The organism is Mycobacterium sp. 2-64 (assembly GCF_035918375.1).
Lineage (GTDB): Bacteria > Actinomycetota > Actinomycetes > Mycobacteriales > Mycobacteriaceae > Mycobacterium > Mycobacterium intracellulare.
Genome location: NZ_CP142361.1, coordinates 4,557,450 through 4,612,619 on the forward strand (window position 1 = coordinate 4,557,450; position 55,170 = coordinate 4,612,619).

General features: G+C 66.7%; 60 protein-coding genes and 1 riboswitch (1 of these 61 cut by a window edge). Of the genes, 24 read left to right on the forward strand and 36 right to left on the reverse strand.

The features are described 5' to 3' along the window. Positions 1 to 95: 95 nt before the first annotated feature. The 4 genes from QGN31_RS21090 (at position 96) to QGN31_RS21105 (ending at position 3,101) form a co-directional block, all read left to right on the forward strand. Entirely contained in the window at positions 96 to 503 is a 408-nt protein-coding gene (locus QGN31_RS21090) for a YccF domain-containing protein (RefSeq protein WP_009957585.1), read from the forward strand. After that, the gene (gene moaA / locus QGN31_RS21095; RefSeq protein WP_009957586.1) at positions 500 to 1,594 is read left to right on the forward strand and encodes a GTP 3',8-cyclase MoaA; all 1,095 of its coding nucleotides are present in this window, start codon (positions 500 to 502) and stop codon (positions 1,592 to 1,594) included. Before QGN31_RS21090 ends, moaA begins: the two co-directional genes overlap by 4 nt. A gap of 4 nt (positions 1,595 to 1,598) precedes the next feature. Next, complete coding sequence (locus QGN31_RS21100; RefSeq protein ID WP_009957587.1) at positions 1,599 to 1,877, forward strand: MoaD/ThiS family protein; 279 nt, start codon at positions 1,599 to 1,601, stop codon at positions 1,875 to 1,877. Positions 1,878 to 2,109: 232 nt separating this feature from the next. Next, positions 2,110 to 2,293, forward strand: a riboswitch (cyclic di-AMP (ydaO/yuaA leader). Between the two features lie 13 nt (positions 2,294 to 2,306). Next, the gene (locus QGN31_RS21105) at positions 2,307 to 3,101 is read left to right on the forward strand and encodes a transglycosylase family protein (protein WP_014383885.1); all 795 of its coding nucleotides are present in this window, start codon (positions 2,307 to 2,309) and stop codon (positions 3,099 to 3,101) included. A 100-nt stretch (positions 3,102 to 3,201) separates the two neighbouring features. Here QGN31_RS21105 and QGN31_RS21110 read toward each other — a convergent pair whose 3' ends face one another. Genes QGN31_RS21110 through QGN31_RS21125 form a run of 4 tightly spaced genes read right to left on the reverse strand, consistent with a single transcriptional unit; the run spans position 3,202 to position 4,842 of the window. Beyond that, the gene (locus QGN31_RS21110; RefSeq protein ID WP_008253842.1) at positions 3,202 to 3,627 is read right to left on the reverse strand and encodes a molybdenum cofactor biosynthesis protein MoaE; all 426 of its coding nucleotides are present in this window, start codon (positions 3,625 to 3,627) and stop codon (positions 3,202 to 3,204) included. Beyond that, positions 3,624 to 4,106 carry a MogA/MoaB family molybdenum cofactor biosynthesis protein gene (locus QGN31_RS21115; protein WP_009951770.1) on the reverse strand — a complete coding sequence of 161 codons (483 nt, stop codon included), beginning with the start codon at positions 4,104 to 4,106 and terminating at the stop codon, positions 3,624 to 3,626. The genes QGN31_RS21110 and QGN31_RS21115 overlap by 4 nt, the downstream gene beginning before the upstream one ends. Beyond that, on the reverse strand, positions 4,103 to 4,633 hold the full coding sequence (moaC, locus tag QGN31_RS21120; protein WP_026071397.1) for a cyclic pyranopterin monophosphate synthase MoaC: 531 nt from the start codon (positions 4,631 to 4,633) through the stop codon (positions 4,103 to 4,105). The genes QGN31_RS21115 and moaC overlap by 4 nt, the downstream gene beginning before the upstream one ends. Before the next feature lie 8 nt (positions 4,634 to 4,641). Then, positions 4,642 to 4,842, reverse strand: coding sequence for a hypothetical protein (locus QGN31_RS21125; RefSeq protein WP_008253834.1), 201 nt, complete (start codon positions 4,840 to 4,842; stop codon positions 4,642 to 4,644). Positions 4,843 to 4,951: 109 nt separating this feature from the next. Between QGN31_RS21125 and QGN31_RS21130 the strand changes: the two genes are divergently transcribed. Then, entirely contained in the window at positions 4,952 to 7,210 is a 2,259-nt protein-coding gene (locus QGN31_RS21130; RefSeq protein WP_014383884.1) for a helicase-associated domain-containing protein, read from the forward strand. Between the two features lie 54 nt (positions 7,211 to 7,264). After that, a complete protein-coding gene (locus QGN31_RS21135) occupies positions 7,265 to 8,914 on the forward strand; it encodes a DNA repair helicase XPB (RefSeq protein WP_014379227.1) in 1,650 nt (549 codons plus the stop codon). A 60-nt stretch (positions 8,915 to 8,974) separates the two neighbouring features. Here the strand turns inward: QGN31_RS21135 and QGN31_RS21140 are convergent, their stop codons facing one another. Next, the gene (locus QGN31_RS21140; protein ID WP_014383883.1) at positions 8,975 to 10,120 is read right to left on the reverse strand and encodes a thiolase family protein; all 1,146 of its coding nucleotides are present in this window, start codon (positions 10,118 to 10,120) and stop codon (positions 8,975 to 8,977) included. A 15-nt stretch (positions 10,121 to 10,135) separates the two neighbouring features. After that, the gene (locus QGN31_RS21145) at positions 10,136 to 10,552 is read right to left on the reverse strand and encodes a Zn-ribbon domain-containing OB-fold protein (RefSeq protein ID WP_009951778.1); all 417 of its coding nucleotides are present in this window, start codon (positions 10,550 to 10,552) and stop codon (positions 10,136 to 10,138) included. Between the two features lie 144 nt (positions 10,553 to 10,696). On the opposite strand from QGN31_RS21145, the gene QGN31_RS21150 reads away from it, so the two are divergent. Then, complete coding sequence (locus QGN31_RS21150) at positions 10,697 to 10,990, forward strand: putative quinol monooxygenase (RefSeq protein WP_008253825.1); 294 nt, start codon at positions 10,697 to 10,699, stop codon at positions 10,988 to 10,990. Between the two features lie 14 nt (positions 10,991 to 11,004). Here QGN31_RS21150 and QGN31_RS21155 read toward each other — a convergent pair whose 3' ends face one another. Next, positions 11,005 to 11,937, reverse strand: coding sequence for an AraC family transcriptional regulator (locus QGN31_RS21155; protein WP_014383882.1), 933 nt, complete (start codon positions 11,935 to 11,937; stop codon positions 11,005 to 11,007). Positions 11,938 to 12,019: 82 nt separating this feature from the next. Between QGN31_RS21155 and QGN31_RS21160 the strand changes: the two genes are divergently transcribed. Next, positions 12,020 to 12,514, forward strand: coding sequence for an anthrone oxygenase family protein (locus QGN31_RS21160; RefSeq protein ID WP_014383881.1), 495 nt, complete (start codon positions 12,020 to 12,022; stop codon positions 12,512 to 12,514). Here the strand turns inward: QGN31_RS21160 and QGN31_RS21165 are convergent. Further along, positions 12,511 to 13,500 carry an LLM class F420-dependent oxidoreductase gene (locus QGN31_RS21165; RefSeq protein WP_014383880.1) on the reverse strand — a complete coding sequence of 330 codons (990 nt, stop codon included), beginning with the start codon at positions 13,498 to 13,500 and terminating at the stop codon, positions 12,511 to 12,513. The genes QGN31_RS21160 and QGN31_RS21165 overlap by 4 nt on opposite strands. Positions 13,501 to 13,527: 27 nt before the next feature. After that, on the reverse strand, positions 13,528 to 14,064 hold the full coding sequence (locus QGN31_RS21170) for a TetR/AcrR family transcriptional regulator (RefSeq protein WP_009951783.1): 537 nt from the start codon (positions 14,062 to 14,064) through the stop codon (positions 13,528 to 13,530). A gap of 81 nt (positions 14,065 to 14,145) precedes the next feature. Here QGN31_RS21170 and QGN31_RS21175 point away from each other — a divergent pair, with 81 nt between their 5' ends. From QGN31_RS21175 to QGN31_RS21185, 3 genes are all read left to right on the forward strand, one after another. Continuing rightward, a complete protein-coding gene (locus QGN31_RS21175; RefSeq protein ID WP_014711022.1) occupies positions 14,146 to 15,354 on the forward strand; it encodes an FAD-dependent monooxygenase in 1,209 nt (402 codons plus the stop codon). Between the two features lie 62 nt (positions 15,355 to 15,416). After that, positions 15,417 to 16,277, forward strand: coding sequence for an LLM class F420-dependent oxidoreductase (locus QGN31_RS21180; protein WP_014941321.1), 861 nt, complete (start codon positions 15,417 to 15,419; stop codon positions 16,275 to 16,277). Positions 16,278 to 16,309: 32 nt separating this feature from the next. Then, on the forward strand, positions 16,310 to 16,915 hold the full coding sequence (locus QGN31_RS21185; RefSeq protein ID WP_014383878.1) for a class I SAM-dependent methyltransferase: 606 nt from the start codon (positions 16,310 to 16,312) through the stop codon (positions 16,913 to 16,915). A 71-nt stretch (positions 16,916 to 16,986) separates the two neighbouring features. Here the strand turns inward: QGN31_RS21185 and QGN31_RS21190 are convergent, their stop codons facing one another. Together QGN31_RS21190 and QGN31_RS21195 are read right to left on the reverse strand one after the other, a co-directional pair. Then, positions 16,987 to 19,131, reverse strand: coding sequence for a 3-hydroxyacyl-CoA dehydrogenase NAD-binding domain-containing protein (locus QGN31_RS21190; protein WP_014941320.1), 2,145 nt, complete (start codon positions 19,129 to 19,131; stop codon positions 16,987 to 16,989). Between the two features lie 4 nt (positions 19,132 to 19,135). Beyond that, positions 19,136 to 20,347, reverse strand: a complete 1,212-nt coding sequence (locus QGN31_RS21195) for an acetyl-CoA C-acetyltransferase (protein ID WP_014941319.1) — start codon at positions 20,345 to 20,347, stop codon at positions 19,136 to 19,138. Between the two features lie 199 nt (positions 20,348 to 20,546). On the opposite strand from QGN31_RS21195, the gene QGN31_RS21200 reads away from it, so the two are divergent. Further along, entirely contained in the window at positions 20,547 to 21,728 is a 1,182-nt protein-coding gene (locus QGN31_RS21200) for a pyridoxal phosphate-dependent aminotransferase (RefSeq protein WP_014941318.1), read from the forward strand. Here the strand turns inward: QGN31_RS21200 and QGN31_RS21205 are convergent. Genes QGN31_RS21205 through QGN31_RS21220 form a run of 4 tightly spaced genes read right to left on the reverse strand, consistent with a single transcriptional unit; the run spans position 21,721 to position 24,277 of the window. After that, complete coding sequence (locus tag QGN31_RS21205; RefSeq protein ID WP_026071396.1) at positions 21,721 to 22,176, reverse strand: SRPBCC family protein; 456 nt, start codon at positions 22,174 to 22,176, stop codon at positions 21,721 to 21,723. The genes QGN31_RS21200 and QGN31_RS21205 overlap by 8 nt on opposite strands. Positions 22,177 to 22,234: 58 nt before the next feature. Next, positions 22,235 to 22,690, reverse strand: coding sequence for an SRPBCC family protein (locus QGN31_RS21210; protein WP_014379218.1), 456 nt, complete (start codon positions 22,688 to 22,690; stop codon positions 22,235 to 22,237). Between the two features lie 58 nt (positions 22,691 to 22,748). Then, positions 22,749 to 23,828: a CaiB/BaiF CoA transferase family protein gene (locus tag QGN31_RS21215; protein ID WP_014941317.1), complete on the reverse strand. Its 1,080-nt coding sequence runs from the start codon at positions 23,826 to 23,828 to the stop codon at positions 22,749 to 22,751. A 5-nt stretch (positions 23,829 to 23,833) separates the two neighbouring features. Then, positions 23,834 to 24,277: an SRPBCC family protein gene (locus QGN31_RS21220; RefSeq protein ID WP_009951796.1), complete on the reverse strand. Its 444-nt coding sequence runs from the start codon at positions 24,275 to 24,277 to the stop codon at positions 23,834 to 23,836. Between the two features lie 35 nt (positions 24,278 to 24,312). Here QGN31_RS21220 and QGN31_RS21225 point away from each other — a divergent pair, with 35 nt between their 5' ends. Then, a complete protein-coding gene (locus QGN31_RS21225; protein WP_014941316.1) occupies positions 24,313 to 26,028 on the forward strand; it encodes an alpha-keto acid decarboxylase family protein in 1,716 nt (571 codons plus the stop codon). A gap of 4 nt (positions 26,029 to 26,032) precedes the next feature. Here QGN31_RS21225 and QGN31_RS21230 read toward each other — a convergent pair whose 3' ends face one another. From QGN31_RS21230 to QGN31_RS21250, 5 genes are all read right to left on the reverse strand, one after another. After that, entirely contained in the window at positions 26,033 to 26,218 is a 186-nt protein-coding gene (locus QGN31_RS21230) for a (2Fe-2S)-binding protein (RefSeq protein WP_008253794.1), read from the reverse strand. Positions 26,219 to 26,227: 9 nt separating this feature from the next. After that, entirely contained in the window at positions 26,228 to 26,854 is a 627-nt protein-coding gene (locus QGN31_RS21235; RefSeq protein WP_014941315.1) for a hypothetical protein, read from the reverse strand. Then, on the reverse strand, positions 26,851 to 28,254 hold the full coding sequence (locus QGN31_RS21240) for a FadD3 family acyl-CoA ligase (protein WP_014941314.1): 1,404 nt from the start codon (positions 28,252 to 28,254) through the stop codon (positions 26,851 to 26,853). The genes QGN31_RS21235 and QGN31_RS21240 overlap by 4 nt, the downstream gene beginning before the upstream one ends. A 141-nt stretch (positions 28,255 to 28,395) precedes the next feature. After that, complete coding sequence (locus QGN31_RS21245; RefSeq protein WP_009951843.1) at positions 28,396 to 29,586, reverse strand: amidohydrolase family protein; 1,191 nt, start codon at positions 29,584 to 29,586, stop codon at positions 28,396 to 28,398. A 91-nt stretch (positions 29,587 to 29,677) separates the two neighbouring features. Next, positions 29,678 to 30,097, reverse strand: a complete 420-nt coding sequence (locus tag QGN31_RS21250; RefSeq protein WP_026071394.1) for a lipoprotein LpqH — start codon at positions 30,095 to 30,097, stop codon at positions 29,678 to 29,680. Between the two features lie 107 nt (positions 30,098 to 30,204). Between QGN31_RS21250 and QGN31_RS21255 the strand changes: the two genes are divergently transcribed. Together QGN31_RS21255 and QGN31_RS21260 are read left to right on the forward strand one after the other, a co-directional pair. Further along, positions 30,205 to 30,960: an enoyl-CoA hydratase/isomerase family protein gene (locus tag QGN31_RS21255; RefSeq protein ID WP_009951840.1), complete on the forward strand. Its 756-nt coding sequence runs from the start codon at positions 30,205 to 30,207 to the stop codon at positions 30,958 to 30,960. A gap of 71 nt (positions 30,961 to 31,031) precedes the next feature. Continuing rightward, complete coding sequence (locus QGN31_RS21260) at positions 31,032 to 31,397, forward strand: hypothetical protein (protein ID WP_009951839.1); 366 nt, start codon at positions 31,032 to 31,034, stop codon at positions 31,395 to 31,397. Here the strand turns inward: QGN31_RS21260 and QGN31_RS21265 are convergent. Next, positions 31,313 to 32,014 carry a TetR/AcrR family transcriptional regulator gene (locus QGN31_RS21265; protein ID WP_014379211.1) on the reverse strand — a complete coding sequence of 234 codons (702 nt, stop codon included), beginning with the start codon at positions 32,012 to 32,014 and terminating at the stop codon, positions 31,313 to 31,315. The genes QGN31_RS21260 and QGN31_RS21265 overlap by 85 nt on opposite strands. Before the next feature lie 194 nt (positions 32,015 to 32,208). Between QGN31_RS21265 and QGN31_RS21270 the strand changes: the two genes are divergently transcribed. After that, the gene (locus QGN31_RS21270; RefSeq protein ID WP_014941313.1) at positions 32,209 to 33,504 is read left to right on the forward strand and encodes a cytochrome P450; all 1,296 of its coding nucleotides are present in this window, start codon (positions 32,209 to 32,211) and stop codon (positions 33,502 to 33,504) included. A 1-nt stretch (position 33,505) separates the two neighbouring features. On the opposite strand, the gene QGN31_RS21275 is transcribed toward QGN31_RS21270, so the two are convergent. The 4 genes from QGN31_RS21275 to QGN31_RS21290 are packed head-to-tail and all read right to left on the reverse strand — an operon-like array spanning position 33,506 to position 35,974. Further along, the gene (locus QGN31_RS21275; RefSeq protein ID WP_029383847.1) at positions 33,506 to 33,790 is read right to left on the reverse strand and encodes a cytochrome C oxidase subunit IV family protein; all 285 of its coding nucleotides are present in this window, start codon (positions 33,788 to 33,790) and stop codon (positions 33,506 to 33,508) included. Continuing rightward, complete coding sequence (locus QGN31_RS21280; protein WP_009951833.1) at positions 33,790 to 34,380, reverse strand: cytochrome c oxidase subunit 3; 591 nt, start codon at positions 34,378 to 34,380, stop codon at positions 33,790 to 33,792. The genes QGN31_RS21275 and QGN31_RS21280 overlap by 1 nt, the downstream gene beginning before the upstream one ends. Beyond that, on the reverse strand, positions 34,377 to 35,192 hold the full coding sequence (locus tag QGN31_RS21285) for a hypothetical protein (RefSeq protein ID WP_014379209.1): 816 nt from the start codon (positions 35,190 to 35,192) through the stop codon (positions 34,377 to 34,379). Before QGN31_RS21285 ends, QGN31_RS21280 begins: the two co-directional genes overlap by 4 nt. Next, complete coding sequence (locus QGN31_RS21290; RefSeq protein ID WP_014941312.1) at positions 35,189 to 35,974, reverse strand: hypothetical protein; 786 nt, start codon at positions 35,972 to 35,974, stop codon at positions 35,189 to 35,191. The genes QGN31_RS21285 and QGN31_RS21290 overlap by 4 nt, the downstream gene beginning before the upstream one ends. 101 nt (positions 35,975 to 36,075) lie before the next feature. Here QGN31_RS21290 and QGN31_RS21295 point away from each other — a divergent pair, with 101 nt between their 5' ends. Further along, on the forward strand, positions 36,076 to 36,678 hold the full coding sequence (locus tag QGN31_RS21295) for a TetR/AcrR family transcriptional regulator (RefSeq protein ID WP_009951830.1): 603 nt from the start codon (positions 36,076 to 36,078) through the stop codon (positions 36,676 to 36,678). 5 nt (positions 36,679 to 36,683) lie between these two features. Here the strand turns inward: QGN31_RS21295 and QGN31_RS21300 are convergent, their stop codons facing one another. Then, a complete protein-coding gene (locus QGN31_RS21300) occupies positions 36,684 to 37,073 on the reverse strand; it encodes a hypothetical protein (RefSeq protein ID WP_014379207.1) in 390 nt (129 codons plus the stop codon). A 212-nt stretch (positions 37,074 to 37,285) separates the two neighbouring features. On the opposite strand from QGN31_RS21300, the gene QGN31_RS21305 reads away from it, so the two are divergent. The 3 genes from QGN31_RS21305 (at position 37,286) to QGN31_RS21315 (ending at position 39,347) form a co-directional block, all read left to right on the forward strand. Beyond that, the gene (locus QGN31_RS21305; protein WP_043954460.1) at positions 37,286 to 38,080 is read left to right on the forward strand and encodes a hypothetical protein; all 795 of its coding nucleotides are present in this window, start codon (positions 37,286 to 37,288) and stop codon (positions 38,078 to 38,080) included. Beyond that, positions 38,077 to 38,694 carry a hypothetical protein gene (locus QGN31_RS21310; protein WP_009951827.1) on the forward strand — a complete coding sequence of 206 codons (618 nt, stop codon included), beginning with the start codon at positions 38,077 to 38,079 and terminating at the stop codon, positions 38,692 to 38,694. Before QGN31_RS21305 ends, QGN31_RS21310 begins: the two co-directional genes overlap by 4 nt. Positions 38,695 to 38,825: 131 nt before the next feature. After that, positions 38,826 to 39,347, forward strand: a complete 522-nt coding sequence (locus QGN31_RS21315; protein WP_014379205.1) for a hypothetical protein — start codon at positions 38,826 to 38,828, stop codon at positions 39,345 to 39,347. A 45-nt stretch (positions 39,348 to 39,392) separates the two neighbouring features. Here the strand turns inward: QGN31_RS21315 and QGN31_RS21320 are convergent, their stop codons facing one another. From QGN31_RS21320 to QGN31_RS21365, 10 genes are all read right to left on the reverse strand, one after another. Beyond that, a complete protein-coding gene (locus tag QGN31_RS21320; protein WP_014941310.1) occupies positions 39,393 to 41,132 on the reverse strand; it encodes an MCE family protein in 1,740 nt (579 codons plus the stop codon). Further along, positions 41,133 to 42,419 (reverse strand): MCE family protein, encoded by a 1,287-nt coding sequence (locus QGN31_RS21325; protein WP_014379203.1) that lies wholly within the window; start codon positions 42,417 to 42,419, stop codon positions 41,133 to 41,135. Then, the gene (locus QGN31_RS21330) at positions 42,416 to 43,843 is read right to left on the reverse strand and encodes an MCE family protein (RefSeq protein WP_009951822.1); all 1,428 of its coding nucleotides are present in this window, start codon (positions 43,841 to 43,843) and stop codon (positions 42,416 to 42,418) included. Before QGN31_RS21330 ends, QGN31_RS21325 begins: the two co-directional genes overlap by 4 nt. Beyond that, positions 43,840 to 44,958, reverse strand: coding sequence for an MCE family protein (locus QGN31_RS21335; RefSeq protein WP_009951821.1), 1,119 nt, complete (start codon positions 44,956 to 44,958; stop codon positions 43,840 to 43,842). Before QGN31_RS21335 ends, QGN31_RS21330 begins: the two co-directional genes overlap by 4 nt. Then, a complete protein-coding gene (locus QGN31_RS21340; protein WP_009951820.1) occupies positions 44,958 to 45,980 on the reverse strand; it encodes an MCE family protein in 1,023 nt (340 codons plus the stop codon). Before QGN31_RS21340 ends, QGN31_RS21335 begins: the two co-directional genes overlap by 1 nt. Then, positions 45,977 to 47,140: an MCE family protein gene (locus tag QGN31_RS21345; RefSeq protein WP_308440615.1), complete on the reverse strand. Its 1,164-nt coding sequence runs from the start codon at positions 47,138 to 47,140 to the stop codon at positions 45,977 to 45,979. The genes QGN31_RS21340 and QGN31_RS21345 overlap by 4 nt, the downstream gene beginning before the upstream one ends. 129 nt (positions 47,141 to 47,269) lie before the next feature. Continuing rightward, positions 47,270 to 48,115, reverse strand: coding sequence for an MlaE family ABC transporter permease (locus QGN31_RS21350; protein ID WP_026071391.1), 846 nt, complete (start codon positions 48,113 to 48,115; stop codon positions 47,270 to 47,272). Positions 48,116 to 48,155: 40 nt separating this feature from the next. Then, on the reverse strand, positions 48,156 to 48,962 hold the full coding sequence (locus QGN31_RS21355; RefSeq protein ID WP_014381835.1) for an MlaE family ABC transporter permease: 807 nt from the start codon (positions 48,960 to 48,962) through the stop codon (positions 48,156 to 48,158). Positions 48,963 to 49,334: 372 nt separating this feature from the next. Further along, the gene (locus QGN31_RS21360) at positions 49,335 to 50,540 is read right to left on the reverse strand and encodes a CaiB/BaiF CoA transferase family protein (RefSeq protein WP_009951816.1); all 1,206 of its coding nucleotides are present in this window, start codon (positions 50,538 to 50,540) and stop codon (positions 49,335 to 49,337) included. Further along, a complete protein-coding gene (locus QGN31_RS21365) occupies positions 50,537 to 52,114 on the reverse strand; it encodes an aldehyde dehydrogenase family protein (protein WP_085978332.1) in 1,578 nt (525 codons plus the stop codon). The genes QGN31_RS21360 and QGN31_RS21365 overlap by 4 nt, the downstream gene beginning before the upstream one ends. A 252-nt stretch (positions 52,115 to 52,366) precedes the next feature. Between QGN31_RS21365 and QGN31_RS21370 the strand changes: the two genes are divergently transcribed. From QGN31_RS21370 to QGN31_RS21385, 4 genes are all read left to right on the forward strand, one after another. Beyond that, positions 52,367 to 53,068, forward strand: coding sequence for an SDR family NAD(P)-dependent oxidoreductase (locus QGN31_RS21370; RefSeq protein ID WP_009951813.1), 702 nt, complete (start codon positions 52,367 to 52,369; stop codon positions 53,066 to 53,068). 57 nt (positions 53,069 to 53,125) lie between these two features. Next, the gene (locus tag QGN31_RS21375; protein ID WP_009951811.1) at positions 53,126 to 53,323 is read left to right on the forward strand and encodes a ferredoxin; all 198 of its coding nucleotides are present in this window, start codon (positions 53,126 to 53,128) and stop codon (positions 53,321 to 53,323) included. A 46-nt stretch (positions 53,324 to 53,369) separates the two neighbouring features. After that, the gene (locus QGN31_RS21380) at positions 53,370 to 54,734 is read left to right on the forward strand and encodes a cytochrome P450 (protein WP_009951809.1); all 1,365 of its coding nucleotides are present in this window, start codon (positions 53,370 to 53,372) and stop codon (positions 54,732 to 54,734) included. 100 nt (positions 54,735 to 54,834) lie between these two features. Then, positions 54,835 to 55,170: the 5' portion of a hypothetical protein gene (locus QGN31_RS21385; RefSeq protein WP_172417488.1), read on the forward strand. The gene runs 108 nt beyond the window's last position; only the first 336 of its 444 coding nucleotides appear in the window; it begins with the start codon at positions 54,835 to 54,837; its stop codon lies beyond the right edge, outside the window.

The window sequence follows — 55,170 nt, forward strand, 5'->3', positions numbered from 1 at the left end:
GCCGTATTAAGAGTCTGATCCTACTCGGATGCGGCCCTAACGAGCACCCCCGTTATTGGCCACTCGGTACGCTTGGTATTACCCGCGGAGGTGATATGCGCCTGATCCTGAACATCATCTGGCTTCTGTTCGGCGGCCTATGGATGGCCGCCGGATACCTCGTCGCGGCGCTCGTCAGCTTTCTGCTGATCATCACCATCCCGTTCGGCTTCGCGTCGCTGCGCATCGCCTCGTACGCGCTGTGGCCGTTCGGCCGCACGATCGTCGACAAGCCGACCTCGGGGTCGGGCGCCTTGATCGGAAACATCATCTGGGTGGTGCTGTTCGGGCTCTGGCTCGCGATCGGTCATCTGGTCAGTGCGGTGACGATGGCGCTGACGATCGTCGGCATTCCGCTGGCGCTGGCCAATCTCAAACTGATTCCGGTGTCGCTGATGCCGCTGGGCAAGGAGATCGTTCCCGTCGACTCGCCGGTTCATTACGCGCCGCCGGTGGCCGCATGACCCTGACGGCGTTGGGTTTCCCGACGGTGCGGAGCCGCCCTGACGGCCCGGCCGGCGGGCGTGCCGTTGCTGGGACGGCGCCGTCCGCGGGCCCACTGGTGGACACCTACGGGCGGGTCGCCACGGATCTGCGGATCTCGCTCACCGATCGCTGCAACCTGCGCTGCACCTACTGCATGCCCGCCGAGGGCCTGGACTGGTTGCCGGGCGAGCAGCTGCTGACTGCCGGCGAGCTGGCCAGGCTGATGGACATCGCGGTCACCCGGCTGGGGGTCACCAACGTCCGGTTCACCGGCGGTGAGCCGTTGCTGGCGCGCCACCTCGAAGAGGTGATCGCCGCGGCGGCCGGGCTACGGCCCCGCCCCGAGATCTCCCTGACGACCAACGGCGTCGGGCTGGCACGGCGGGCCGCCGGGCTCGCCCGGGCGGGCCTGGACCGCGTCAACGTCTCGCTGGACAGCGTGGATCGGCAGCATTTCGCGGCCATCACCCGCCGTGATCGGCTCGACGACGTGCTGGCCGGGCTGGCCGCCGCCCACGAGGCCGGCCTGGCGCCGGTGAAGGTGAACGCCGTGCTCGACCCCGCGACGGGACGCGAGGACGTGGTGGACCTGTTGCGGTTCTGCCTCGAGCACGGCTACCAGTTGCGTGTCATCGAGCAGATGCCGCTCGACGCCGGGCACCAATGGCGGCGCGACGCGGCGTTGAGCGCCGAGGACGTGCTGGCCGCGCTGCGCCCGCATTTCCGGCTGCGACCGGACCCGGCGCCGCGGGGATCCGCTCCCGCCGAGCTGTGGCTGGTCGACGAGGGCCCCGGCACGCCGGCCGGCAAGGTGGGTGTCATCGCGTCGGTCTCGCACGCGTTTTGCTCGACATGTGACCGCACCCGGTTGACGGCCGACGGCCAGATCCGCAGCTGCCTGTTCGCCAAGGAAGAGACGGACCTTCGGGCGCTGCTGCGCAACGGCGCACCCGACGAGGCGATCGAGGCGGCGTGGCGCACCGCGATGTGGGGCAAGCCCGCCGGCCACGGCATCAACGACCCGAACTTCATCCAGCCCGACCGCCCGATGAGCGCGATCGGTGGCTAGCCCCATGGGGCAGTCCCCCGCCCAGGAGACCGGCATCGGAGTGACGGTGCGCTACTTCGCGGCCGCCCAGGCGGCCGCGGGCGTCGAAGCCGAGACGCTGGTGGTGCGCCCCGGCACCACGGTCGGCGAGCTGGTCGAGCGGCTGGCCGCGCGCGGATCACGCCTTGCCACCGTCTTGAGCCGATGCTCGTACCTTTGCGACGGGGTCGCCGTGCGCGACGAGACCACCGCGTTGCGATCCGGTGACACGATCGATGTCTTGCCGCCATTTTCCGGCGGCTGAAACTGTGAAACATCTCACATAACGGAACGATAACGGCGCGGTCACGCTCCAATCTCGAGTGTAATGACCTGCGCAAACACCGTGTGTTGCTGCGGTTTTCGCAGATGACCGAGAGCGAAACGCCAGGTTTCGCGACACGTGACGAGACCAACAGAAACCGTTACGGTCTCCGAAGGCTCGCCAGCCATCCCGATTGGCGGACCTCCCCTCCCTATCGCGCCGAGCTCCATCCAATAGGCGGGGGCCACCAACTCATGGATGGAGACGGGGGACCCACCGGTCCACCGTGATCGGACTGGGGCCGTTCGCGGCCCCTAGGGGTGAAGCCGGCGTCGTCCTCGACGGCCGCGCCGGCCGGGTGGCCTCTCCAACCCGAACCCGACAGCTGACCTCGCAGGCGCGTGACGAGAGAGGAATACATCGGCGCGCATGAGCGGACGTCACCGTAAGCCCACCGCATCCAGTGTCAACGTCGCCAAGATCGCCTTTACCGGCGCAGTGCTCGGTGGCGGCAGTATCGCCCTAGCCGGCCAGGCGGCCGCGGCCACCGACGGCGAATGGGACCAGGTAGCCCGTTGCGAGTCCGGCGGCAACTGGGCCATCAATACCGGCAACGGCTACCACGGCGGGGTGCAATTCAGCGCCAGCACGTGGTCCTCGCACGGTGGCGGCCAATACGCCCCGTCGGCCGAGCTTGCGACCAAGGAACAGCAGATCGCCGTCGCCGAGCGGGTGCTGGCGACCCAGGGTCGCGGCGCGTGGCCCGTCTGCGGCGGCCCGCTGTCGGGTCCCAGCCCGCGCGAAGTGCCCGCCCCGGCCGGCCTGGACGCCCCGCTGGATGCGCCCGGCGTCAACGGCGCCCCGGCGCCCGACGCTCCACCGCAGGACGCCCCGCCGCCCGCTCCAGTACAGCTGGCCTCCTTCGACCGTCCGGCACCGCCGGAGGCTCCGCCCGCAGACCTGCCGGCGCCCCCTGAGGAGCTGCCGCCCGCTCCCCCCGCGGACGCCGCTCCCCCGGCCGATCTGCCCCCCGCCCCGCCCGCCGACGCGATGCCGCCCGTACCCGTAGCGGACGCGGACTTCCACGGTTTCGTCCCGGTCGGCATGCCGGAGGTCGCCTCCGACGCCAGCTACACCCAGCAGCTGTGGGAAGCGATTCGGGCACAGGATGTTCAGGGGAACGACGCGCTGGACGCCCTGGCGCAGCCGTCGCCCAACGCCTGAGGCTCTAGCGCCACCAGATTCCCCGCACGCCCCGAAAACCCTCCTGTTCGGGGCGTGTTGGGCACGGCGCACCAACTCCCGGACTCAGCTGGCCACGGCATCAGGCCGAGCCCACCCACTCCTCGGTGCCGTCGGCGAAGAACTGGTGCTTCCACACCGGTAGCCGCGCCTTGATGGTGTCGACGAGTCGCGCACAGGTGGTGAACGCCGCCTGGCGATGGTCGGCGGCGACGGCCGCGACCAATGCCGCCTCTCCGATGTGCAGCACACCGACGCGGTGGCTGGCGGCGACGGCGCGGACACCGCTGGACTGCGCCGCCACATCGGCCACCACGTCGGCCATGACCTGGGCGGCCGAGGGGTGCGCCGAGTACTCCAGCCGCACCACCCGGCGCCCCACGTCGTGGTCGCGGATCATGCCGACGAACCCGACGATGGCCCCCGCCGACTGATGGCCCACCAGCTCTTCGTGCTCAGCCAGAAGAATCGGCTGCTCGGTCATGGCTGCGCGCACGACCAGCGTCATCGCTGATGGTCTTTACCGGCGAGTTGATCGAGCGCGTGGTCGAGCACGTCGGCGAGCACCCCGAGCCCGTCGCGCACCCCACCGGGTGAACCCGGCAGGTTGACGATCAGGGTCCGTCCGGCCACCCCGCACACGCTGCGGGACAACACCGACGTCGGCACCTTGGGCAGGCCCGACTGGCGGATCGCCTCTGCCAAGCCGGGGATGAGGTAATCGATGACGGCCACGGTCTGGTCCGGGGTGCTGTCACTGGGTGAGATGCCGGTGCCGCCGGAGGTGAGGATGACGTCGACGTCGTCATCGATCGCGTTGCGCAGCGCATCACCGACCGGCGACCCGTCGGCGACCACCTCCGGCTCCCCGGCCGAAAAGCCCCGCTGGGTCAGCCATTCGGTGATGATCGGCCCGCATCGGTCTTCGTACTGTCCGGCCGACGCCCGGGTCGAGGCGATGATGACGCGGGCCGATCGGGTGCTCATGACCGCGTCCACATTCCGGTTTTGCCGCCTTCCTTGCGCAGGACTCGAATGTCATCGATCCGCGCGGCCGGGTCGACCGCTTTGATCATGTCGTAGAGCGTCAGGGCCGCGACGCTGACGGCGCTCAGCGCTTCCATCTCCACCCCCGTGCGGTCGGTGCTGCGCACCGTCGCGGTGATCTCGATGTCCGACTCCGCCACGTCGAAGTCGATGTCGACCCCGGTCAGCGCCAGCTGATGGCAGAGCGGGATGAGCTCGCTGGTGCGCTTCGCCGCTTGGATACCCGCTACCCGGGCGGTGGCAAGCGCGTCGCCCTTGGGCAGGCCCCCGGTCGAGATCAGCTCCACCACGTGTGCCGACGTGCGCAGGGCGCCCGCGGCGACGGCGGTCCGCTTGGTGGCTACCTTCTCGCTGACGTCGACCATGTGGGCCGCCCCCTGGTCGTCCACGTGTGACAGCGCACCCGAGCGGGATTCTCCCGACGCCCAGGTCGCCGAGGCTTTCGAGGCCTCAGAGGCCCTAGCCATGGAAAGACCTACCGATTGACGACGGTGACCGGGTGCAGGTAGGGCAGCTCGGTGGAGGGCAGCGGGAACGTCAGCTCGCCGAAGGGCGACAGCGCACCCGTCCGGTCGGTGACGAGTTCACTGACCGCGTGGTCGTCGGGGTCCGTCGTCGGCCAGCCGTTGTCGACGTACTTGGTTTTGCGAGCTTTGCCCTCAGCAGTGTCAGCCACGAGGTCCATTCTGACAGGTGACCCAGGAGCGCGTGGCGCAAGACCGTAGGTTCGCGCCGCCCCTTCGCGATCTGCTCGGCATCCACGACCTGCTTTACGCTGGTCAGCGATGACCGACAACACCCCGGATATCCCGCTGGGGTCGTGGCTGGCCGAGTTGTCCGATGAGCGCCTGATCCGACTGCTGGAATTGCGGCGGGACCTCGCCCAGCCCCCGCCCGGCAGCATCGCCGCACTGGCGGCCCGAGCCCAGGCCCGCCAGTCGATCAAGGCCGCCACCGACGACCTCGACTTCCTGCGGCTGGCGGTGCTCGACGCGCTGCTGGTGCTGCGGGCCGACGCGGAACCGGTGCCGACCGCGAAGCTGCTGGCGCTGATCGGTGATCGCGCCCCCGAAGGCGACGTCCTCGACGCGGTCGACGACCTCCGGCAACGCGTCCTGGTCTGGGGCGAGACCGCGCTGCGGGTCGCCCCCGACGCCGGGACGGGAATGCCGTGGCATCCGGGGCAGGTCATGCTCGAGGACACCTCGCGCGACGCCGAGCAGATCGCGGCCCTGATCGACGACCTCGACCGGGCGCAGCTCGAGGTGCTGGAGAAACTTCTCGAAGGCTCCCCGATGGGCCGCACCCGCGACGCGGCGCCGGGCGCGGCGGCGGACCGCCCGGTGCCCCAGCTGCTGGCCATGGGCCTGTTGCGGCGCATCGACGCCGAGACCGTGATCCTGCCCCGCCACGTGGGACAGGTGCTGCGCGGCGAGCGGCCCGGCCCGATGCAACTGACCGCGCCGAACCCGGTGGTGTCGACCACCACCGCCGACGACGTCGACGCGACGGCCGCCGGAGCCGCCATCGACCTGCTGCGGGAGCTCGACGTTCTGCTCGAAACGCTTTCCGCCGCACCGGTTTCCGAGTTGCGCAGCGGGGGCCTGGGAATCCGGGACGTCAAGCGGCTGAGCAAGGTGACCGGGATCGACGAGTCACGGCTGGGTTTGATCCTCGAAGTCGCCGCCGCGGCCGGGTTGATCGCCAGCGGCATGCCCGACCCCGAACCGGCGGCCGGCGAGGCACCGTACTGGGCGCCGACGGTCGCCACCGATCGGTTCGCCGCGCTGTCCGCCGCCGAGCGTTGGCGCCTGTTGGCCAGCAGCTGGCTCGACCTGCCCAGCCGGCCGGCGCTGATCGGCACGCGCGGTCCCGACGCCAAACCCTATGGGGCCCTTACCGATGCCCTGTATTCCACCGCCGCGCCGCTGGATCGCCGCCTGTTGCTCGGCATGCTGTCCGGGCTCCCGCCCGGGGCCGGCGTCGACGCGGCGGAAGCATCGGCCGCGCTGATCTGGCGGCGTCCGCGGTGGGCCAAGCGGTTACAGCCGGGGCCCGTCGGGGATCTGCTCGCCGAAGGCCACGCCATGGGGCTGGTGGGGCGCGGGGCGATCAGCACGCCCGGCCGGGCGCTGCTGGACGAGGACAACGATCCGCAGGCCGCGATCGACGCCATGACCAGGGCGCTGCCCGAACCGGTCGATCACTTCCTGGTGCAGGCGGACCTGACGGTTGTCGTGCCGGGTCCGCTGCAGCGCGACCTGGCCGAGCAACTCGCCACCGTGGCCACCGTCGAATCGGCGGGCACGGCGATGGTGTACCGCGTCAGCGAGCAGTCGATCCGGCATGCGCTCGACGTCGGCAAGACCAGCGACTGGATGCATGCCCTGTTCGCCAAGCACTCCAAAACGCCAGTGCCCCAAGGGCTTACCTATCTCATCGACGACGTCGCGCGCAGGCACGGGCAGCTGCGGATCGGCATGGCCGCGGCGTTCGTGCGGTGCGAGGATCCGGCGCTGCTGGCCCAGGCCGTGGCCGCTCCCGCGACCGAAGAGGTGCAGTTGCGCGCCCTGGCCCCCACGGTGGCGGTGTCGCCGGCGCCGATCGGCGAGGTGCTCGCCGCGCTGCGAGCCGCGGGCTTCGCTCCGGCGGCCGAGGACTCGACCGGCGCCATCGTCGACGTCCGGCCCCGGGGCGCCCGGGTGGCCACACCGCAACAACGCCGTCCCTATCGCCCGCTGCGCCGTCCCAACAGCGACAGTCTCCACGCGGTGGTCGCGGTGCTGCGCAAGGTCACCGCCGCACCGTTCGGCAACGTTCGCGTCGATCCGGCGGCCACCATGACGCTGTTGCAGCGCGCCGCCCGGGAACAAGACACCCTGGTGATCGGTTATCTAGACGCGGCCGGCGTGGCCACCCAGCGCGTCGTGTCGCCGATCACCGTCCGGGGCGGTCAGCTGGTGGCCTTTGATTCGGCATCGGGCAGGCTGCGCGACTTCGCCATCCACCGCATCACGTCGGTGGTGTCGGGCTCGGGCCGATAATGGACGGCATGCCGGAGCTTATGCAGGGCGAAGCGATGAGGAGTGGCGCCATCTATGTCTGACGGACCGTTGATCGTGCAGTCAGACAAGACGGTGCTGCTCGAGGTGGAGCACGAACAGGCCGGCGCGGCGCGGGCCGCGATCGCGCCGTTCGCCGAGCTGGAACGCGCACCCGAGCACGTGCACACCTACCGCATCACACCGCTGGCACTGTGGAACGCCCGCGCCGCCGGGCACGACGCCGAACAGGTCGTCGACGCGCTGGTCTCCTTCTCCCGCTACGCGGTGCCGCAGCCGCTGCTGGTCGACATCGTCGACACCATGGCCCGCTACGGCCGCTTACAGCTGGTGAAAAACCCGGCGCACGGCCTGACGCTGGTGAGCCTGGACCGCGCGGTGCTCGAGGAAGTGTTGCGCAACAAGAAGATCGCCCCGATGCTCGGCGCCCGGATCGACGACGACACGGTCATCGTCCACCCGAGCGAGCGCGGCCGGGTCAAGCAAATGCTACTCAAGATCGGTTGGCCCGCAGAGGATCTCGCTGGCTACGTCGACGGCGAGGCGCATCCGATCAGCCTGGCCCAGGACGGCTGGCACCTGCGCGACTACCAGCAGATGGCCACCGACTCGTTCTGGTCGGGTGGCTCCGGCGTGGTGGTGCTTCCCTGTGGCGCCGGCAAGACCTTGGTGGGCGCCGCCGCGATGGCGAAAGCCGGTGCGACAACGCTGATTTTGGTCACCAACATCGTCGCGGCGCGGCAGTGGAAGCGTGAGCTGATCGCCCGCACCTCGCTCACCGAGGACGAGATCGGCGAATACTCCGGTGAGCGCAAGGAGATTCGGCCGGTGACCATCTCGACGTACCAGATGATCACTCGCCGCACCAAGGGCGAGTACCGCCACCTCGAGCTCTTCGACAGCCGCGACTGGGGGCTGATCATCTACGACGAGGTCCACTTGTTGCCGGCGCCGGTGTTTCGGATGACCGCCGATCTGCAATCCAAGCGGCGCCTGGGGCTGACCGCCACGCTGGTCCGCGAGGACGGCCGCGAGGGCGACGTGTTCTCCCTGATCGGCCCGAAACGCTATGACGCGCCGTGGAAGGACATCGAGGCGCAGGGGTGGATCGCACCGGCGGAGTGCGTCGAGGTGCGGGTCACCATGACCGACAACGAGCGGATGATGTACGCCACCGCCGAGCCCGAAGAGCGCTACAAGCTGTGCTCGACGGTGCACACCAAAATCGCTGTGGTCAAATCGATTCTGGCGAAGCATCCGGGTGAGCAGACCCTGGTGATCGGCGCGTACCTCGATCAGCTCGACGAGCTGGGCGCCGAGCTGGGCGCCCCGGTGATCCAGGGCTCCACGCGGACCAAGGAACGCGAGGAGCTGTTCGACGGCTTCCGCCGCGGCGAGGTGAACACGCTGGTGGTTTCCAAGGTCGCCAACTTCTCCATCGACTTGCCGGAAGCCGCGGTGGCCGTGCAGGTTTCGGGAACCTTCGGCTCGCGCCAGGAAGAGGCGCAGCGGCTGGGCCGGTTGCTGCGGCCCAAGGCCGACGGCGGCGGCGCCATCTTCTATTCCGTGGTGGCGCGCGACAGCCTGGACGCCGAATACGCCGCCCACCGGCAGCGTTTCCTGGCCGAGCAGGGTTACGGCTACATCATCCGCGACGCCGACGACCTCCTGGGTCCGGCCATCTAGCGAGCGAACGCAAAAGCCCCCGAAACTCCGTTGTTTCGGGGGCTTTTGTGTCTGGCGGCGCTACCGAGACAGGATGGTCGCCGAGGCGGTGCCGGGCGCGCCGTACACCTGGGCCAGGCCGACGCGCGGATCGCCGGGGACCTGACGCTCCCCCGCCTCGCCGCGCAACTGGCGCACCAGTTCGTGCATCTGCCGCAGCCCCGACGCACCGATCGGCTCGCCGTTGGCGATCAGCCCGCCGTCGGTGTTGACGGGAATCGAGCCGTGGATCTCGGTGGCGCCGTCGGCCAGCAGCTTCTCCTGTTCGCCGTCCGCGCACAATCCGGTCTCGGCCATGTGGATCACCTCGGCGCCGGCGTCGGTGTCCTGCAACTGCGCGACGTCGACGTCTTCGGGTCCGATGCCGGCCGCCTCGTAGGCGGCCTTGGCCGCGTACACGGTCGGTGACGCGTCCTCGTCCAGCGGCGCCGACGTGGCGTGCACCTCGTAGGCGCCGAAGCGCCGGGTGCGAATCTCGCAGGCGCGCACATAGACCGGCTTGTCGGTGAATTTCTCGGCCATGTCGGCGCGACACATGATGACCGCGGCCGCCCCCTCGTCGGGCGCGCAGAACATGTACTGCGTCAACGGGTAGTTCAGCGCGGGCGAGGCGAGGATCTCCTCGACGGAGATCTCCTTGCGCCGGAAGGCATTCGGGTTCAGCGCACCGTTGCGGAAGTTCTTGTTGGCCACCCGCGCCAGCGTCTCCTGGGAGATGTTGTGGTCGTGGATGTACTTGTTGGCCTTCATGCCGAAGAACTTGGTGGTGACGAACTGCCCGTTGTTGGCGTACCACTGCGGCAGCGCCAGCTTGGCGGGGTCGTCGGTGAAGGCACCGCGCGGATGCTTGTCGAGGCCGATGGCAATACCGATGTCGTACTTGCCCAACCGGATGGTGTCGGCGGTCTGCTGGATGGCGCTGGCCGCGGTGGCGCAGGCGTTGAACACGTTGGTGAACGTGATGCCGGTCAGGCCGACCAGGCGGGTCACGGCGTCGGGGTTGGAGACCTCGTAGCTGCCGCCGAATCCGAATTGGATGTCTTTCCAGTCCACTCCGGCGTCTTTGAGCGCGAGCTGGACGGCCTCGGCGCCCATCTGCATCGCCGTCTTGTCGAACCTGCCGAACGGGTGCAGGCCCACGCCGATGATGGCGACGTCGTTGGTCATCTCGATCCTCCTGACTCAGGCGACGGGCTGGAACGCGAAGGTGATGATTTCGGCGCCCTCGTCGTCGGTGGCGAACGGCACCATGGTGAGTTCGACTTCCTGGCCGAACTTCAACTTGGCCGGGTCGTTCTCGGTCAGGCGGCCTTCGACCCGGATCACATCACCGAGCTGGACCAGTCCCACTCCGAAGGGCACGAAGTCCTTACCGGCCGGGCCGATGTAAGGGGCTCCAGGGGGAAAGCCCTGGGTCGTCCACGCCACCAGCGTTCCGCGCCGGGGCAACAGCACGTCGGACATCTCGCCACCGCTGCAGCGCGGGCACCACTGCTGCACCGGGAAGGTGGTCGCCTCGCAGCTGCCGCATCGGCTGCCGATGAGCTGCGGGCTCTCATCGGGCCAGGTAGAGATCTCCGGGGCAAGTGCCTTCTGCATCGGGGGGTCCTCCAGGAACGTCGACAATCCGCCAACAGAACTCACTGAACCGTATAACAGCTTTCCGAAAAGTGGAAACCGCATTCTCGCCTCCGCGCAATGGGCGAGGACTGGCGTCGGGCGCGGGGAAGATATGTTGGCGCCATGACGGTCACCGTGATACTCGAGCTCAGGTTCAAGCCCGACGAGGTCGCCGCGGGGCGCGAGCTGATGGGCCGGGCGCTGCAGGACACCCGCGCGTTCGACGGGAATGTCCGCACCGACGTGCTCGTCGACGAAGACGATGAAGCGCACTGGCTGATTTACGAAATTTGGGAGACGGTCGAGCACGACGAGGCTTACCGCGCGTTCCGCGCGGGCGAGGGCAAGCTGACGCAGCTTCCCCCGCTGCTTGCCGCGCCCCCGGCCAAGACCAGGTATCTCACCAGCGACGTGTAGCTCGCGCCGGCCGATCAGCCCGCGCCGGCGCGGTGGGTATTCGGGCTCACCCCGTAGGCGCGTTTGAAGGCGGTACTCAACGCGAACGGGGTGGCGTAGCCGACCTCTCGGGCGACGGCGGCGATGGTCGCCTGGCTGGACCGCAGCAGATCGGCGGCCAACGCAAGCCGCCAACCGGTCAGGAAAGCGATCGGCGGCTCGCCCACCTGCTCGGTGAACCGGCGGGCGAACGCTGCGCGTGACGCGCCAACTGCCGCAGCGAGATTCGCGACGGTCCAGGGGTGCGCGGGGTTGCTGTAGATCAGCTTCAAGGCCGGCCCCACCACCGCGTCGCGTTCGGCGTGCCACCAGGCGGGCGCGTTGACGTCGTTGTCGAACCAGATGCGCAGCACCCCGATGAGCAGCAAGTCGAGCAGCCGATCCAGATACGCCTCTTGGCCGGGGCCGCCACGGCCGGCCTCGCTGGCCAACAGCGGAACCAGCGGACTGTCCCATTCGTCCGCGCGCAACACCAGCACGGCGGGCAGCGCGTCGAGCAACCGGGCGCTGACCTCGCTGCGTCCCTCGTACGCGCAGACGATGGAGCGGGTCGCACCCGAGGGACTGTTACCCCACGTCCGCACGCCCAACGACATTTCGAAGTGCAAGTCGTCCCCGGTCTGCGTGGTGCACCGTTGACCCGGATGGATCACCGCCGTCGGGGCGGTCCCCGGGTCGTCCGCGAAGACGTAATGCTGGGTGCCGCGGGTGAGCGCAATGTCCCCGGGACGTAGCCAATCGGTGCCGCTGTCGTCGCCGACGATGACGGCGCTGCCATGCGTCTGGCAGATGATCGCCAGCGGCGCGTCGTCCTGGATGCGCAGCGACCACGGCGGGTCCATCATCATGCGCAACACAAATGCCCCGCGCGCCCGAACGCCGTCGAGCAATCCCACCACGGCGTCCACAACCGGATCGTAGACGGGCGCATATGTAATCGGGACGGATAGCGATGGATGGTCTCAGCCGGCCCGCGGTTGACTTCAGGCCATGAACGCAAGTCCGGTTGTCATCCTGACCTCCATCGCCACGATCGTCGGCGCCGCCGCCGGCGGAATGATGTACGTGTTCTCCACATTCGTGATGCGCGGCCTGAATGGCATCGATTCGCGCGAGGCGATTGCCGCGATGCGCGGTATCAACGTCGCAGCGAATTCCAGTCCCGCGTTTCTGCTCGCGTATTTTGGTGCGGCGATCCTCGCCTTGGCGGTCGGCGTCGTTGCGGTGACGCAGTTGCCCCAACCCGGCAGCTGGTGGCTGTTGGCGGGAGCGGTTTTCGCGATCCTCGCCGCGATCATCACGGTGGTGTTCAACGTGCCGCTGAACAACCGTCTCGACGGCGTAGACCCGGTGGGGCTGTCGGCCGCCGACGCCGCGCGCGAATGGCAGACGTACTTCTCCACGTGGACGGCATGGAACCATGTCCGCACCGTCACCGCGTTCCTCGGCGCCGCACTGATGCTGGTCGGGCTGCGCTGCCGCTAGCTCAGTGCGGGAATGACCTCTCGTTCGAACAGCTCGATGCCGGAACGGTCGTAGGCGGCCTCGGGGAAATAGCAGATGGCGTAGTCGCATCCGAGATCTCGGAGCTTCGTCAGACGCTCGACGACCTGTTCCGGCGTGCCGGTGGCCGAGTCCGGCCCGCTGGTGCCGGCGATCATCGCGTCCGCGGCGGCCTCCCCGACGTAATCGGCCATGCGTCCGCGGACCCGTTGCAGCCGGTCTTTGACGTCGGCCTCCGACGGGCCGACGACGGCGTTGACGTTGACCGAACGCACGATGGCGTCGAAGTCGGTGCCCACTTCGCGGCAGTGCCCGGCCAGCACCTGCGACTTGTGGGCGAACGCGGCCGGCTCGGGCGTGAAGTTGGTGTACTGCGCGTACCGGGCGGCGATACGCAAGGTCACCTTCTCGCCGCCGCCGGCGATCCACAGCGGAATCCCGTTGTCCTGCAGTGGCTTAGGGGCGACGATCGCGCCGTCCACCTGGTAGTGCTTGCCGTCGAAGCTGACCTTGCCGTCGCGCCAGGCGTCGCGCATGATCTGGACGCCTTCGTCGAGGCGACCCAACCGGACGCCCGCCGACGGGAATCCGTAACCGTAAGCGCGCCATTCATGTTCGTACCAGCCGCCGCCGATCCCCATCTGAATCCGGCCACCGGAGATGATGTCGGCCGTCGCGGCCACCTTGGCGAGGTAGACCGGGTTGCGGTAGCTCATGGCCGTGCACATCTGGCCGAGCTTGATGCGCGACGTGGTGGCCGCGTACGCGGACATGAGCGACCACGCCTCGTGGGTGGCTTCCCCGGTGGGCACCGGGACGGTGTGGAAGTGGTCGTAGACCCACAACGAGTCCCACCGGCCGCGGTCCGCGTGATCGGCCAGATCGCGCATCACCGCCCAGTGTTTGTCGGGTTCGATGCCGACCAGATCCATCCGCCAGCCTTGCGGAATGAAGAGACCGAAGCGCATACCAACGGACTTTAGCCCCGCCACTATTCAGCCATTCAGCGCGTCGAACGCGGCCGCGACCGACTTCTCGCGCAGTTCCTCCTGCGGCGCGTCGACGAACTGCACGCAGCAGTCCTGCAAGCCGCCGAACGCGACGACCGCGCGGGTGGACTGTGCGAGCGTCGGCGTCTCACCGAACACCAGCCGCGCCAACCGCTCTCGCCACGCCAGCACGGTGTCGATGAGGTCCAGGTCGATCAGCGTCGACAACTCGGTCAGCAACAGCACCAGGTCCCGGCGGTGCCGGTAGTGGAAATCGAAATAGCCCTCCAACAACTCGCGAACATCGACGGCGCCGCGGCCCTCGTGGTCGGCGACGAACCGCTCGCCCTCGTCGATCAGCGGCACCAGGATGCTGCGCACCAGGTCCTCGCGTGACGGAAAGTGGTAGTACAGCGCGGGTTTGGTGATGCCCAGCTGGTTGGCGATGTCCTGCAGGCTGGTGCGCTGCACGCCGCGCTGCAAAAACAGCTCGCGAGCGACCTCCTGAATCCGCTCGCGCGTGTCTGACCGGGGCCTGCTCACCCGCCCGAGTTTATCTGACTTACCGATCGGTAAGTGGGATGCTATGCTTACCGAACGTTAAGTAAGTGCGGGAGGTGGATCGTGCGGATACTCATTTCCGGCGCCAGCGTCGCCGGCCCGGTGCTGGCGTACTGGCTGTCCCGCTACGGCTTCGACGTCACCGTCGTCGAGCGCGCCCCGACGCTGCGCAAAACCGGCGGCCACGCCGTCGACTTGTTCCGTCCGGCGATGGAGATCTCGGCGAAGATGGGCGTCCTGCCCCGCATCGAGGCCCTGGCCACCGGAACCACCCGCCTGGCGCTGTACCGAGAAGGCCGGCCGCGGGCCACCGACATCGACCTCACCAAGATCTACGCCGCCAGCTCCGACCGGCACGTGGAGATCATGCGCGACGACCTCAGCGAGATCTACTACGACGCCGCCCGCGACGACGTCGAGTACCTGTTCGGCGACTCGATCACCGAGATCGAGCACGACGGCACCGTGGCGTTCGAGCGCTCCGAGGCACGCACCTTCGACGTCATCGTCGGCGCCGACGGCCTGCACTCCAACGTTCGGCGCCTGACCTTCGGCGAGGAAGCCGGCCTGACGCGCTTCCTCGGGGGATACCTGTCGGTGCTGTCGGCGCCCAAGGCGCTGGTGCGGGCCGGCGAGATGGTCGGCCACGTCGGCGTCGGCCGCTTCGCCGGTATCTACACGGCGGACCACCTGGACGACGCGCGGGTGGTGTTTCTGTTTCGCCGCCGGGAAGAACCCGACTACGACCACCGCGATGTGTTGCGGCAGAAGGAGTTACTGCGCGACGCTTTCACCGGGATGCATGACCAGGTGGACGGCTGGCTGGCCGAAATCGAGCGCACGCCCACCTTCTACTTCGACTCCATCACCCAGCTCCGCACGGACAGGTGGTCGCGCCGCCGCGTCACCCTGGTCGGCGACGCCGGATACTGCCCCGGGCCGGCGGTGGGCGGCAGCACCAGCCTCGCCGTCCTCGGCGCCTACGTGCTCGCCGGAGAACTCGCCCGCGCCGACGGCGACCACCTGCGCGCCTTCGCCGCCTACGAACTGCAGATGCGCGAACCGGTGCATCGCAGCCGGTCCTTCGCCCGCGGCGCGGCCAAGGGCATCATCCCCGGTTCCCGCGCCGGAGTCTGGGCGTTAACCCGTGGAGCCCAACTGATCTCGGCGATGCCGGGGTCGCTGTCCCGGTCGCTGGCCAAGCTGAACACCAAGGGCGTCCGCATGCACGACTCGATGCCGGTCCCCGACTACGCCGGAAGCGACGTCTGACAGCATGTCCAGAAGCCGCGGACCCGAGCGGCCGCGCGCGTGCCACGAAGGGAAGGCCTCAGATGGAACTGACCGGTGTTGGGATCTGGAGCAGTCAACTGCGCTACGGCAACCCGGCCGAATCCGCCGACGCCGCAGCCGAACTCGATGAACTCGGCTTCCCCGCGCTGTGGATTCCCGACGTCGGTGGGCCGGTGTTCGACTCGGTCGGTCATCTGCTCGCCGCGACCAAGCGGACCGTGATCGCCACCGGCATCCTGAATCTATGGATGCATGGGCCCGGCGACGTCGCCGAATCCTATGCGACGCTCACCGCTGAGCACGGCGACCGCTTCCTGCTCGGAATCGGCGTCAGCCACGCACCGCTGATCGACGCCGGCCAGCCCGGATGCTACCGCAAACCGCTCGCGGCCACGGCGTCGTTCCTGGACGGGTTGGACGCCGCGCCGCGGCCGGTTCCCACCGGGCGCCGGGTTCTTGCCGCGCTCGGACCGAAGATGCTGAAGCTGTCCGCGAGCCGCGCCGCGGGCGCCCACCCCTACCTGGTCACCCCCGACCACACCGCTTCTGCCCGTTCGACTTTGGGCCAGGGCCCCCTGCTCCTGCCGGAGCAGACGGTCATCCTGACCGACAGCGCCGACGAGGCGCGTCAGATCGGAACCGAGTGGCTGCGGTCCTATTTGGCGTTGCCCAACTACGCGAACAACCTGCTGCGCAGCGGCTTCTCCGAAGACGATGTGGCGCAGGTGAGCGATCGACTGTTCAACGCGATCATCGCCTGGGGTGACGAAGACGCCATCATGGGCAGGGTCGCCGAACATCGTTCCGCCGGCGCCGATCACGTCTGCGTCCAGGTGTTGCGGGCCGATCCGAGAGCCTTCCCGCGCGAGGAATGGCGCCGAATCGCCGCCGCCTGCCGATAGCAGGTGATCCGCCGCGCGGCATAGGGTGAGCTATGGCTTCCAAACAGATGCTGTTTCGGATCTTCTACCGCATCGGTTTCACCCCATGGGACGGTCACCCGCTGGCCCGCAGTGTGCGGGACCTGGTCGAGGGAACCGGCGACACGGCCCCGCTTGCCGCCGGGTCCGCCCTCGAACTCGGATGCGGTACCGGTGACTGCTCGATCTACCTCGCTCAGCACGGCTGGCGCGTCACCGCGGTGGATTTCGTGGCCAAACCCCTGGAGCGGGCGCGGGCCAAGGCCACCAAGGCCGGCGCGGCCGTCGACTTCGTCCAGGCCGACGTCACCCAGCTGAGCCGGGCCGGAATCGGCGCGAACTTCGAGCTGATCGTCGACAACGCCTGCCTGCACAACATGAGCGACGCGGATCGCGACGCCTACGTCCGCGAGGTCAGCGCCGTGGCGGCCCCGCATGCCCGGCTGCTCATCATCGCGTTCGTGCCCGGCGGCCGCGTCGGGGTGCGCGGCATCGACCACGCCGAGATGGAACGGCGCTTCACTCCCAACTGGACGTTGCTGTCCGCGGGCGCGGAACGCGAACTGGACCGCGCCGAGAAGACCCCGGCTCGGTACTACCTGTTCCAACGGCGCACCTGACCGGCGAGCAGACGTAAAAACCCCCGACACGCCGTGCGTGCGAGGGTTTTTACGTCCGCTCGTGGCAGGACTTAACTCAGTGACTTCGGCGGCAGGAACCGCTCGCCGTACTTGGCCGCCAGTTCCTTGGCGCGGGCCACGAACGCATCCTTGCCCGTGCCGCCGGCACCGGAGTAACCGACGATGAACTGTGCGCTACCACCGGTGTACGGCGGGAAGCCGATGCCCATGATCGAGCCGATGTTGGCGTCGGCGGTCGAGGTCAGCACGCCCTCGTCCAGACACTTCTGCGTCTCGAGCGCCTCGGCGAACAGCATGCGATCGATCATGTCCTGCAACGGAATCTCCGCGCTGCCCGACTTGAACGTCTCCTGCAGGCCGGGCCACAGGCGGGTCCGCTTGCCGTCCACGTACTCGTAGAAGCCGGCGCCCTTCAAGCGGCTGGGCCGTCCGATCTCGATCATCTTGTCGACGACGGCCTCGGCCGGGTGCGGCTCGTAGGTGCCGCCCGCGTCCTCGACGCCCTTGCGGGTGGCCGCGGCGATCTTGTGCATCAGCTCCAGGTTGAGCTCGTCGGACAGCTGCAGCGGCGGCGCCGGGTAGCCGGCCTGCGAACCGGCGTGCTCGATGCTGGCCGGGGCCACGCCCTCGCCGAGCATCGCCAGCGCCTCGTTCACGAACGTGCCGATCACGCGGCTGGTGAAAAACCCGCGGCTATCGTTGACCACGATCGGCGTCTTGCCGATCGCCAGCGTGTAGTCGAACACCCGGGCCAGGGCCTCGTCGGAAGTCTTCTCGCCCTTGATGATTTCCACCAGCGGCATCTTGTCGACCGGCGAGAAGAAGTGGATTCCGATGAAGTCCTCCTGCCGCTTGACGCCGGTCGCCAGACCGGTGATCGGCAGGGTTGAGGTGTTCGACCCGAGCAGCGCGTTGGGTTCGACGATGTCCTCGATCTCCTGGAACACCTTGTGCTTGAGCTCCTGGTTCTCGAACACCGCCTCGATCACGAAGTCGACGCCCGCCAGGTCGGCGGGGTCGGCAGTCGGCGTGATGCGGTCCAGCAGCGCCTTGCTCTTCTCCTCGGTGGTCTTGCCACGCTGAAGTGCCTTGGCCTCAAGCTTTTCCGAGTAACCCTTGCCCTTCTGGGCGGCCTCGATGTCGACGTCCTTGAGCACCACGTCGAAGCCGGCCTTGGCCGACACGTAGGCGATGCCGGCGCCCATCATGCCCGCGCCCAGCACACCGATCTTGTTGATCTTGACCGGCTCGATGCCGTCGGGGCGCGAACCGCCGCCGTTGATGTGCTGCAGGTCGAAAAAGAACGCCTGGATCATGTTCTTGGCGACCTGGCCGGTGACCAGCTGGGTGAAGTAACGGCTTTCGATGCGGCTGGCCGTGTCGAAGTCCACCTGCGCGCCCTCGACGGCCGCGTCCAGGATGGCCCGCGGCGCCGGCATCGGGGCGCCCTTGAGTTGCTTCTTGAGCAGCGCCGGGAACGACGGCAGGATGCCGGCCAGCGCGGGGCTGGACGGGGTGCCGCCGGGCATCTTGTAACCCTTTTTGTCCCAGGGCTGTTCGTGCGAATCGGGGTTGGCCTTGATCCACGCCTTGGCGGCGGGCACCAGTTCGTCGACCGAGCCGACGAGCTCGTCGACCAGGCCGATCTCCTTGGCCTTGGCCGGCTTGAAGCGGGTGCCCTGGCTCAACACCTCCATGAATGCCTTCTGGATGCCGAACATCCGCACGGTGCGGGTCACCCCGCCGCCGCCCGGCAGCAGGCCCAGCGTCACCTCGGGCAGACCGAGGACGCTGCCCTTGACGTCGGCGGCGATCCGGTGGTGGCAGGCCAGCGCGATCTCCAGGCCGCCGCCCAGCGCGGCGCCGTTGATGGCGGCCACCACCGGCTTGCCCAGGGTCTCCAGCGCACGCAGGTCGCGCTTGACCGACTCGACGGTGTCGAACGCCTCGCCGGCGTTCTCGGGGCCGAGGTTGATCATGCCCTTCAGGTCACCACCGGCGAAGAAGGTCTTCTTCGCGCTGGTGATCACCACGCCGGTGATCGAATCCTTCTCGGCGGCAAGGCGTTCCACAGCGTTGTGCATGGACTCGCTGTAGTGCTCGTTCATCACGTTGGCCGACCCGGTGGGGTCGTCAAGCGTCAGGGTGACGATGCCGTCGGCGTCCTCATCCCACGCAATGGTGTTCTCTGCCATGGTCTTAAACCCTCTCGATGATGGTGGCGACACCCATGCCGCCGCCGATGCACAGCGTGATCAGGGCGCGACGCGCGTTGCGGCGCTCGAGCTCGTCGACCATGGTGCCGGTGATCATGGCGCCGGTGGCGCCCAGCGGGTGGCCCATCGCGATGGCGCCGCCGTTGACGTTGAGCTTCTCGTCGGGAATGTTGAGGTCCTTCTGGAACTTCAGCACCACCGACGCGAACGCCTCGTTGAGCTCGAACAGGTCGATGTCGTCGATCGTCAGGCCCGCGCGGTCGAGCACCTTGCGCGTGGCCGGGGTCGGGCCGGTCAGCATGATGACCGGGTCCGAGCCGCTGGTCGCCGTGGCCACGATGCGGGCCCGCGGCGTCAGGCCCTGCGACTTGCCGGCGGCCTCCGAACCGACCAGCACCAGCGCGGCGCCGTCGACGATGCCCGAGCTGTTGCCACCGGTGTGGACGTGGTTGATCTTTTCGACCCAGTGGTACTTGGTGAGCGCGACGTCGTCGAAGCCGCCCATCTCGCCGATGCCGTCGAACGCGGTCTTGAGCTTGCCCAGGCCCTCGAGCGTGGTGTCGGGCCGCATGTGCTCGTCGTGGTCGAGGATGACCAGGCCGTTCTGGTCGCGCACCGGCACGACCGACTTGGCGAAGTAGCCGCCCGACCACGCCGCGGCGGCCTTCTGCTGGCTGCGCAGCGCGTAGGCGTCGACGTCCTCGCGGGAGAAGCCCTCGATGGTGGCGATCAGGTCGGCGCCGATGCCCTGCGGCACGAAGCCGATCTGGTAGTTGGTCTCGGGGTCGGTCGCCCAGGCGCCGCCGTCGGAGCCCATCGGGACGCGGCTCATCGACTCGACGCCGCCGGCCAGCACCAGGTCGTCCCAGCCGGAACGAACCTTCTGAGCGGCGGTGTTGACGGCCTCCAGACCGGAGGCGCAGAACCGGTTGAGCTGCACACCCCCGGTGGTCTCGGGCAGGCCCGCGGCCAGCACCGCGGTGCGGGCGATGTCGCCGCCCTGGTCGCCGACCGGGGACACGACGCCGAGGATCATGTCGCTGATCAGGTTCTCGTCCAGGTCGGGGAAACGCCGGCGCAGCTCGTCGACCAGGCCCACGACCAGGTTGAGCGGCTTCACCTCGTTGAGCGAGCCGTTACGCTGCTTGCCCCGCGGTGTGCGGATGGCCTCATAAATGAAAGCTTCTTCGGACATGACGACTTCCTTGTTCGCGAATAGGTTCGAATCCCGTCTTCAAGACTAGGTCCCGCACCACCCTAACAGCAGGCCCGGCCAACCTGTTGGTTGAGCAGGTTGGCGCTGGTCAGAGCCTCGAGCGTGACGCGACAGTCACGTTCGGCGCCGAACGTGACGGTGCAGTCACGCTGGGCGCAGGAAGTTAAGCTCGACGACCATGACGGTCTCGCGACTGCGCCCGTACGCGACCACGGTGTTCGCCGAGATGTCGGCGCTGGCCGCGCGGATCGGAGCGGTGAACCTCGGCCAGGGGTTTCCCGACGAGGACGGGCCGCCGGCCATGCTGAAAGCCGCCCAGGAGGCCATCGCCGACGGCGTCAACCAGTACCCGCCGGGGATCGGCATCGCGCCGCTGCGACACGCGATCGCCGCCCAGCGCCACCGCCAGTACGGCATCGAGTACGACCCCGACACCGAGGTGCTGGTGACGGTCGGGGCGACCGAGGCCATCGCCTCGGCGGTGATCGGCCTGATCGAACCCGGCTCGGAGGTCCTGCTCATCGAGCCGTTCTACGACTCCTATTCGCCCGTGGTGGCGATGGCCTCCGCGCGGCGGGTCGCCGTGCCGCTGGTCCCCCACGGTCGCGGCTTCGCCCTGGACGCCGACGCGCTGCGCCGGGCGGTGACGCCACGGACCCGCGCGCTGATCGTCAACTCGCCGCACAACCCGACCGGCACGGTGCTCAGCGCGGCCGAGCTGGCCACCATCGCCGAGATCGCCGTCGCGGCCGACCTGTTGGTGATCACCGATGAGGTGTACGAACACCTGGTGTTTGACGGGCGCCAACACGTGCCGCTGGCCGGCTTCGACGGCATGGCCGAGCGGACCATCACGATCTCCAGCGCGGCCAAGATGTTCAACTGCACCGGCTGGAAGATCGGATGGGCTTGCGGCCCAGCGCAACTCATCGCCGGGATGCGCGCGGCCAAACAGTATCTGAGCTATGTCGGCGGCGCGCCGTTCCAGCCGGCCGTGGCCTTGGCGCTCGAGCAGGAGGGCGCCTGGGTGGACGACCTGCGCGCCACGTTGCAGGCCAGGCGCAATCGGCTGGCCGCCGGGCTGATCGACGTCGGGTTCGAGGTGCACGACAGCGCCGGCACGTACTTCTTGTGCGCCGATCCCCGCCCGCTGGGCTACGACGACAGCGCCGCGTTCTGCGCGGCGCTACCCGAAAAGGTGGGGGTCGCCGCCATCCCGATGTCGGCCTTCTGCGACCCGGACACGGCACGCGGGCCGGCCGACGTGTGGAATCACTTGGTGCGCTTCACCTTCTGTAAACGCGACGACACCCTGGACGAGGCGATCAAGCGACTGGCCGCACTGCGCGACGCTACCTAGCCGGGCCGAAGCCCCGAGGCCCCATCACCCGCTTGCGCAGGCCCTCCAGCGCGGAGTGCAGGATCTTCTTGCGGGCCCGCGCGACCCAGAACTCCGGCAGCGGGGCCCACGGTTCGACGGTGATGGTGAACCGCACCCTGGTCCGGTCGTCGCCCAGCCGGCTCAGGTTGTACTCCCCGTGCTGGCCGTGTTGCTGGGCCGTCTTGTGGGCGTCCCACACCATCCAGTCGGGCCCCCAGTGGTATTCGAGCAGTTCGGTGTCGTGGATGCCGGTCACCGCGATCGTGACCTTCACGTGGTGCGGTCGCCCGTCGGGGTGCTTGTCGATGACCTCGACCCGCTTGTGCACCGACGACCATGACGGCACCGCGTCCATATCGGCGAGCGCCTCCATGATGACCTCCGGAGGCGCATCGATCACGATTTCCGACGATGCTTGTACAGCCACTGCTAACAAGTTAACTACAGCGCCGCGGCCGGCGAGGGCCGAAAACCACAGACGCCGGCTATTCGGGCTCGGCGGGACGGGTGCCGCGCATCACCATTTCGCGCAATCCCTTTTCCGCCCCGTCGAGGGCGCTTTCGCTGGCCCGCCGGACGATGAACGCGGGCATGGGCCGGCCCGGTTCGACGGTGATGTCGAAACGCACTCGGGTCTGGCCGACGCCTTCGGGTTTGAGGTTGTATTCGACGTGCTGACCGTGCTGCTGGGAGGTTCCTTTGGCGTCGTAGCAGACCCAGTCCGGGCCCCAGTGATATTCCAGGATCTCCTTGTCGACGAGCCCCAGGATCTTGATGGTGGTCTTGACGTGGTGGGGCCGGCCGTCGGGATACCGGTCGATCACTTCGATGTTCTTGTGCAGCGGTGACCAGGACGAGAGGACGCCGACATCTGTCAGCGCCTCCATGACCACTTCTGGCGGCGCGTTGACGACAAATTCGCGTGATGCTTTTACGGCCACTGGGATCAAATTTAGCAACGCCGGCCCGGGCATGGATCGGTTCGTCGTAATCGATGGCCTACCAGTTGATTTCGTCAAGCGGTGTCGTCGCCGCCGGGGGTGGCTCGACCGGCCCGGTCGGTGTTCGCGAAAAGCGCGGGGCGGGTGCGGCCTGGTCGACGCCGTGGGCGGTGATGACGGTGGACCGCGTCCGCAGGTGGTCGTCGGTCGCGGCTTCGGTCCATGTCAGTACCGGGGTGACGCACGCATCGGTGCCGGCGAACGTGCGCGCCCATTGGTCGCGGGTTCGGCTCGCGAACCGTTTCGTGAAGATCTCGCGCATCCGTGGGTAGGAATCCTTGTCGAGCTGGCGGGGCACGTCCTCGGGTGACAGGCCGAGCCCGTCGAGCAACGCCGCGAAGAATTGCGGCTCGATGGCGCCGACGGCCACGTATCCGCCGTCGGCGGTCTCGTAGCAGCCGTAGAACGGGGCGCCGCCGTCGAGCAGGAAGGATTGGCGTCGGTCGCGCAGTGCGCCAGTGGACTTCATCGTCCACATCATCTGGGCCAACAGACTCACCCCGTCGACCATCGCCGCGTCGATGACCTGACCCTTGCCCGACCGTTCCCGTTCGTAGAGGGCGACGGCGATGCCGAACACCACCAGCATCGAGCCGCCACCGAAGTCGGCGACCAGGTTCAGCGGCGGAATCGGCGGACGGTCGGCGTAGCCGAGCGCCGAGAGCGCGCCGGTCTGCGACAGGTAGTTGATGTCGTGACCCGCCGTGCGCGCCAGCGGCCCGTCCTGCCCCCAGCCGGTGATCCGCGCGAAGATCAGGCGCGGATTGGCCGCCGCGCAGTCGTCGGGACCGATTCCGAGCCGCTCGCACGTGCCGGGGCGAAAGCAGTCCAGCAACACGTCGGCCTTGGCGGTCAGCTCGAGCAGGGCCTGCGGTTGCGTCTTGACGTCGAGGTCGACGATCCGCTTGCCGCGATGCAACAAGTCCCGGCCCTCGGCCGGCATTTCGAGGCCGCCCGACGGCCGCCGCACCCGCACCACGTCGGCGCCCAGGTCCGCCAGCAGCATTCCCGCGTGCGGCCCCGGTCCGATGCCGCCGAGTTCGATGACCCGCACCCCGGCCAGCGGGCCGCCGCCCACCGTGACTACTTGCCCTTCTTGACCGTGAGCACCCGCTCGCGCAGGGCCTTGGTGGCGGAGTCGATCGTCCCCTTCACGGCACGCTTCAGAACGAAGCCGGGCAGCGGCACGTTCGGGTCCGCCAGCAGCTCGAACTTCACCAGGGTCTTGTCGCCCTGCGGTATCAGGGTGTACTTCCCGTCCTGCGCCTTCTGCTGCGAGGAACTCACCAGCGTCCAACTCACGGCGTTGTCCGCCCAGGTGTAGGCGACCACCTGTTCGTCGGTGATCCCGGCGACCTTGACCCTCATCCTGACTTGGCGGGGCCGCCCGTCGTCGCCGGTCTCGAGGACCTCCGCGCTCTGGTGCGGTTCCGACCATTCGGGCATCGATTCGAAATCGGCGATGACGTCCAGAATCTCCTCGGGACTGGCTTCGATCACGATGTCGCGGGATTCTTTGAGTGCCATGGCCCGCACGATACTGGCCCGGCGTCCCGCCCGGAATGGATTCGGCCGAGCGTACCGTCGTGCCTGTGACTGATGCCGCGACCGATCCCGCTTACACCGTCGGTGACTACCTGTTGGACCGTCTCGCCGAACTCGGCGTGTCCGAGATCTTCGGCGTTCCCGGTGATTACAACCTGGAGTTCCTCGACCACATCATCGCCCACCCCAGCCTGCGCTGGGTCGGCAACGCCAACGAGCTGAACGCCGGCTACGCCGCCGACGGGTATGGACGGCTGCGCGGAATGTCGGCGTTGGTAACGACATTCGGCGTCGGTGAGCTGTCCGCGGCCAACGCGATCGCGGGCAGTTACGCCGAGCAGGTGCCCGTCGTGCACATCGTCGGCGGCCCGTCCAAGGACGCGCAGGGCACCCGCCGGGCGCTGCACCACTCCCTCGGCGACGGGGACTTCGAACACTTCTTCCGGGTCAGCCGCGAAATCACCTGCGCCCAAACCAATCTCATGCCCGCAACGGCCCGCCGGGAGATCGACCGGGTGCTGTGCGAGGTGCGCGAGCAGAAGCGACCCGGATACATCCTGCTGTCCACCGACGTGGCCCGCTTCCCCACCGAGCCGCCCGAAGCTCCGCTGCCCCGCTACAGCGGCGGCACCAGCCCGCGCGCGCTGGCGATGTTCGTCGAGGCCGCGACCGAGCTCATCGGCGGCCACCGGTTGACCGTCCTCGCCGACCTGCTGGTCCACCGCCTGCAGGCGATCAAAGAACTCGAGGCGTTGTTGGCCGCGGACGTCGTGCCGCACGCCACGCTGATGTGGGGGAAGAGCCTGCTCGACGAGAGCTCACCGAATTTCCTGGGGATCTACGCGGGATCGGCCAGCGCGCCGGCGGTGCGCACCGCGATCGAAGAGGCACCCGTGCTGGTCACCGCCGGGGTGGTGTTCACCGACATGGTGAGCGGCTTCTTCAGCCAGCGGATAGACCCGGCCCGGACCATCGACGTCGGGCAATACCAAAGCAGCGTCGCCGGAGAAGTCTTCGCGCCGTTGGAGATGGGCGCCGCGCTCGAGGCGCTGGCCACCATCCTGGCCCGTCGCGGGACCGCGTCGCCACCGGTGGCGTCGCCGCCGGCCGCACCGCTCCCGCCGCCCCCGCCCCGCGATCAACCCCTGACCCAAAAAATGCTGTGGGATCGGCTTTGCCGGGCCCTCACACCGGGCAACGTGGTGCTGGCCGACCAGGGGACCTCCTTCTACGGCATGGCCGATCACCGGCTGCCGCACGGTGTCACCTTCATCGGCCAACCTCTTTGGGGCTCAATCGGTTACACGTTGCCCGCCGCGCTGGGGGCCGCCGTCGCGCATCCCGATCGCCGCACGGTGTTGCTGATCGGGGACGGCGCCGCGCAACTGACCGTCCAGGAGCTCGGCACCTTCTCACGCGAGGGGCTCTCCCCCGTCATCGTGGTGGTCAACAACGACGGCTACACCGTCGAGCGCGCCATCCACGGCGAGACAGCGCCGTACAACGACATCGTCAGTTGGAAGTGGACGGACGTCCCGCACGCGCTGGGCGTCACCGACCACCTGGCGTTCCGGGTCCAGACCTACGGGGAGCTCGACGACGCGCTGACCGCCGCCGCCGAACACAAAGACCGCATGGTTTTCGTCGAGGTGGTGCTGCCGCGGCTCGAGATTCCCCACCTGCTGGTCGAACTCGTGCAACCGACGTCACCGGACGGCAGTCCGCGCCGCTGAAGTTCTAGCGCGGATTCGGCGTCCGCTCCGGGGACGATGATCGCAGGATGGCTTGCACCGTCCGCCGGCAGCGACCGCAGTCGGTGCCCGCTCCGCACGCCTGGGCGACTTCGTTGGTGGTCGACGCCCCGCACTCGACGGCCTCGGTCACGGTCTGGCTGGTGACCCCGTTACACAGGCACACGAACACCGGCGAACCTCAGTCCGCCTCGATGCGCATCATGTCGGAGAACCGGCCGACGAACAGCGGGGGGTAGGCGCCGATGCCCGCTCCCGACATCCACTGCGCCGCGGCGTCCGGGTGGTCGATCCACTCCCGCGCGCGTTCTTCGTCGGGGAACTCCTGCAGGATCAGCACCTCGTGGTCGTCGTCGAAAGCCTGGAACACCCAGGTCTTTCGGATGCCGGCCGTGGTGAACCTGTCGATCGCCGTGCTGACTTCGGAGGTCAGCAGGGTCACGTCGTTGACGGACGCGATGGCGGCCACCACGACGCCCGGCGCTGCCGGGGTTTGCGGCGACTGGGCGATGAACCGGTCGATGATCTCGCCGGCGAACACCGCGGGGATGTCGTCGACACCGGCTTCGTCGAACCAATCGAAGAAGACCCGCGAGCGCAGCAGCTCGACGATCGGCTCACGGCTGTGGACCCCGATCATCACCAGGACCCGGCCGTAGTCGTGGGTCGAGGTGTAGACGAGCACGTGGTGCGCGCCGATGTCGGCCAGGGCCGCCTTGTTGCGTTCCAGCAGCGGCCATACTCGCGACGGATCGGGGACGCGGTAGTCCGACGCGATCACCATCGAATGAATATCGCCGTTATTCATCGAAGTTGGTCCTTCATCACTTTCCCCGTCGCGTTGAGTGGGAGTGAATCAAGGAACTGTACCGCGCGCGGCACCTTGAACCCGGCCATGCGGTCGCGGCACCAGCCGATCAATTCGTCGGCGCTGACCTCGCCCTTACGGACCACGAACGCCTTTCCCACCTGGCCCATCCGTTCGTCGGGGATACCGATGACGGCGGCCTGCGCGACGGCGGGGTGGTTGAGCAGGAAACCTTCGATCTCGGCGGGATAGGCGTTGAAGCCGCCGACGATGAACATGTCCTTCTTGCGGCCGACGATGCGCAGCCGCCCGGCGTCGTCGAAACTTCCCAGGTCCCCGGTGTGCAGCCACCCCTCGGCGTCGATCGCCTGGGCCGTGGCGGCCGGGTCGTCGAGGTAGCCCTGCATGACGCCGTAGCCGCGGACCACCACTTCGCCGTCGTCGGCGATGCGCACCTCGACTCCGTCGCAGGGCAGGCCGGCGGTGGTGGCGACATCCTCGAAGGAATCCCCGGGCCGCGACAGCGTCACGTTGCCGGCCTCGGTGAGTCCGTAGCCGGTCATCAACGTCTCGAACGGCAGTTCGCCGTGGATGCGACGGACGAGTTCGACCGGGATGTCGGCGGCGCCGGTCACCGCCGCCCGCAGCGTCGACAGCTTGGACTTGTCGCCGACGCTCAGCAATGAGTGGTACAGCGTCGGCGGCCCCGGAAGCATCGTGATGCGTTCGCGTTCAATGAGTTCCACCACGGTGTCGATGTCGAAGACCGCGACCGGCAGCATCGTCGCGCCGCGCAGGAAGGACGTCACCAGCCCCGCCTTCAGGCCGAACGTGTGGAAGTACGGGTTGATCTGCAGGTAGCGATCGCCCTCGCGCAGATCCGCAAGCGTCGCCCACTCCTCGTACATCCGCAGCGTTTGGCCGTGGTTCAGCATCGCCCCCTTGGGGCGGCCCGTCGTGCCCGAGGTGAAGATGATGTCGGAGATGTCGGTGCCGCTGACCGGCCGCTCGAAGGGCGAACCGCTGGACAAGAAGTCGGACTTCAGATCGATGACCGGTGTCCCGGCCGGCGCGGTGTAATCCTGGTCCAGAAAGCCCTTTTGGACCAGGACGGCCTTCACCTTGCTGCGGACGATGATGTCGCCGGCTTCCTCGGTCTTGAACCGGGTGTTGACCGGGACAAGCACGCCGCCGGCCGTGAGCAACCCGAACGCCGCGATGATCCACTCGGCCGAGTTGGGCGCCCAGATCGCGACCCGGTCGCCCTTGTCGATGCCAAGTTTTGCGAAAGCGCCTGCGGCACAGCGTATCCGCTCGACGACTTCGGTGAAGGTGAGGCGCAGCGGACCGTCGACGACTGCTTCCGCGTCGCCGAAGCGGTCCGCCGCGCTCAAGACCATCTCGGGGATGGTCCGCCACTCAGGCTCGATTGGTCAGCTCCTCCTCATCGCGCTGCGCGCTCTGCATCGTCGCCGACCGGGGCTCGATTGGCCGGCTCCTCCTCATCGCGCTGCGCGCTCTGCATCGTCGCCGACCGGGGCTCACACCGTGACGAGTCGACCGAGGTTGCCGCCCATGATCTTTGCCTGGTCTTCAGTGGACAGGTGCGACAGCGCCTCGATGTAATAGGTCGGCTCCGCCAGCCCCTCCGGGTGCGGCCAGTCCGACCCGTAGAGCACCTGGTCCACACCGACCAGGTTGACCAGATCGTCGATGCCGTCCTCGAAGAACGGGCTGACGTGAATCCGGCTCTTGACCATCTCGACCGGGTCGCTCGGGAACGCCTCCGGGGCCTTGCGGAAGACCTCCGCCAGGCCGTCCAGCAGCGGGGTCATCCACTTCGAGCCGGCCTCGACGATCGCGACCTTCAGCTTGGGATGCCGGTAGAGCGCGCCGTGAATCACCCACGACCCCACCGAGTCCTGGATCGGCCGCCACTCGTTGAGGATGCCCATCGCGTTGGTCTGGAACGGCAGCATCTCCTGGTCGGCGCCGTCCCACTCGGAGGTGTACCGGGAGTAGCCGCTGTCGGACGAGTGCATGCCGACCAGCACGTCGTGCTCGACGACCCGCTCCCAGAACGGGTCGAACTCGGGCACCGCGAACGACCGCGGACCACGGAAGCCGGGGACCGGAGCCGGGCGGATGAGGATGGCGCGAGCGCCACGCTTGACCGCCCACTCCAGCTCCTCGATCGCCTTCTCGACGATCGGCAACGTGATGACGGGTGTGGTGAAGATTCGGTTCTGGTAGTTGAAGCCCCAGACCTCGTCCAGCCACTGGTTCAGCGCGTGCACCAGGACGTGGATGGCGACCGGGTCGTCACGCAGACGCTCCTCCAGGAGGCTGGCCAACGTCGGGAACATCAGCGTCTTGTCCAGGCCCAGCTCGTTCATCGTCTCCAGGCGCGGGCCGGGCTCGAAGAACGCCGGGATGGCGCGCATCGGCTCGCCGAACAGCTCACGCTTGCTCTTGCCGTCCGGGTTGCCGTACTTGAAGTACTCCTCCCAGGCGCCCGGCCGGGCGACGACCTCGAAGGTCGGGTTGGGAATGTAGTTGCTGATCTGGCCGCGGATGGCGATCTTGGTGCGACCGTTGACCTGCACGTACTGGACGTAGTCCTTGTACTCCTTAGGCAGGAACTTGGTCAGCGCCTCCGGCGGCTCGTAGAGGTGGTTATCCGCGTCGAAGATCGGGAACGGAACGTCCACCTTGTGGGACAACTGGCCCATGGAATCCTCCTTCTTGATTTGTGAGAATACTATTCTCTACAGGTGCCCAACCGCAACGTGTGGGCCCCGCCGAGCCCGGTTCGGCGCGATGTCAGCACGTCACGACGATTTTGAACGTGGCGGCGGCGGGTTCACTGGGTTTGTCGGTCTGGTAGCCGTTGGCGGTGCCGCTGACGGTGAATTTGTCGCCGGTCATGCTCATGTCGGCGTTGCCGTCGCCGCCCTGCGAGTACATCCCGCTGAACCCACCCACGTTCCGGATGCGCACGGACTGGGTCGTCGCCGGCTGCGCGTTCTCGTCGACGACGACCTTGGCGCCGGAGAATTCGCTGCCGATGTCGATCATCCGAGTCCACTGCACCTGACCACACTTGACGATGTGGAAGGTTCGATCGTGACCGTTCACGGTCACTGATGCCGTGCTGGAGATGTGGGTCGGTGGATGCGAAGTGCATGCCCCGAGCAAGGCAGCGGTGAGGACCGCGCCGGCGGCCACTGTTCGGTTCCGCACCGAGTCACCTCCATCCTCCCAGCGAAAATTCTTTTGCCTGCAGCGATGATGTTATTCTCGCGAAAAGAGAATGCCAATATCGGGTTGGTGTCGAGGAGCGATGACGCATGGTGGACCTGGAGATCGACGACGGGCTGGCGGTGGTCACCATCGACCGTCCGCACGCGCGCAACGCGATCGGCCTGGACACCATGGACCAGCTGGAGAAGGCGCTCGATGCGGCGGCGGGCGCCCAGGCGCTGGTGATCAAGGGCGCCGGAGAGCACGCTTTCGTCTCCGGCGGTGACCTCAAGGAACTGAGCGCGCTGCGGACCGAAGAAGACGCGGCGGCGATGGCCCGGCGCATGCGGTCCATCTGCGATCAGTTGGCGGACTTCCCCGCTCCCGTCGTCGCCGCGCTCAACGGTCATGCCTTCGGTGGGGGTGCCGAGGTCGCCGTCGCCGCCGACATCCGGGTGGCCGCCGACGACATCAAGATCGCCTTCAACCAGGTGCAGCTCGAGATCATGCCCGCGTGGGGCGGGGCCGAGCGGTTGGCCGCGCTGGTCGGAAAGAGCAAGGCGCTCTTGTTGGCCGGCTCGGGAACCGCGCTGAGCGCGGCGGACGCCGAGCGACTCGGCCTGGTGGACAAGGTGTTGCCTCGCGCCGTCTTCGACTCGCCCGACGAGGGGTGGCGTTCTGTGGCACGGTCGCTCGCCCGCCTCCCGGCGACCGAGATAAAGCGGGTGATCCGCGGAGTTTCCCCCGAGGAGGCGATAGCATCCTTTGCACGGTTATGGGTTGCCGACCCGCACTGGCAGGCTGCGGAACGGGTCATGACCCGCAACAGCAAACCTCGCCCGGCGGCCGGAGGAGCGTCATGACGATCAAAGTGAGGACGGCGATGCGCGTCGGGTCGGTCCTGTCGTCGGCTTCCCTCTTGGTCGCAGCCGGTGTGCTGGCGGGAAGCGGCCGGGCACATGCCGACGACCTCGTCATGCACCACGTCAAGTACACGGTCTCCACGCAGAACCCGATCTACACCAGCATCTATTACCTGGACCATGAGCCGGCCATTTTCGCCGACTACAGCCACAACCCTTACTCGTTCACGCCGCACGTCGACGTCGACCTCGCACCGGGCAAGCCGTGGAGTTACGAGCTGGACCTGTCAAAACCCGACGTGTATGCGATGGTCGTGGCAAGCACCGGTACCGAACCCGGAACGCCAAACCTTCACTGCGACTTGGCGGTCGACGGCGCTGTCGTCGTATCCAAGGACGGTCCCAAGGGTGTGCTCTGCTCGCTGCGGCATTGGTGAACCACCCAGGTTTGCGGGATATCTTCCATGGGGCGCGGTTCGCCTTCCAGGCGACGCAGATAACTTTCGACCAGTGCCACGGTTTCGGCGTGGCCACCATGAATGCCCACCGCCTGCTCGAGCACCAGGAACCACGACAGGCTGCTCATCAGGACCGTCCACACCACCGGCGGCATGTCTTCCCTGACTTCCCCATAGCGCTCCAACGCGGCCGTCACCGCCTGGCGCTGATCCTCGCGGAGGCGCTGGGCGTAATAGGCGATTTCGGCACGCATCTCCTTGCGGTGGTTTGCCAGCGCCATGAATTCCATGGAGATCCGGGTGAACGCGGGGTCGGTGCCGAACCGCCACAACGCCCACAGCGGCTGCGGCGATTGCAGCAGTCGCGCATGCACGTCGAGCGCTTCCTCGGCGCGGCGGCGGAAGACCTCGAGGAACAACTCCTCCATGGTGCGGAAGTAGTAGTGCACGAGCTGAGGCTTCAGCCCCGCCTTGTTCGCGAGGCGGCGCGAGGTCACCGCGGCATAGCCCTCTTCGAGCATCAATTGCTCGGCGGCGTCGAGCAACAACCCGCGATTTTTCGCGTCCGGCGCCCCGATCCTGCGGGCAGATGTCATGTCCCTGCTCCGTACTGTGTGCCATCCCGTGCCGACCACACGGATCGTATCGTGGCGCGGCACCCTCGATCTTGACCCTGACATTACCGCCATGCTAAGCAGGTGCTCAGCACATTTCCGATTTCGAATTCACCGCGGCGGTACCGCTTGCCGCCGATACCACCGGTAAACCCAGCCCAGGGAGACGCAATCCGATGAGCACCTTCGAGTCGATCGACTTCTTCACCGATCCGTCTCTGGTCCCAGATCCGCACCCTTACTTCGACTATCTGCGCAGCCAGAACCCAGTGCTGCGGCTGCCGCACTACGGCGTCGTTGCGATCACCGGCTACGACGAAGCCTGCGAGGTCTACAAGGACCCCGAGACGTTCTCGAACATCGTCGCGCTCGGTGGGCCGTTCCCGCCGCTGCCGTTCACCCCCGAAGGCGACGACATCAGCGCACAGATCGACGCGCACCGCAGTTCGTTCCCGATGTTCGAGCACATGGTCACCATGGATCCGCCGGACCACACCAAGGCCCGGTCGGTGCTCGCCAAGCTGCTGACCCCGAGCCGACTCAAGCAGAACGAGGAGTTCATGTGGCGCCTCGCCGACCGTCAGCTCGACGAGTTCCTCGGCCTCGGTGAGTGCGAGTTCATCGCCGAATACTCAAAGCCGTTCGCCACCTTGGTGATCGCGGACCTGCTCGGTGTGCCGGAGGAGGACCACAAGGAGTTCCGCACCGTGTTGGGTGCCGATCGTCCTGGCGCGCGGGTGGGCGCCCTGGACCACGAGTCGGTCGGCATCAACCCGTTGGAGTGGCTCGACGACAAGTTCTGTCACTACATCGAGGATCGGCGTCGCGAGCCGCGCGGCGACGTCCTGACCTTCCTCGCCGAAGCGAAGTACCCGGACGGCTCGACGCCCCCGGTGATCGAGGTCGTCCGCTCGGCGACGTTCCTCTTCGCCGCCGGCCAGGAGACCACGGCCAAGCTGCTCAGTGCCGCCCTGCAGGTGCTCGGCGATCGGCCGGACATCCAGCAGCAGCTGCGTGAGGACCGCAGCCTGATTCCGGGCTTCATCGAGGAGTCGCTGCGGATGGACAGCCCGGTGAAGAGCGACTCACGCCTGGCCCGCAAGGCGACCAGCATCGGCGGAGTCGACATCCCCGCCGGCACCGTGGTCATGATCCTGCCGGGCGCCGCCAACCGCGACCCGCGCCGATTCGACAACCCGCACGAGTTCGACCTGCGCCGCAAGAACGTCCGCGAACACATGGCGTTCGCGCGCGGCGTGCACTCCTGCCCCGGTGGCCCCCTGGCCCGCGTCGAGGGACGCGTGTCGATCGAGCGGATCCTGGATCGCATGCCGCACATCGAAATCAACGAAGCCCACCACGGGCCGGCCACCGAGCGTCGTTACACCTACGAGCCGACGTACATCCTGCGGGGCCTGAGCGAGCTGCACCTGACGTTCACGACCGCCGACGCCGTCGCACCCGTGGCCTGAGTCATACCTGCATGCCGACGAAGTAGCAGCCGAGCAAGACGGCGCCGACCAGCGCCACCCACGCATCGGTGAGTCGGCACAGCAGGACCGGAGCGTTTCGCACCTCCATGAACTCGCGAAAAATGATGCGCACCTTGATGAGTGCGATCACGATGACGCTCGACGTCACCACCGCGCTGGACTTCAGCAATCCGCCGGCGGAGTGATCGATCCATAGGTAGGCCAGCGTCAACGCCGAGAGGACGAGCCATACGAACATCAGCCGCTTGTTGAATTTGATTGCGATCACCTCACCACGTACAGCAGCGCAAAGATGAGCACCCACAGGAAATCAACGGTGTGCCAATAGGTAGCGCAGGTTTCGACGAGTTGCTGGGCTTGGACGGGCCCCTGCGCTTTTCGCGCCGCCCTGCGGATTTGGTAGACGATGACGCCGAGCGCGACGAAGCCGATCAGCAGGTGCACGAAGTGGATACCGGTGAGAAAGAAGTAATAGGTGAAGAAGTCGTCGCTGTCGAACCCGTGCCCGATGCCGACCAGCCGGGCCCACTCCAACACCTTGAAAAAGAGGAACATTGCGGCGAAGGCGGCCGTGATGTACACGTCCTTTAGCGCCGCCCGGTAGGCGCCGGCCCGGGCCGACTGAACGCAGCGCGCCACCGACCAGGAGCTCAGCAACAAGACGAGCGTGTTGAAGACCCCGATCCGCAAATCCAGCTGCGCCTGCGAGTGCAAGAAGAGCTCGGGATTGTGGGCGCGGTAGAACAAGTAGAACCCGAAATACGCTGTGAAGACCAGCGTTTCGAACAGCACGAAGGCCCACATGTCCGGCTGGCCCGGCACGGCGCGCTTGTTCGAATCGGCGAGGTCCGTCATCGTGTGGCCGCCTCCTTGCGGGGACGGTCGGGCAGCGGCCCGGTGCCGAAGTCTTCGCGCCGGATCATCTGGAACAGCATGACGATGAACGTGACTTGGTAGATGCCGAACACCACCATGTCCAGCCACCAGGCGATCTGGCCGTTCCAGGCCAAGATGCCCCGCCGAAAGATCCAGCACGGAGCCACGACGACCTCGGTCAGCGCGTTGCACAGGTTGAGATAGCCGAACCACTTGGGGAACACGCGATTCCTGTCGAGCAGGATCGCGACCATCCAGATCAGCGATCCGATCAGGAACACGCCCATGGTCCCGTCGAAAGACAGGAACGCGAAGTCGTAGAGCCAGCCCAGCGCTTCGGGGTCTCGCTCGGGTCGCAGCGTCCCCACGATGAGCGCGATGTTGAGCAGCAGCATGCCGGGAACCGCGCTGAGCGAGTAGATGATCAGATAGCTGTAGCCGAACGCGGGACTGACGGACATGCGCCGCATGGAATACGCGATGAGGGCGTTGTTGATCGCGATCATGCCGCTGATGGCGAAGATGACGCCGAAGCCAAACGGTATGCCGAGGTGGCGCTCCGAGAACCAATGGGCTTGCGTCGCCAGATCCCAGGTGGGCTGCGGCGGCGGCTGGACTTGGGCCACGATGAAGAACATCGGAAAGAAGATGTTGTAGAACACCACGAGCGTCCACCACGCCAACCAGAGTTCGCGTTTGGGGTTGTGGCGCAGGTGCCAGGCGAATCGCTGGTGCAGGGGTCCGGCGGGCGGCGTGGCCGGAACGGACGGCGGTGTGATCACCGCGCTCATGCGCCGACCAGTTCCTCTGCGCGCCTGGCGTTCTCGGCGCGCTCCCGGTAGACGGCTTGCCCCAGCACCACGCCCGTCACGACGATCCAGACGGCGATCGCCACGTTTTTGACCCAGAAGGACAAGAGCCCGTCCCAGGCCAGCGGGCCGGTCAACGACACGCCGACGAAGGCGGCGGGAACCAGCGCGGCCGCCACCACGAGATTGAAGTGGGCCACCCAGTGGCGGAATACCGGACGCGGCTGATCGTCGAAATAGATTGCCAGGGCCAGGATTACGCTTTGGCCGATCAGGAACGGGACGAGGATGGTGAAGGTCATCCAGCCCAGGTCGTTGAGCAGCTGGGTCAGCGCCGGGCTGCGTTCCGGGCGAAAAGCGGCCAGTAACCAGCAGACGTTGGCGACGAGAAACAGCGTCGGACCGCCGGCCGCGCAACCCAGCATCGCGTACGAGAAGATCGGCGTCCGATGTGCCATGCGGCGGATCTGCAGCACGATCAGGGCCAGGATCGGGACCAGGCACACGCCGAACCAGTTGAACAGGATCATGCTGTAGCGGATCTCTGGGAGGTGGGCCGGATCGCGATAGAACGCGGCGACCTGGTCCGCCGGCATGGTGGGCGACATCGGCGGGTTGAAGCCGGGAAAAAGGAAGAAGGAGGCGATCCACAGGATCAGCGCCACCGGCAACGTCCAGAGCAGGATCACCTCGCCGTCCGTCCGCCGGGGCGCGGTGCGCGCAGGCCGGCGACGGCCTGCATCGTTTCGTCCGACGTCGGACATCGATACTCCTTCCCCGCACGAGATCACCGCACGAGCTCGGCTCGTGAGCGAAGCTAGCCGATCGGCTAGCCTCGGTCAATAGCGTCGTCTAGTCTCGGTGCGTGGGAACAGCACGCCAGCCGGTCGCCGGAGAGCAATTCTGGCTGATCGCGCACAGCGCGGCCCGGACGCGCGTGCTCGACGCCGCCTTGGACCTGATCGCCACGCACGGGGTCAGCGGTACGTCGCTGCAGATGATCGCCGACGCCGTCGGCATCACGAAAGCTGCTGTCTACCATCAGTTCCGCACCAAAGAGCAGATCGTCATCGCCGTGACCGAGCGCGAACTCGGCCGCCTCGCGCCCGCGCTCGAGGCGGCCGAAGCCTACGACGACGGCCCTCAAGCACGAGATGCCTTGCTGGTGGGCGTCATTGAGATGGCCGTTCGCGACCGCCGGTTGGTACGCACGCTGCAATTCGACCCCGTCGTCGTCCGGCTGCTGGCCGAGCACAAGCCGTTTCAGCTTTTCATGGACCGCCTGTACCGGGTGCTACTGAGCGATGCGGGCCTCGACGGCCGGATCGAGGCGGCGATGTTCTCCGGCGCGCTGAGCACCGCGGTCATGCATCCGCTGGTCGCCGACATCGACGACGACACACTGCTCGACCGGGTTACCGATCTGAGCCGCCGACTGCTGGGTCTGCCTCGGCAGACCCGCGACTGACGAAGCTACGTGTCGGCGCGGACCCAGCTCGATATGCCGTCGTGAGCAATACAGATCAGGAACAGGCCATCGGGCGCCTGCGCGACATAGTTCAGATAGTTCGTGCAGTCGGCGTTTTCTTCCTTGACCCCAGCCATGGGCGGGGAGCGGAACCATCGAGGCTGGTATCGCCTCGGCGACCCGCAGAACATCAACCGTCCGGGTTCCGAGGCGAAGGAGACGTAGCCGTCGGCGACACCGAAGGCGTAGTAGGTGGTGTTGTCACACGGCGCGCCGAGAACCTGATGGGGCATGATGCCCGGGGTGCAGGCGGGGTAGTCGCAGACGGTCGGTCCTGCCGAGGCTGGCGGCGCCGCCACCACACCGGCGCCCAGCAACGCGGCAACCAGAGGCACGATTGATCGCACCCGATTACTCTGCCACACCTGAAAAGAAAATTCTCCTGGTTGGAGAAGATCTCCATTACCGAACGGTGGTGGCGCCGGGCCCTTCCGAACACATGGAAGCCCCGTCCCCCGGCCAGCGCGCATTTCCGCACGTAAGAGCCATGAAGGCGGCCGTCCGGCGACGGCGTTGAGCCCAGGTTCCAGTGATAAGCTGCTTCTCCGTGCACGACCCGGAGGGACCTAACGTCGACGATCGTAATGACCCGAGGGACGCAGTCGATCCTGACGCACCACAGTCGAGCGCAGGGGCCGACAGCGACGACGTAGCGGCCCCCTCAGAATCGGACGTAGAAGACGAAGTTGCCAAGGCCGAAGCGCGCGCCGAGGCGGCCCTGGCACGCCTGCTGAAGCTGCGCGGGGCAACCGAAACCGCGGGCGCGGACGACACGGAAGATGCCGAGCAGCGCCCCGCCAAGTGGACCCGGAAACGGCTACGGTTGGGGCGGCTTCGACGTCCGGGGTGGCTCCGGCGCCCAGGGCGGAAAACGATAGCCGCCGGCGTCGGCATCGTGCTCGCCTCCACGTCGCTCGCCGCGAGCGGCTACATGCTGTGGCAGCACCGCATCGCGGTGCATAACCGCCACCTCGCCGCGGAGTTCAGTGCGGCCGCCCGGCAAGGGGTCACGGCACTGATGTCGATTGACCCCGATCATGCCCGGGAGGATGTTCAGCGCTCGATCGATGCCTCGACGGGCGACCAGAAGAACCAGCTATCGGTGCTGTCGCCCCTGATCGTCAACAAGGCCCAGGAAACGAAGGTCGGCACCAAGGTCACCATCGAAGCCGTCGCCGTCGAGTCGCTGAGCGACAATTCCGGCGTCGTGCTGGTGGCGGCGAAAACCATTCCCACCGGACCGGATAACGCCAAACCGCCACCGGCCTTGTTTCGGCTCAGCGTCAACATGGACCGCGACGACGGCCAACTCAAGATGTCGAAAGTTGATTTCTTGCGATGACCGAGGAACATGGCTCGTCGCCGAACGGCACCGCCAAGCCGGTTGACGACGCGGAGACTTCACCTGCCGGCGAGGGTCCGGCACGCTCGGGTCGGCTGGCAGCGATTCGGCGTCGCGCGCACCGGTATTTGGCACGGTGGCGTTCGATGGTCGCGACGACGTTGGTCATTGCCGCGGTGGGAGTCGCTGCCGGCGTGTACTTCTTTCTGTATCGGCCCGATCAGCAGGTCGGCGACGCGGCGGCGCGCCGGGCAATCCAGGCGGCGTCGGATGGTGCCACGGCGGCGTTGTCGTATTCGTACGAGCATTTGAACCGCGATTTCAACAACGCGAAGTCCCATCTCACCGGCGACTTTCTCACCTACTACAGCAAATTCGCCGAGGAGGTGGTGGCGCCGACGGCGCAGAAGGGGCAACTGACGGCCAGCGCCAAGGTGATTCGGGCCGCGGTCTCGGAATTGCATCCCAATTCGGCCACCGTGCTGGTTTTCATCGACCAGACCACGGCAAGCGTGAAAAAGAAAGATCCCGAGAAGACGCAGAGCAGCATCCTGGTCACGATGACAAAAGTCGACGGTTCCTGGCTGATCTCGAAATTCGACCCGGCGGGGTGAGCCCAGCGGATCTTGTCCTAACCGTTACCGGGCCGACCGAAGCGGTGTAACGTCATCGCTCGAGGACGCCGCAACCGACGGCGGAAAGGTGCCACAGGCACTCTCGGATTACGCGCTTCGAGGAGCACCTGATGCGTTCAGTCAAAACACTCACCACCGCAACGCTGGTGGCCGCCACTGCATTCGGCGGTTTGAGCGCTGCCCCCACGGCCCGGGCAATAACCAAAGAAGACGTGGCGATCAACGGAACTTTCCGGGCCACGTCCATTGGCGATTATGCCCAGACCAACGATCAGTACAAGGGTGAGCCGACGGTCTACCAGGTATGGACCATCACTTCCACGTGCGACTCAACCCAGGAATGCCATGGCCAGGTGACGAGCGACCAGGGCTGGACCGCCCCCCTGTACATGAACGATGGGGAGATGTGGAAGGTGAGACGCGAAGTGCCGAACTGGGAACGGTGTGAAGACGGCACCACGTTCACCGGAGTGCAGACCTACTTTTTCTACCCCGTAAACGACAACGGCGGATGGCAACTCGGGTCTCGAGTCTTCTCGGGCAAGGACAAGACGGTCGGCCCCAGCGGTGCCTGCGGGCAGAACCAGTGGCTTGATGTTGCGATGCCGTTGCGCCTGGACCAGCTGTCCTGACCGGGCGGCCATAACGTCGTTCCCGCGCTTCGCCTCCGGGTGGATTCAGGTGGGGAGCATGTCCTTCCACGTCTTGGGCGCCTTCTGAGCGACGAGATCCGACTGCTGGTACAACTTTCCGTCCGGCCCGACGTAACGACCGGTGTGCGGATCGTACTTCGCCACCACGACCGAGGGCGCGGGCTTAGATGTGTTGGCGCCGAACGAGCTTGGCGCGGCCTGGGGCTGTCCACCGTCGACCTGATCCAGCGGTGCAGGCGCTAGTGCGGGCACCGGTGGTGGCGGCGGTGGCGTCGGAAGCTCGCCCGGGGCAGCGACATCGAGCGGCGCAAAAGCCGGGATGTCAGCCGACATTCTCGTCATCGGCGCCAGCGTTGGTCCCGACGACGGCATGGGGGGCACAGCTGCCCCCGCCGTGCCCGGCGGTGGATTTTCTCCCCGCGGCCCCGCCGCGTCGCCGCGAGGCACCGCCCCCGGGGGCAGCGGCGTGCCCTCGACCGGGCCGAAGATCCTGTCGTTGACGGTAATCCGGTCATCGGGCGGGACGCCCTGGGAAATCAGGTTCGGATCCAATGGGTAGGGCCCCGTGGTGTGCTGGCGCATCGCCAGCGGCATGTACGGCTTGTCGCTGTTGCAGATTTCGACGGTGGGCGCGCGCTTGCCCGGGTGACCCATGCAGGGATAGTTGCGGGCACCGCGAACCGCGATCGGCGAATCCTGCGGGAGTTTGCAATACAACCCGTCCGGTGTGTCGATGTCGCTGAGGTCGTCCGGGGATCGCCAGGTGTTGGGCGGCATGAAGCCGACGGTGCAGATCGGCGGATCGTCGACCGTGGCCGCGAAGTCGCCGTAAGCCCTACCGTCGGGGTGGTTTTCACCCGTAGCGGCCTGCTCGATTGCGACCCCCGAGGGCAGCAGCACCAGCAGCTGCTCGATCGAGGGGTGGTAGGTGATGCCGACCTGCCCGATGGTGGTCAGGTTGGCGAGCAACACCGGCAGCGTCGGCTTGATCTGTTCGAGAAGCCGGGATGCTTCGTTCGCGGTGTCCGGACCCTTCTCCAGGATGGTCCGGAAGTGGGAATCGTTGTTCACCAACACATCCGAGATGCCGGCGAAGCTGCGCGCCCACGTTCTGATCGAGTCGGTGGTGTGCGCCTGGGTATCCAGCAGCGGCCCGGTGTCTTCGGTGAGGGCCCGGGTGCGATCGACGACGCCGTTGGCGTCGCGCGACAGGGTCTTCGAGGAATCGATCAGTGAGCCCAGGTCGTAACCGGTGCCGTTGAAGCCCTCGAAGGACTCGTCGAGCAATTGGCCGAGTTTGGCCTTCGGGATGCTTTGAACCATGGCATTGACCTGCTCGAGCATCGGGGCGACCGGCTGCGGAATCGTGGTGTCGCGCACGGAGATTACCGAGCCGTCGTGCAGGTAGGGCGGCGAATTGGTTTTGGGCCGCAGGTCCACGTACTGCTCACCCACCGCGGAGACACTGAGCACCTCGGCGGTCAGGTCCGCGGGGACTTTTGGTGAAGTGCTCAGCGACAGCGTCGCTTTCGCGCCCGTCGGCGTCAAACCCACCGCGGTGACCTTGCCGAGCTGAACACCGCGGTAGGTCACGTTGGAAAACCGGTACAGCCCGCCGGTGGCCGGCAACTCCAGCGTCACCGTCATCCGGCCGATGCCGAGCAGGGTCGGCGCCTGAATGTAGAAGAGCACCATCGCGACCACGCCGATGATCCCGGCGACCAAAAAAATCCCCAGCTGAATACGAACGAAGCGCGTCAGCATCTATCCACCCGCTCCCGTCGAAGGTGCCTCCGCCGGCGGTGGCGTTTGACCCAGATTCGCGTCAGGCATCGGCGCCTCAGCCGGAGCAGGCCCCGGACGAGGTCCATAGTTCCCCGGTCCCGGCACCGCACCCGGCGGTGGCGGGGGCAACGGCAACGCGTCGGGATCGACCCACGGTGGCCTCAGCGGGTTATGCAAGGGATCGAGCGTGTAATTCATGCGATACGGATCCCCGGGCACCGGCGGCACCGGCATATCGAGTTGCCCCCAGTGGGTTCCCAGGAACAATCCCTTCTTGAGCCTTGGGATCGTCAGGTCGAAATCGAAATGCAGGTTGAAGAAGTCGCCTCGGACGGCTCGGTCGACGAAGTTCTGGGTGAACGGGAACACGAACGACGCCGCGATGGCCGCGCCGAAATCCGGTCCGACGTCGGCGAGCGCTTTGATGGTCGGCTCCAAGTTTTTGAGGTTCCTCACCAGGTCGGCCTGGGCGTCGTTGACCAGCCGGTTGGCGGTGTTGCTGAACACGCGGAGGTGATCCAGCGCCGCCGTCAGACGCGGCCGCTCCTTGATCAACACCTCGAGCGCCGGCGGTATCTTGCGCAGCGCGTCGGTGACAACGTCGCGCTGGTCGGCGAAGGTGGCCGACAGCCGATTCAGCGCCTGGATGGAGGCAATGATGTTGTCCTGCTGGTCGTCCAGAGTTCCCACGAACGTGTCCAGGCGGGTGATCAGGTCACGCACCGCACCCTCGTGCCCGGACAGGGCGGCCGAGAAATTGTGGATGACTTCCCCGATCTGACCCAGTCCACCGCCGTTGACGACCGCGCCCAGCGATGACAGCGTCTGCTCGGTCGACGGGTAGGCCGAGGACCGGCTCAGCGGGATGGTGGCGCCCGGTTGCAGCCGTCCGCTGCCCTGCTGGCCCAGCGGGGTATTGAGCTCCACATGCATCGAGCCCAGCAGGCTGGTCTGACCGACGGTGGCCACCACATTGGCCGGGACCACCACGTCGCGCTTGACGGAGATCTCGACGTCGGCGTGCCAGCCATGCACCCTCATCGTGCCGACACTGCCGACCACGACGTCGTTGATCATCACCGGCGAATTCGACTCCATCGTACCGACATTGGGGAGTTCGACGTGGTAGATGTTGGCCCCCGGCCCGCGTCCGACCGCGCCCGGCAGGGGTAGTGAATTCAGGCCGTGGAACGCGCATCCCGTCGCCGTCAACACCACGCAACAGCCTACGGTGAACACCCGCCGTGCCGCTGCCCGGGCGATCATTGTTGCGGCCCGTCTGTCGGCAACAGCATCTCCGAGGCACTCGGCGCCGGCGGTGGTGGCGCCGGTGTCGACGGTGGGGGCGGCAGCGGCATCGCCGCGCCCGGTATCCGCGCCGGTGGCACCGCCCCCGGCGGTCCCACCGGGTCACCCGGCAGGCCGGTGTAGGCCGATACCGCGGGCGGGATCTCGGGTGCCGTGGGCTTCGGGCCCTCCCCGCCGGGTGCCAGGCGCGGTTCGGTGTAGAGAACCCTGGCCGGGTCAATCGACTTGGATATGAACGGGTTTAGCGGAAGGGGCGAGTTATTCCAGCTGGTCTGCCGCAATCCAGGACCAATGAACAGGGAGCAGAGCTTGCCCGTTTCGACCGAGGTGATGTTCCCGATGGCGCCGATTTGCGTGCAGCCCGGTACGGATAACAGAACCTGACCGCCCCATGTGGGATTCGACATGTTCATGAGCCCGAATCCTCCGACGATGGTTCCGGTGTCGGCGTTGTAGTCGTTGAAGAAGTTGCCGAACGCGTTCGGCGCTGCGTGCAGGATGTTCTCCAGGTCCAGGTGGTGATCGACCAGGTTCTGCGTGACGTCGGCCAATCGGGCGATCTGTTCGCTGGTCTGGTTGCGTGTGCCGGCGATGAATCGCTGTACCTCGCCGACCGCCGTCGACAGATCGGTCAGCGCCGCGTCCAGGTCGGATTTGCTGTCGTTGACGACGCTGGTGAGCGTGGCCAGGCGACCGTTGAACTGCTCGATCTGCACGTTGCTGTCGCGTAGCGCGCCGATGAACGTCTGCAGGTTTTTGATGATGTCGACGATGTTGCCGCTGCCGTTGGCGAGGATCCGGCCGACGCCCGAGAGCTGACCGAGCGTTTGCCGCAGCTTGTCGCCGTTGCCGTCGAGGGCGTTGGCGGCGCTGTCGATGAACCGGCCGACGGATGTGCCCGATACCCCGCTTTTGGGTCCCAAATCCGTTGCCAGCCGCATCAACTGGGTTTTGACCTCGTCCCACTCGACCGGCACCGCGGTCCGTTCGACCGGTATGACCGCGCCGTCCCGCATGACCGGCCCGCTGTCTCGATAGGCCGGGGCGAGCTGAACGTAGCGGGCGGACACCAGGTTCGAGGCGACGATCACCGCCTTCGCGTCCGCCGGAATCGGCACGTCATGGTCGACCTTGAGGATCATCTTGGCCTGGGTGCCCTGCGGCTGAATGGATTTGATGGTGCCGACTTTGACACCCGAAACCCGCACCTCGTCGTGGGGATAGATCGCGGTGGCGGTGGTGAAATACGCCGTGATCGTCTTCTGCCCGAAGAACGTATTGCGGACGACCACGGCCGCTCCGGCAAGCAGGAGCCCGACCAAGGCAACCGCCGTCACGGCCGCGAGCCGCTTGCGCGGGATCCGAGAGGTCCAGGAGGTCACTGTGACCCTCCGACCCGTCCGCCCAACGTGCAGCCAGGGCACATTGGAATGGAGTTGTAGGGCCAGGGGGTCAGCGCCCGAGGCACCGGCGATGGGAAGCCGGGACCCTTCGACGTATCGAAGGTGCGGAATCCCCAGAGGTAGTCGAACAACTCCTGGAAGAGTTGCGGGATAAGGAAGTTCGGGGCGAACGCCTGGTAGGCGTACATACCGGCGATGGCCTCACCGACCGTGATCTGAAATTTCTTGAGGCCCGCCAGCGACTTGGCGATGTTGTCGCGGTTCTTTTCCAGCATCGCGGTCACCGAATTCAGTCTCTCCAGCGTCGGCGCCAACGTGCTTTCGTTGTCGTGCACCAATGCCGTCAGCTGCTTGGCCACCGCCGACGTGTTGGCCAGCAGGTCGACGATCTCTTGACGCCGCGCCACCAGGACTTGGAGCAGGGAGTCGGAGTTGAGGATGAGCTTGTTGACCTGCTGGCTGCGTTCGGAAAGAACCCCCGTGACGTCGCCGGCGCTCTTGAAAAGGTCTCCCAGGTTCTTGTTGCGACTGTTGAGGGTGCGCGATAACCGAGTGAGCGCGTCGAAGGCCGGGCCCATTTGGGGCGCAATCTGATCCAGCGTCGCCGCCAGCGTGTCCAGCGACTGATTCAGCGCCGCGGTATTGGTTCCCGCGGTGTCGGTGGTCAGGTCGCTGACCGCTTCGGTCAACGAATACGGCGAGGACGTGCGCGAGACGGGGATGAGGGCCATCGGGTGCATCGTGCCGCTGCCGGCGGACTCCACAGCGAGCATCCGCTCGCCCAGCAGCGTGCCCGTGCGGATGTGCGCGGAGGTCTCCGAGCCGAGCAGGACGTTGCCCTTCATCGCGAACGTCACCAGCGCATCGCCATGGCGCAGCTTCACATCCGACACCGTGCCGACCTTCATCCCCGACACGATGACGGGGTTGCCCGCCGCAAGGCCCCCGGCTTCGGTGAACAGCGCCTGGTACCTGACCATCGTCGCCCATGCGACGAATCGGTCGGGCGACAGCCCCACCAGGATGACCATCACCGCCAGGACGGTGCCGATGAGTCCGGCTTTGACCAGCCCGGCTCCGCGATACTTGAGCATTAGGGTTCCGTGCACCTTCCTGCATCTGACCTGAAGATATTGGCGCGCACGGTCTTGCCGTTGAGATCCGTACCGCGGAGCCCGAACTGGCAGATGTAGTACGGGATGGTGGCGCCGTTCACGCCGAGTCGAACCAGCTTGCGGTAGTTCCTGGGCGCCTTCTGAATTGCGGTGTCGATGCGGTCCTTGTCGTTGTCGAGAATGGGTGCCAGTCGATTCAGCTGAGCGATGGTCCCCGACAGCGGCGGGCGAGCCTCGGCAAGCAGGTCCGCCAGCGAGGCGGTTCCCCTGTCCAGGGCGTCAATCGCGGACCCGATCGTGTCGCGGTCATTCGACAGCCCGCTGACAAGCTGCTCGAGGCGATCGATTGCGCCGGAGAACTGTTTGCCGTCCTTGGCGATCGTGCCGATCACCGTGTTGAGGTTGTCGATCAGCTGCTGCACGGTTTGATCGTTGTCGGCCAAGGCGTTCGAAAACGACGTCGTCTTGGTGAATAGCGACTCGATCGTCCCACCCTGACCCTGGAAGACCTGCAGCAGCCCTGCGGTCAACGCGTTGACATCGTGCGGATTCAGCCCCTGCGTAACGGGTTTCAGTCCGCCGAGGAGGAGGTCGAGGTCAAGCGCGGGCGCGGTGCGGCTGACGGGAATCTGACCGCCGGCGGGCAGCCGTTTGGGCGAGCCCGGACCATCGAGCAGTTCGAGGTAGCGGTCGCCCACCAGGTTCAGGTAGCGGACCGCCGCCCTGCTGCCCTCGGTGAGGACGACGTTGCGGTCGGCATCGAACTTCACCACGACTTTTTTGTCGGGCCGCAACGAAACGCTGTCGACGGTGCCGACGCGAATCCCGGCGACGCGCACCGACTCGCCCGGTTTCAGCCGCGACACGTCGTTGAACACCGCCGAGTACCCGGTCGTCGCGCCCGTCCGGTACTGGCCGAAGATGAAGAACAGGAAGGCGGTCAGCACCGCCATCACGACCGCAAAGGTCGCGAACTTGATGAGCGTTGCGCGCGTTCTCATCCCTGTTGTCCGATCTGGGCGGGGTTGCGCGGCGGGCCGGCGATCGGCCCGTACAACAGCTGCTTCAGCCCGTCGAAGTTGAGCAAAAGCTGCGGGTTTCCGTAGTTCACCGGGTTGGCGCCGATGTCGGCAATCAACTGCGGCGGGGCGGTATTGAACGGCAGCTTCGGCAGGCCCACACATTGCGGGCCGCCCGTCGCCGCGACCTTGGGCAGGTTCGTCGGATACCGATAACGTTCGGCGCCCCACGTGAGGCTCGCCGAGATGTTGATGCTCGGTTCCGACAACGGCGCCCCGTGCGTTATCTGTACGAGCCCGGCGAAAGCACAGTTGAGCGCCGGGGCGTACTCATTGGTCAGATCCGTGGTCGGTGCCAGCAGATGCACCACGTCCGTCAGCGGTTGACGGTTCGTCGACAAGACGTCGTTGCCGATGTCGGCCAGGCCGATCGCGCTGATCAGCAACGCATCCAGGTTGCGTTGCTCGTCGACGATCGTCTTGCTGATCCGCGTCGCGTTCGAGGCGGTCTTCATCAGGTCGGGCGCCGCGTCGGCGTAGGCGTTGGACACCACCGGTAAGACCGAGAGGTCATGCCGGAAAGCGGGCAGGCTCGGCTCCAGCCTGGCGAGAAAGGAATCCAGGTCGCTCAGCGATTGGCCAAGCTGTGGACCCCGCCCACTGAACGCCTGTGCCAGCGCACCCAGCGACTCGTTGAGCTTGGGCGGATCGATGTGGCTCAGGACCGACACCAGTTGCTGGAACACCGTGTTGATTTCGACCATGACGTGCTGGCCCTGCAGCGTCTGGCCGCTGTGTAGCCGCTGCGCCGAGGGTTGGGCCGGTTCTACGAGCAGGACGGACTTGGCGCCGAACACCGTCGAGGACGCGATGTCGACGAGCACGTTGCCGGGGATGAAGTGCAACTGGGACGGGTCCATCGCCAAGTGGATGGCCGCTTGGCCGTTGGGCAGCGGGTCGATCGAGGCGACCTTGCCCACCTGCACGCCGCGCATCTTGACCTTGGCGTCCGGGTTCATGACCAGGCCGGCTCGTTGCGAAATCACGGTCACCGGCACGGTTTCGGTGAAAGAGCCCCGAAACAGGCCAACGGCAACGGCGACGATCACGGCGACCACGGCGACGGTCGCCAAACCGGCCAGGGGGCGCGCATACGATTGCGCGCCGAAGTTGCCACCGGGTGACGCCGCGACAGGCGCTGCGCTGCTGGCTGTTTCCGAACGGTCGATAGGGCCGGGTCCGAGGCGGTCCGTCACGTCAGGTCTCCTCCCCTACCCGGACAAGTTGAAGTTGCCGTTGGAGCCGTAGATCGACAGCGAGACCAGCAGCGTCACGGATACCACCACGACCAGCGAGGTGCGCACCGCGTTGCCGGTCGCGACGCCGACGCCGGCCGGGCCGCCGGAGGCAAAGTAACCGAAGTAGGTATGGATCAACAAGACGGTCAGCGCCATCAAAACGGCTTGCAGGAATGACCACAACAAGTCGATGGGGTTGAGGAACGTGGTGAAGTAGTGCTGATACAAACCGCTTGACTGACCGAACATGAACACCGTGATGAACTGACTGGCCACGAACGACAAGATGACGGCGATGGAATAGAGCGGGGTCACCGCGAGCATCCCGGCGACGATCCGGGTGCTGACCAGATACGAAACCGGCCGGATAGCCATGGATTCCAGGGCGTCGATTTCTTCGTTGATCCGCATGGCGCCCAGCTGCGCGGTCACGCCGGCGCCGAACGTGGCCGCCAAACCGATGCCTGCGACGATCGGCGCGGCAATCCGCACGTTGATGAACGCCGATAGGAATCCGGTCAGCGCCTCGATGCCGATATTGCCCAGCGAGCTATAGCCCTGGACTGCCAGCACGCCACCGGCGGCGAGTGTCATGAAGCCGACGATTCCCAGCGTGCCGCCGATCATCGCCAATGTGCCCGCCCCCATGCTGATTTCGGCAATGAGGCGAATGATCTCGCGGCGGTAGTGGGCCGTCGCGAACGGCACCCCGGCCAGCGCCCTGGCGTAGAACAGCGTGTGATCGCCGATCCGACTCAACGTGCTGACGGGCTTCTCAAGCTGCCGCGTCAGACGCGGGTAGGTAGCGCGTAGGGCTATCACGATCTGTCCTTACACCTCCTTCGTCACTACTTGGCCGCTACTTGGCCGAAAATCGGATGCCGATGGCGGTGACAACCACGTTGACGACCATCAGGGACATGAACGCATACACCACGGTTTCGTTGACGGCGTTGCCGACGGCCTTGGCGCCACCGCCGGTGATCGTCAACCCGCGATAGCACGCGACCAATCCGGCAATAAGGCCGAAAAGCGCTGCCTTGACGCAAGAAATGATCACTTCCGGCACGCCGGTGAGCAAGGTGATGCCCGCAGCGAACGCGCCTGGGTTGACGTCTTGAATGAACACCGAGAAGGCGTAGCCACCGACGATGCCGATGATGACGACCAGACTGTTCAGCAACAGGGCCACCAGCCCCGCGGCCAGCATGCGCGGAGTCACCAGGCGCTGCACCGGATTGATGCCGAGCACCTCCATCGCGTCGATCTCTTCTCGGATGGTTCGCGACCCCAAGTCCGCGCACATCGCCGTGGAGCCGGCGCCGGCCACGATCAACACGGTCACCATGGGGCCGATCTGAGTGACGGCACCGAACGCCGCGCCCGCGCCGGAAAGGTCCGCGGCACCGAGTTCCCGCAGCAAGATGTTCAGGGTGAAGCTGACCAGAACGGTGAACGGGATGGCCACCAACAATGTCGGCGCAATCGCGACCCGCGCGATGAACCACGACTGCTCGAGAAACTCACGCCACTGGAACGGGCGCTGGAACAAGAACTTGACCGCGTCCGCCGACATCGCGAACAACCCACCGATCGCCTGTGCCGGCTTGGAGCCGCGCCCCAACATGATCCCGGGTGACCAGCGGTCAGCCCCTTTATTCGCCATGGGAACAACACCCTTTCGGCATTACGAGACTGCCAGTCTTGTTCCGGCGCAAGGCCTGCGGTAGATTCGGCAGAACCGGCGCCCGCGAAGCCGTGCCGCCGATGGCGAAAAGCGCAGCGGGCGGCCGCATTTCGGAGTCGACATCCGGTACGACAGCCGCGACCTCGGTCACGCCAGTCCTCCGTTCTGCTGCGGGAGTCGGCGCTGCAAAACGGGTGGCCCCACGTCTTGAAGCGTCCGGAGATTATGACTCATGCGCCGTCCCGGCGGAGCGAAAAAGGCATAACCGTTATCGGACTCCGCAACGTCGGAACGGCGACGCGGCACGGGTGGGTCGCAACAAACATGTTCGGCATCAGGCAAACTCCAGTCCTAGGTGACGGCGCCGGCCGTCTTGAGCTCGATGATGCGGTCCCAATCGAGTCCGAGTTCCATCAGAATTTCGTCGGTCTGCTCAGCGAACCCGGGGGCCGGTCCGGTCTGTGGCGCTGCGACGTCGAACTGTACCGGGTTGGCAACCAATTCGAGCTCACCCGCTCGCACCATGTACTCGTTCGAGCGGATCTGCGCGTCGTCGACGGCTTGCAGGGTGTCCTGCACCGGCGCCCACGGCCCGGACAGCGTCGCGAAGCGTTCGCTCCACTCGGCCAGGGTGCGGGTTGCGATGGCCTTGCTCAAAAGCTCCACCGCTTCCGCCGTGTTGGCGGCAATCTCCTCCACCGTGGCGAAGCGCGGATCGTCGGCCAGCTCCGGCAGGTCGACGTGGCGGCACACGTCAGCCCAGAACTTGGTGGGCTGCATCATCACAAAGGAGATGTAGCGGCCGTCGGACGTCGTGTACAGCCCCACCAACGGATTGTTGGGCGCGCCGTGCACGCCGGGCGGGGGCGCTTCGAGCCGCTGCCCCAGATGCTTGGTCAGCGCGACGGTGTGCCCCATCGACCACAGCCCACTGCCCAGCAGTGACACATCGACGACGGACGGTTCGCCGGTGCGCTCACGTTTGAGCAGCGCGGCCGCGATGCCGCCGGCGAGGTTGGTCCCCGAGATGGTGTCGCCGTAGGCGGGCCCGGGCGGGGCGATCATGCCCGGCATCCCGGCGGGAGTAATGGTCGCCGCGGTTCCCGCCCGGCACCAGAAGGCGGTCATGTCGTAGCCACCCTTCTCCGCCTCGCCGCCGCGCGGGCCGAGTGCGCTGCCGCGGGCGTAGATGATGTTCGGGTTGACCGTACGAATGTCGTCGACGTCGATGCCGAACTTGTTCCGATGAGCGGGAAGGAAGCTGGTCAGGAACACGTCGGAGCGACGGGCCAGCTCGTAGAGCACTTCCTTGCCCTCGGGCACCGACATGTCCAGCCCGATGCTGCGCTTGCCGCGGTTGGCGTGCTCGATGTTGGGGTTGGGATCGCCTTCGACGCGCAACATCCCGGTCTGGCGCAGCCCGCGCTGCGGGTCGCCGGTCACCGCGTGCTCGACCTTGACCACGTCGGCGCCCCATTCGGCGAGCACCGCGCCCGCCGACGGGACGAACCCGTACATGGCGACTTCCAGCACCCGGATGCCCTCCAGCGGCCTCACGCGCCCGCCCCCTTGGTCGGCACCGCGGGAACGGCGAACGTCTTGCGCTCGAGGAACTCCTCCAACCCGGCCACCCCCATCTCGCGGCCGACGCCCGACTGCTTGAAGCCCCCGAACGGGCTGTCGGCGCCAAAATAGTTGCCGCCGTTGATCGAAAACGATCCGGCCCGGATCCGGCGCGCCACGGCCAGCGCCCGGTCCTGGTCGCGGCTGAACACCGCGCCCGCCAGGCCGTAGATCGAGTTGTTGGCGATGCGCACCGCATCGTCGTCATCGTCGAACGCGATCACCGCGAGCACCGGCCCGAAGACCTCGTCCTGGGCGATCTCGCTATCGGGATCGACGTTGGTGAGCAGCGTCGGCGCATAGAAATAGCCGGGATCGAGCCGCTTGCCGCCCGTGACCAGGGTTGCCCCGGCGGCGACGGCGCGCTGGACCATGCCGTCGACCTTGTCCCGCTGCCGTTCGTTGATCAGCGGGCCCATGTAGGTCTTGGGGTCGGCCGGGTCGCCGTGGCTCACCTTGGCGAAGTTCTGCGAGATGAGGTCGACGATTTCGTCGTGGTGCGATCGGGGCACCAGGAGCCGCGACGTGAGCGCGCACCCCTGGCCGGCGTGGGTCACCATGCTGAAGGCTGCGAACAGCGCCGCGTTGGCGAAGTCGGCGTCGTCGAGCATGATCGCCGCCGACTTGCCGCCCAGCTCCAAAAAGACGCGCTTGACGGTCTGGCTGGCGGCGGCCATGATCTTGCGCCCGACCTCGGTCGATCCGGTGAAGGTGATGACGTCGACGTCCGGGCTGGTGGTCAGCGCGACCCCGGACACGGGATCCGACGAACTGAGCACGTTGACCACGCCGGCGGGAATGTCGGTGTGGTTGGCGATCAGCTCGCCGAGCGCCAAGGTGACCAGCGGCGTGTCCGGGGCGCCCTTGAGCACGACCGTGCATCCCGCGGCAAGCGCCGGCGCCAGCTTGGCGAGCGCGAGCTGGTTCGGATAGTTGTAGGCGATGATGGCGCCGACCACCCCGGCGGCTTCCTTTTCCACCCAGCGGTGGTGCAGCATGCCCCGCGATTCCCGTTCCCCGAGGTCCTCGGAGAACTGATAGGTGCGCAGCAGGTCCGCGTAGAAGCGCACGATGCCGATCGGCTCGTCGAGCTGCGCGCCCTGGGTCAGCGCGCGGGTGGCGCCGACCTCGGCGATGGTGAGCTCACGCAACTCGTCGGCGTGCTCGACGAGCGCCCGGTGCAGCTGGTCGAGGCAGCGAATGCGCAACTCGACATCGGTGGGCCAGTCGGTGCTGTCGAACGCGCGACGCGCCGCCGCGATCGCCGCTTCGGCCTCCTCGGCGCCGGCGTCCGGCGCGTGCCCGATGACAGCGCCCGTCGCGGGATTGATCGAAGCGAACGTCTTGCCGGCGGCGACGAGGCGGCCGTCGATCAACAGGCGGCGGTCTGCGCCTGACCCCGGGCCCGGCTCAGGCGCGGCTTCCGCGATGGTCGCTGTGGACCCAACGGCGGGTTCTGCCGTGTCCTGGGCAGGCATGCCGGTACCCCCTGGTGTGGTGACGATCACGATAATTTCATTCTCTTCCCCGGCGAATCTTACATTCGAGTTTCGATAATTCAAGAAAGTCTCAGGAATGAGATCGAGCTGCTGACCAGCGGCGCAAACGGCCAGAAGTTGCCCCCGAGGCCCTCTCGACGCAGGCCGAACGCGGTTTCGCGGGCGTGTTGCACGCCACTCCGCGTGGAGAGTAGGGTTCTCATAATTGTAAGGGAGATTCTTTGTGGCTGAAATGGCCCCCGTCAAAGTAGAGGCCTCAAGATGAAGACTGCGGTGGTCACCGGTGGCGGATCCGGCATCGGCCTTGCCGTCGTGCAGCGCCTACGCGCCGACGGCTTGAACGTCGCCACCATCGACCTGCGGCCGTCGGACGCCGAATTCACCTTCACCGCCGACGTGACCGACCGGTCGCAAGTGGACGCCGCGCTCTCGGCGATCCGCGCCCAACTCGGCCCGGTGACGGTGCTGGTCAACGCCGCCGGGCTGGACGGCTTCAAGAAGTTCCACAACATCACCTTCGAGGACTGGCGGCGGGTGATCGACGTCAACCTCAACGGCGTCTTCCACACCGTCCAGGCGGTGCTGCCCGACATGGTCGAGGCCGGCTGGGGACGCATCGTCAATATCTCTTCGTCGAGCACACATTCCGGCGCGCCCTACATGAGTCACTACGTGGCGGCCAAGTCGGCGGTCAACGGCCTCACGAAATCGCTGGCACTCGAATACGGGCCCAAGGGCATCACGGTCAACGCCGTGCCGCCCGGCTTCATCGACACCCCGATGCTGCGCGCCGCCGAGAAGAACGGCTTCCTCGGCGACATCGAAGAGACCATCGCCCGCACCCCGGTCCGTCGCATCGGCACACCCGAGGACATCGCCGCGGCGTGCGCGTTTCTGGTGTCCGAGGAAGCCGGCTACATCACCGGTCAGATCTTGGGCGTCAACGGCGGTCGCAACACCTGAGCGGTGGCGATTCGTCGACAGTGCCCGGCAACCAGCATCAGGTGAGAGGAGACAGCCGTGAAGGTTTGGGTGGATTCGCAGCGATGCCAGGGCCATACCCTGTGCGCGATGATCGCTCCGGATTCGTTTCAGCTCAGCGACATCGACGGCAGCTCGTCGGCGATCGACGAAGTGGTGCCCGCCGATCGGGAGGACCAGGTTCGTGAGGCGGCGCAGTCCTGTCCGGAGCAGGCCATCATGATCACCGAAGACTGAGCCGGCACCGAAGTCGTAGAAGCGAAACACTGAGGGAGACAGAGCGTTGAGTGTCGACGACGTCGTCAATGACGGTGACCGGAAGAAGAACCGATACCACTTCGATCGGCATTCTTCCGAGTATCGGTCGCAGTTCAAGACCATCACCGAAGAGATGCACGCCAAGTGCCCCATGGCCTGGACGGATACCTACGGCGGCCACTGGGTGGCGGCCGGCAGCCACGAGGTCTTCGAGCTGGCGCGCTGCCCGGCGGTCTCCAACGACCACGACATCCACGGCGAACGCCGTGGCTATAAAGGCATTTCGATCCCCACGGCCAGCCGCGTCAGCGCCGTCCGCGGCGGCATCCTGGAGATGGACGACCCCGAGCACCGCACCTACCGGACCGTGCTCAACCCTTATCTGTCCCCGGCCGCGATCAAGCGCTGGGAGCCGTTCATCGACGACGTGACGCGCGCCTGCCTCGACGAGAAGATCGAGGGCGGCAGCATCGACTTCGTCGACGACCTCGCCAACATCGTGCCCGCCGTCTTCACCCTGGCCATGCTCGGCATCCCGCTGAAGAAGTGGAACATGTACAGCGAGCCGGTGCATGCCGCGGTCTACACACCCGAGCACTCCCCTGACATCGAGCGGGTCACCGCGATGCACCGGGAAATGGGACTCGACATGGTCAACAACATGATCGAGATCCGCGCCAACCCGCGGCCAGGAATCGTGAACGGTCTGCTTCAGATGCGCATCGACGGCGAGCCCGCCCCGGAACTGGAGATCCTCGGCAACCTCGGGTTGGTCATCGGCGGTGGCTTCGACACCACGACCGCACTCACCGCGCACTCGCTGGAGTGGCTTTCGGAGCACCCGGAGCAACGGCAGCTGCTCAGCGACGAGCGCAAGACCCTGCTCGACCCGGCGACCGAAGAGTTCCTGCGCTACTTCACCCCGGCACCCGGGGACGGCAGGACCTTCGCCGAAGACACCGAACTCGACGGCACCCGGTTCAAAGAGGGCGAGCGGCTGTGGATTTCGTGGGCGATGGCCAACCGAGACCCCGCGGTGTTCCACGACCCGGACGAGATCATCCTCGACCGTAAGGGTAACCGGCACTTCAGCTTTGGGCTCGGGGTCCACCGATGCATCGGGTCGAATGTGGCACGCACGGTGTTCAAATCCATGCTGACCGCGGTTCTCGACCGGATGCCCGACTACAAGTGCGATCCCGAGGGGACCGTCCATTACGAGACTATCGGTGTCATCCAGGGCATGCGTAAGCTGCCGGCGACCTTCACGCCCGGCCGCAGGATCGGAGCCGGCCTGGACGAGACGCTCGAAAAGCTCCAACGCATTTGCGACGAACAAGAGCTCGCCCGGCCGATCACCGAACGCAAGGAAGCCGCGGTCATCGACTAGGTAGGCCTGGACGGACCAATCGTTGACGGCCGCAATTTTTCCGAGTAGGCCTGTTCAGCGTGACCGCCCCCTATATTTGGGCGCAAGCGCGTGTGCAGAGATGGGAGACGCAACGGTGAAGCGATTCGCAGTGAGCCTTGCGGTTGCCATGGCCGCGCTGACCATCGCGCCGACCGCCCACGCGGACATGCTGTATTCCAACTACAGTGTGAACTCGGACCGGGATCCCGGCCATTTCTGGGTTTGGTCGATCAACCCGTGCTTCCCTAATCAGCCGGGATGCCTGCAGATCTACGCGACTCCGCAGCCCAACGGGCAGGCGACGGTCTACCGGGGAGAGGCCCGCCTGTCCAACGGCCGCTACACCATGGCCGTCGACGTGCCCGATGGTGTGCGCTGCGTGGTCCAGTTCTTTCCCTCGCATGATGTTTACTCG

Excerpts from the sequence above, each read along its gene's own strand:
- QGN31_RS21340 (WP_009951820.1), bottom strand. The coding sequence starts at position 45,980 with ATGAGAACGCGCGCAACGCTCATCAAGTTCGCGACCTTTGCGGTCGTG.
- QGN31_RS21145 (WP_009951778.1), bottom strand. The coding sequence starts at position 10,552 with ATGCAGAAGGCACTTGCCCCGGAGATCTCTACCTGGCCCGATGAGAGC.
- QGN31_RS21090 (WP_009957585.1), top strand. The coding sequence starts at position 96 with ATGCGCCTGATCCTGAACATCATCTGGCTTCTGTTCGGCGGCCTATGG.
- QGN31_RS21100 (WP_009957587.1), top strand. The coding sequence starts at position 1,599 with ATGGGGCAGTCCCCCGCCCAGGAGACCGGCATCGGAGTGACGGTGCGC.
- QGN31_RS21240 (WP_014941314.1), bottom strand. The coding sequence starts at position 28,254 with ATGGTCTTGAGCGCGGCGGACCGCTTCGGCGACGCGGAAGCAGTCGTC.
- QGN31_RS21370 (WP_009951813.1), top strand. The coding sequence starts at position 52,367 with ATGAAGACTGCGGTGGTCACCGGTGGCGGATCCGGCATCGGCCTTGCC.
- QGN31_RS21110 (WP_008253842.1), bottom strand. The coding sequence starts at position 3,627 with ATGACGCTGGTCGTGCGCGCAGCCATGACCGAGCAGCCGATTCTTCTG.
- QGN31_RS21195 (WP_014941319.1), bottom strand. The coding sequence starts at position 20,347 with ATGTCCGAAGAAGCTTTCATTTATGAGGCCATCCGCACACCGCGGGGC.
- QGN31_RS21235 (WP_014941315.1), bottom strand. The coding sequence starts at position 26,854 with ATGAATAACGGCGATATTCATTCGATGGTGATCGCGTCGGACTACCGC.
- QGN31_RS21190 (WP_014941320.1), bottom strand. The coding sequence starts at position 19,131 with ATGGCAGAGAACACCATTGCGTGGGATGAGGACGCCGACGGCATCGTC.
- QGN31_RS21280 (WP_009951833.1), bottom strand. The coding sequence starts at position 34,380 with ATGACGGACCTCGCCGATTCGAACAAGCGCGCCGTGCCGGGCCAGCCG.
- QGN31_RS21180 (WP_014941321.1), top strand. The coding sequence starts at position 15,417 with ATGGAACTGACCGGTGTTGGGATCTGGAGCAGTCAACTGCGCTACGGC.
- QGN31_RS21290 (WP_014941312.1), bottom strand. The coding sequence starts at position 35,974 with ATGTCCGACGTCGGACGAAACGATGCAGGCCGTCGCCGGCCTGCGCGC.
- QGN31_RS21320 (WP_014941310.1), bottom strand. The coding sequence starts at position 41,132 with ATGCTGACGCGCTTCGTTCGTATTCAGCTGGGGATTTTTTTGGTCGCC.
- QGN31_RS21285 (WP_014379209.1), bottom strand. The coding sequence starts at position 35,192 with ATGAGCGCGGTGATCACACCGCCGTCCGTTCCGGCCACGCCGCCCGCC.
- QGN31_RS21200 (WP_014941318.1), top strand. The coding sequence starts at position 20,547 with ATGACGGTCTCGCGACTGCGCCCGTACGCGACCACGGTGTTCGCCGAG.
- QGN31_RS21115 (WP_009951770.1), bottom strand. The coding sequence starts at position 4,106 with ATGAGCACCCGATCGGCCCGCGTCATCATCGCCTCGACCCGGGCGTCG.
- QGN31_RS21310 (WP_009951827.1), top strand. The coding sequence starts at position 38,077 with ATGACCGAGGAACATGGCTCGTCGCCGAACGGCACCGCCAAGCCGGTT.
- QGN31_RS21335 (WP_009951821.1), bottom strand. The coding sequence starts at position 44,958 with ATGCTCAAGTATCGCGGAGCCGGGCTGGTCAAAGCCGGACTCATCGGC.
- QGN31_RS21160 (WP_014383881.1), top strand. The coding sequence starts at position 12,020 with ATGAACGCAAGTCCGGTTGTCATCCTGACCTCCATCGCCACGATCGTC.
- QGN31_RS21325 (WP_014379203.1), bottom strand. The coding sequence starts at position 42,419 with ATGATCGCCCGGGCAGCGGCACGGCGGGTGTTCACCGTAGGCTGTTGC.
- QGN31_RS21150 (WP_008253825.1), top strand. The coding sequence starts at position 10,697 with ATGACGGTCACCGTGATACTCGAGCTCAGGTTCAAGCCCGACGAGGTC.
- QGN31_RS21265 (WP_014379211.1), bottom strand. The coding sequence starts at position 32,014 with ATGACATCTGCCCGCAGGATCGGGGCGCCGGACGCGAAAAATCGCGGG.
- QGN31_RS21355 (WP_014381835.1), bottom strand. The coding sequence starts at position 48,962 with ATGGCGAATAAAGGGGCTGACCGCTGGTCACCCGGGATCATGTTGGGG.
- moaA (WP_009957586.1), top strand. The coding sequence starts at position 500 with ATGACCCTGACGGCGTTGGGTTTCCCGACGGTGCGGAGCCGCCCTGAC.
- QGN31_RS21220 (WP_009951796.1), bottom strand. The coding sequence starts at position 24,277 with ATGGCACTCAAAGAATCCCGCGACATCGTGATCGAAGCCAGTCCCGAG.
- QGN31_RS21105 (WP_014383885.1), top strand. The coding sequence starts at position 2,307 with ATGAGCGGACGTCACCGTAAGCCCACCGCATCCAGTGTCAACGTCGCC.
- QGN31_RS21135 (WP_014379227.1), top strand. The coding sequence starts at position 7,265 with ATGTCTGACGGACCGTTGATCGTGCAGTCAGACAAGACGGTGCTGCTC.
- QGN31_RS21225 (WP_014941316.1), top strand. The coding sequence starts at position 24,313 with ATGGATTCGGCCGAGCGTACCGTCGTGCCTGTGACTGATGCCGCGACC.
- QGN31_RS21140 (WP_014383883.1), bottom strand. The coding sequence starts at position 10,120 with ATGACCAACGACGTCGCCATCATCGGCGTGGGCCTGCACCCGTTCGGC.
- QGN31_RS21130 (WP_014383884.1), top strand. The coding sequence starts at position 4,952 with ATGACCGACAACACCCCGGATATCCCGCTGGGGTCGTGGCTGGCCGAG.
- QGN31_RS21270 (WP_014941313.1), top strand. The coding sequence starts at position 32,209 with ATGAGCACCTTCGAGTCGATCGACTTCTTCACCGATCCGTCTCTGGTC.
- QGN31_RS21245 (WP_009951843.1), bottom strand. The coding sequence starts at position 29,586 with ATGGGCCAGTTGTCCCACAAGGTGGACGTTCCGTTCCCGATCTTCGAC.
- QGN31_RS21255 (WP_009951840.1), top strand. The coding sequence starts at position 30,205 with ATGGTGGACCTGGAGATCGACGACGGGCTGGCGGTGGTCACCATCGAC.
- QGN31_RS21315 (WP_014379205.1), top strand. The coding sequence starts at position 38,826 with ATGCGTTCAGTCAAAACACTCACCACCGCAACGCTGGTGGCCGCCACT.
- QGN31_RS21185 (WP_014383878.1), top strand. The coding sequence starts at position 16,310 with ATGGCTTCCAAACAGATGCTGTTTCGGATCTTCTACCGCATCGGTTTC.
- QGN31_RS21165 (WP_014383880.1), bottom strand. The coding sequence starts at position 13,500 with ATGCGCTTCGGTCTCTTCATTCCGCAAGGCTGGCGGATGGATCTGGTC.
- moaC (WP_026071397.1), bottom strand. The coding sequence starts at position 4,633 with ATGGCTAGGGCCTCTGAGGCCTCGAAAGCCTCGGCGACCTGGGCGTCG.